The 46,444-nt window shown below is 75.5% G+C and carries 45 protein-coding genes, 1 pseudogene and 1 riboswitch (1 of these 47 running past the window's edge); of the genes and pseudogenes, 23 read left to right on the top strand and 23 right to left on the bottom strand.

The genetic code is table 11. The features are described 5' to 3' along the window. The 3 genes from pulA to ACH443_RS14640 form a co-directional block, all read right to left on the bottom strand. Positions 1 to 88, bottom strand: the 5' end (the start) of a protein-coding gene (pulA, locus tag ACH443_RS14630) for a pullulanase-type alpha-1,6-glucosidase (protein ID WP_430590719.1). It extends 5,774 nt beyond the left edge of the window; only the first 88 of its 5,862 coding nucleotides appear in the window; its start codon is at positions 86 to 88; the stop codon falls past the left edge of the window. Positions 89 to 249: 161 nt separating this feature from the next. Further along, positions 250 to 3,849, bottom strand: a complete 3,600-nt coding sequence (locus ACH443_RS14635; RefSeq protein WP_430590720.1) for an ATP-binding cassette domain-containing protein — start codon at positions 3,847 to 3,849, stop codon at positions 250 to 252. 50 nt (positions 3,850 to 3,899) lie between these two features. After that, on the bottom strand, positions 3,900 to 4,889 hold the full coding sequence (locus tag ACH443_RS14640; RefSeq protein ID WP_430590721.1) for a malate dehydrogenase: 990 nt from the start codon (positions 4,887 to 4,889) through the stop codon (positions 3,900 to 3,902). Between the two features lie 281 nt (positions 4,890 to 5,170). On the opposite strand from ACH443_RS14640, the gene ACH443_RS14645 reads away from it, so the two are divergent. The 3 genes from ACH443_RS14645 to ACH443_RS14655 all read left to right on the top strand — a co-directional run bounded on the left by ACH443_RS14645 (position 5,171) and on the right by ACH443_RS14655 (position 7,848). Then, a complete protein-coding gene (locus ACH443_RS14645) occupies positions 5,171 to 6,190 on the top strand; it encodes an MIP/aquaporin family protein (RefSeq protein WP_429766201.1) in 1,020 nt (339 codons plus the stop codon). 187 nt (positions 6,191 to 6,377) lie between these two features. Next, the gene (locus tag ACH443_RS14650; RefSeq protein WP_430590722.1) at positions 6,378 to 6,716 is read left to right on the top strand and encodes a CD225/dispanin family protein; all 339 of its coding nucleotides are present in this window, start codon (positions 6,378 to 6,380) and stop codon (positions 6,714 to 6,716) included. Further along, positions 6,709 to 7,848: a CD225/dispanin family protein gene (locus ACH443_RS14655; protein WP_430590723.1), complete on the top strand. Its 1,140-nt coding sequence runs from the start codon at positions 6,709 to 6,711 to the stop codon at positions 7,846 to 7,848. The genes ACH443_RS14650 and ACH443_RS14655 overlap by 8 nt, the downstream gene beginning before the upstream one ends. Positions 7,849 to 7,858: 10 nt before the next feature. Here the strand turns inward: ACH443_RS14655 and ACH443_RS14660 are convergent, their stop codons facing one another. After that, positions 7,859 to 8,221: a DUF3017 domain-containing protein gene (locus ACH443_RS14660; RefSeq protein ID WP_429766195.1), complete on the bottom strand. Its 363-nt coding sequence runs from the start codon at positions 8,219 to 8,221 to the stop codon at positions 7,859 to 7,861. 85 nt (positions 8,222 to 8,306) lie between these two features. Here ACH443_RS14660 and ACH443_RS14665 point away from each other — a divergent pair, with 85 nt between their 5' ends. Beyond that, on the top strand, positions 8,307 to 9,605 hold the full coding sequence (locus ACH443_RS14665; protein ID WP_430590724.1) for an NAD(P)/FAD-dependent oxidoreductase: 1,299 nt from the start codon (positions 8,307 to 8,309) through the stop codon (positions 9,603 to 9,605). Positions 9,606 to 9,715: 110 nt separating this feature from the next. Here ACH443_RS14665 and purH read toward each other — a convergent pair whose 3' ends face one another. Continuing rightward, positions 9,716 to 11,353, bottom strand: coding sequence for a bifunctional phosphoribosylaminoimidazolecarboxamide formyltransferase/IMP cyclohydrolase (gene purH / locus ACH443_RS14670; protein ID WP_430590725.1), 1,638 nt, complete (start codon positions 11,351 to 11,353; stop codon positions 9,716 to 9,718). Positions 11,354 to 11,530: 177 nt separating this feature from the next. Beyond that, entirely contained in the window at positions 11,531 to 12,103 is a 573-nt protein-coding gene (locus ACH443_RS14675; protein ID WP_430590726.1) for a helix-turn-helix domain-containing protein, read from the bottom strand. A 78-nt stretch (positions 12,104 to 12,181) separates the two neighbouring features. Here ACH443_RS14675 and ACH443_RS14680 point away from each other — a divergent pair, with 78 nt between their 5' ends. After that, positions 12,182 to 13,219: an SDR family NAD(P)-dependent oxidoreductase gene (locus ACH443_RS14680; RefSeq protein WP_429766188.1), complete on the top strand. Its 1,038-nt coding sequence runs from the start codon at positions 12,182 to 12,184 to the stop codon at positions 13,217 to 13,219. Between the two features lie 60 nt (positions 13,220 to 13,279). Here ACH443_RS14680 and ACH443_RS14685 read toward each other — a convergent pair whose 3' ends face one another. After that, positions 13,280 to 14,605: an MFS transporter gene (locus ACH443_RS14685; RefSeq protein ID WP_430590727.1), complete on the bottom strand. Its 1,326-nt coding sequence runs from the start codon at positions 14,603 to 14,605 to the stop codon at positions 13,280 to 13,282. A gap of 83 nt (positions 14,606 to 14,688) precedes the next feature. Between ACH443_RS14685 and ACH443_RS14690 the strand changes: the two genes are divergently transcribed. Further along, positions 14,689 to 15,264 (top strand): ArsR/SmtB family transcription factor, encoded by a 576-nt coding sequence (locus tag ACH443_RS14690; protein WP_429766184.1) that lies wholly within the window; start codon positions 14,689 to 14,691, stop codon positions 15,262 to 15,264. Positions 15,265 to 15,288: 24 nt separating this feature from the next. Here the strand turns inward: ACH443_RS14690 and purN are convergent, their stop codons facing one another. The 4 genes from purN to sucC all read right to left on the bottom strand — a co-directional run bounded on the left by purN (position 15,289) and on the right by sucC (position 19,476). Continuing rightward, positions 15,289 to 15,945 (bottom strand): phosphoribosylglycinamide formyltransferase, encoded by a 657-nt coding sequence (gene purN, locus ACH443_RS14695; protein ID WP_430557849.1) that lies wholly within the window; start codon positions 15,943 to 15,945, stop codon positions 15,289 to 15,291. A gap of 57 nt (positions 15,946 to 16,002) precedes the next feature. Further along, positions 16,003 to 17,256, bottom strand: a complete 1,254-nt coding sequence (locus ACH443_RS14700) for a DUF6350 family protein (protein WP_430590728.1) — start codon at positions 17,254 to 17,256, stop codon at positions 16,003 to 16,005. A 116-nt stretch (positions 17,257 to 17,372) separates the two neighbouring features. Further along, positions 17,373 to 18,269, bottom strand: coding sequence for a succinate--CoA ligase subunit alpha (sucD, locus tag ACH443_RS14705; RefSeq protein WP_430590729.1), 897 nt, complete (start codon positions 18,267 to 18,269; stop codon positions 17,373 to 17,375). A gap of 37 nt (positions 18,270 to 18,306) precedes the next feature. Next, positions 18,307 to 19,476 (bottom strand): ADP-forming succinate--CoA ligase subunit beta, encoded by a 1,170-nt coding sequence (gene sucC / locus ACH443_RS14710; protein ID WP_429766177.1) that lies wholly within the window; start codon positions 19,474 to 19,476, stop codon positions 18,307 to 18,309. Between the two features lie 222 nt (positions 19,477 to 19,698). On the opposite strand from sucC, the gene ACH443_RS14715 reads away from it, so the two are divergent. Next, complete coding sequence (locus ACH443_RS14715; protein ID WP_429727962.1) at positions 19,699 to 19,908, top strand: RNA polymerase subunit sigma-70; 210 nt, start codon at positions 19,699 to 19,701, stop codon at positions 19,906 to 19,908. Further along, the gene (locus tag ACH443_RS14720) at positions 19,908 to 20,462 is read left to right on the top strand and encodes a Clp protease N-terminal domain-containing protein (RefSeq protein ID WP_429766175.1); all 555 of its coding nucleotides are present in this window, start codon (positions 19,908 to 19,910) and stop codon (positions 20,460 to 20,462) included. Before ACH443_RS14715 ends, ACH443_RS14720 begins: the two co-directional genes overlap by 1 nt. A gap of 13 nt (positions 20,463 to 20,475) precedes the next feature. Here ACH443_RS14720 and ACH443_RS14725 read toward each other — a convergent pair whose 3' ends face one another. Together ACH443_RS14725 and ACH443_RS14730 are read right to left on the bottom strand one after the other, a co-directional pair. Then, positions 20,476 to 21,078: a hypothetical protein gene (locus ACH443_RS14725; protein ID WP_430590730.1), complete on the bottom strand. Its 603-nt coding sequence runs from the start codon at positions 21,076 to 21,078 to the stop codon at positions 20,476 to 20,478. Between the two features lie 54 nt (positions 21,079 to 21,132). Further along, entirely contained in the window at positions 21,133 to 23,841 is a 2,709-nt protein-coding gene (locus tag ACH443_RS14730) for a UvrD-helicase domain-containing protein (RefSeq protein WP_430590731.1), read from the bottom strand. Between the two features lie 192 nt (positions 23,842 to 24,033). On the opposite strand from ACH443_RS14730, the pseudogene ACH443_RS14735 reads away from it, so the two are divergent. After that, positions 24,034 to 24,897 (top strand): annotated as a pseudogene (locus ACH443_RS14735) (FAD-dependent monooxygenase); the annotation flags it as partial. Between the two features lie 149 nt (positions 24,898 to 25,046). Beyond that, positions 25,047 to 25,424, top strand: a complete 378-nt coding sequence (locus tag ACH443_RS14740; protein ID WP_430590732.1) for a hypothetical protein — start codon at positions 25,047 to 25,049, stop codon at positions 25,422 to 25,424. Here ACH443_RS14740 and ACH443_RS14745 read toward each other — a convergent pair. Then, complete coding sequence (locus ACH443_RS14745; protein ID WP_430590733.1) at positions 25,340 to 25,828, bottom strand: GNAT family N-acetyltransferase; 489 nt, start codon at positions 25,826 to 25,828, stop codon at positions 25,340 to 25,342. The two genes, ACH443_RS14740 and ACH443_RS14745, sit on opposite strands and share 85 nt — an antisense overlap. A 135-nt stretch (positions 25,829 to 25,963) precedes the next feature. Between ACH443_RS14745 and ACH443_RS14750 the strand changes: the two genes are divergently transcribed. Next, positions 25,964 to 26,347 (top strand): VOC family protein, encoded by a 384-nt coding sequence (locus ACH443_RS14750; protein ID WP_430557843.1) that lies wholly within the window; start codon positions 25,964 to 25,966, stop codon positions 26,345 to 26,347. A 48-nt stretch (positions 26,348 to 26,395) separates the two neighbouring features. Next, entirely contained in the window at positions 26,396 to 26,737 is a 342-nt protein-coding gene (locus ACH443_RS14755) for a YnfA family protein (RefSeq protein WP_429766165.1), read from the top strand. A 40-nt stretch (positions 26,738 to 26,777) separates the two neighbouring features. On the opposite strand, the gene ACH443_RS14760 is transcribed toward ACH443_RS14755, so the two are convergent. Both ACH443_RS14760 and ACH443_RS14765 read right to left on the bottom strand, forming a co-directional pair. Beyond that, on the bottom strand, positions 26,778 to 27,260 hold the full coding sequence (locus ACH443_RS14760; RefSeq protein WP_429766164.1) for a DUF456 domain-containing protein: 483 nt from the start codon (positions 27,258 to 27,260) through the stop codon (positions 26,778 to 26,780). Positions 27,261 to 27,288: 28 nt separating this feature from the next. Next, entirely contained in the window at positions 27,289 to 27,660 is a 372-nt protein-coding gene (locus ACH443_RS14765; protein WP_429766163.1) for a hypothetical protein, read from the bottom strand. A gap of 404 nt (positions 27,661 to 28,064) precedes the next feature. Between ACH443_RS14765 and ACH443_RS14770 the strand changes: the two genes are divergently transcribed. Genes ACH443_RS14770 through ACH443_RS14785 form a run of 4 tightly spaced genes read left to right on the top strand, consistent with a single transcriptional unit; the run spans position 28,065 to position 32,809 of the window. After that, positions 28,065 to 29,795, top strand: a complete 1,731-nt coding sequence (locus ACH443_RS14770; RefSeq protein ID WP_430590734.1) for a nitrite/sulfite reductase — start codon at positions 28,065 to 28,067, stop codon at positions 29,793 to 29,795. Continuing rightward, complete coding sequence (locus ACH443_RS14775; RefSeq protein WP_430557840.1) at positions 29,792 to 30,643, top strand: phosphoadenylyl-sulfate reductase; 852 nt, start codon at positions 29,792 to 29,794, stop codon at positions 30,641 to 30,643. The genes ACH443_RS14770 and ACH443_RS14775 overlap by 4 nt, the downstream gene beginning before the upstream one ends. Continuing rightward, complete coding sequence (cobA, locus tag ACH443_RS14780; RefSeq protein WP_430590735.1) at positions 30,640 to 31,998, top strand: uroporphyrinogen-III C-methyltransferase; 1,359 nt, start codon at positions 30,640 to 30,642, stop codon at positions 31,996 to 31,998. The genes ACH443_RS14775 and cobA overlap by 4 nt, the downstream gene beginning before the upstream one ends. A 55-nt stretch (positions 31,999 to 32,053) precedes the next feature. After that, on the top strand, positions 32,054 to 32,809 hold the full coding sequence (locus ACH443_RS14785; RefSeq protein ID WP_429766157.1) for a sirohydrochlorin chelatase: 756 nt from the start codon (positions 32,054 to 32,056) through the stop codon (positions 32,807 to 32,809). Here ACH443_RS14785 and ACH443_RS14790 read toward each other — a convergent pair. Next, positions 32,775 to 33,389 carry a LuxR C-terminal-related transcriptional regulator gene (locus ACH443_RS14790; protein WP_429766298.1) on the bottom strand — a complete coding sequence of 205 codons (615 nt, stop codon included), beginning with the start codon at positions 33,387 to 33,389 and terminating at the stop codon, positions 32,775 to 32,777. The genes ACH443_RS14785 and ACH443_RS14790 overlap by 35 nt on opposite strands. Before the next feature lie 68 nt (positions 33,390 to 33,457). After that, positions 33,458 to 34,807 (bottom strand): sensor histidine kinase, encoded by a 1,350-nt coding sequence (locus ACH443_RS14795; RefSeq protein ID WP_430590736.1) that lies wholly within the window; start codon positions 34,805 to 34,807, stop codon positions 33,458 to 33,460. 137 nt (positions 34,808 to 34,944) lie between these two features. Here ACH443_RS14795 and ACH443_RS14800 point away from each other — a divergent pair, with 137 nt between their 5' ends. Together ACH443_RS14800 and ACH443_RS14805 are read left to right on the top strand one after the other, a co-directional pair. After that, a complete protein-coding gene (locus ACH443_RS14800) occupies positions 34,945 to 36,450 on the top strand; it encodes a PspC domain-containing protein (RefSeq protein WP_430590737.1) in 1,506 nt (501 codons plus the stop codon). Continuing rightward, complete coding sequence (locus ACH443_RS14805; protein WP_430590738.1) at positions 36,450 to 37,067, top strand: hypothetical protein; 618 nt, start codon at positions 36,450 to 36,452, stop codon at positions 37,065 to 37,067. Before ACH443_RS14800 ends, ACH443_RS14805 begins: the two co-directional genes overlap by 1 nt. 61 nt (positions 37,068 to 37,128) lie before the next feature. Here the strand turns inward: ACH443_RS14805 and ACH443_RS14810 are convergent, their stop codons facing one another. Next, positions 37,129 to 37,830 (bottom strand): hypothetical protein, encoded by a 702-nt coding sequence (locus ACH443_RS14810; RefSeq protein ID WP_430590739.1) that lies wholly within the window; start codon positions 37,828 to 37,830, stop codon positions 37,129 to 37,131. A gap of 134 nt (positions 37,831 to 37,964) precedes the next feature. On the opposite strand from ACH443_RS14810, the gene ACH443_RS14815 reads away from it, so the two are divergent. Both ACH443_RS14815 and ACH443_RS14820 read left to right on the top strand, forming a co-directional pair. Further along, the gene (locus tag ACH443_RS14815; RefSeq protein ID WP_429766152.1) at positions 37,965 to 39,137 is read left to right on the top strand and encodes a glycosyltransferase family 4 protein; all 1,173 of its coding nucleotides are present in this window, start codon (positions 37,965 to 37,967) and stop codon (positions 39,135 to 39,137) included. A 125-nt stretch (positions 39,138 to 39,262) separates the two neighbouring features. Then, complete coding sequence (locus ACH443_RS14820) at positions 39,263 to 39,823, top strand: hypothetical protein (protein WP_429766150.1); 561 nt, start codon at positions 39,263 to 39,265, stop codon at positions 39,821 to 39,823. A 150-nt stretch (positions 39,824 to 39,973) separates the two neighbouring features. Here ACH443_RS14820 and guaA read toward each other — a convergent pair whose 3' ends face one another. The 4 genes from guaA to thiE all read right to left on the bottom strand — a co-directional run bounded on the left by guaA (position 39,974) and on the right by thiE (position 43,836). Further along, positions 39,974 to 41,581, bottom strand: a complete 1,608-nt coding sequence (gene guaA, locus ACH443_RS14825) for a glutamine-hydrolyzing GMP synthase (protein WP_430557831.1) — start codon at positions 41,579 to 41,581, stop codon at positions 39,974 to 39,976. A gap of 50 nt (positions 41,582 to 41,631) precedes the next feature. Continuing rightward, on the bottom strand, positions 41,632 to 42,345 hold the full coding sequence (locus ACH443_RS14830; RefSeq protein ID WP_430590740.1) for an OmpA family protein: 714 nt from the start codon (positions 42,343 to 42,345) through the stop codon (positions 41,632 to 41,634). Then, positions 42,342 to 43,010 carry a hypothetical protein gene (locus tag ACH443_RS14835; RefSeq protein WP_430590741.1) on the bottom strand — a complete coding sequence of 223 codons (669 nt, stop codon included), beginning with the start codon at positions 43,008 to 43,010 and terminating at the stop codon, positions 42,342 to 42,344. Before ACH443_RS14835 ends, ACH443_RS14830 begins: the two co-directional genes overlap by 4 nt. Before the next feature lie 142 nt (positions 43,011 to 43,152). Next, positions 43,153 to 43,836, bottom strand: a complete 684-nt coding sequence (gene thiE / locus ACH443_RS14840) for a thiamine phosphate synthase (RefSeq protein WP_430590742.1) — start codon at positions 43,834 to 43,836, stop codon at positions 43,153 to 43,155. 31 nt (positions 43,837 to 43,867) lie between these two features. After that, positions 43,868 to 43,970, top strand: a riboswitch (TPP riboswitch). On the opposite strand from thiE, the gene thiO reads away from it, so the two are divergent. The 3 genes from thiO to ACH443_RS14855 all read left to right on the top strand — a co-directional run bounded on the left by thiO (position 43,960) and on the right by ACH443_RS14855 (position 46,331). Then, positions 43,960 to 45,213, top strand: a complete 1,254-nt coding sequence (gene thiO, locus ACH443_RS14845) for a glycine oxidase ThiO (RefSeq protein WP_430590743.1) — start codon at positions 43,960 to 43,962, stop codon at positions 45,211 to 45,213. (Overlaps the previous riboswitch by 11 nt.) Next, positions 45,210 to 45,455 (top strand): sulfur carrier protein ThiS, encoded by a 246-nt coding sequence (gene thiS / locus ACH443_RS14850; protein ID WP_429766141.1) that lies wholly within the window; start codon positions 45,210 to 45,212, stop codon positions 45,453 to 45,455. Before thiO ends, thiS begins: the two co-directional genes overlap by 4 nt. Positions 45,456 to 45,488: 33 nt before the next feature. Further along, positions 45,489 to 46,331: a thiazole synthase gene (locus ACH443_RS14855; RefSeq protein WP_430590744.1), complete on the top strand. Its 843-nt coding sequence runs from the start codon at positions 45,489 to 45,491 to the stop codon at positions 46,329 to 46,331. The last annotated feature ends 113 nt before the right edge of the window (positions 46,332 to 46,444 follow it).

Genomic DNA, 46,444 nt, shown 5'->3' on the forward strand with positions numbered 1-46,444 from the left:
GGACGGTGAGCGCGACGGCGGTCAGCGATGCCGCCGCGCGACGGGTCGGGCGCCTTCGGGGGGCGCGGGCCTGGGCAGCACGAGGCATGGAGGACTCCTTCGTCGTCCGGGCGCGCGGAGGTCGCGACCCGCGGCGACTGTACCGTTGCAGCAACCTTGCAGCAATAGGTCCGCCGACACCTGTGGGCGCCCGTGTGGCGCCATTCCCAGGGGAATAGCGCCGCACGAACGCCCACGACGGAACGACGCTCAGCCCGCCAGGTGCCCCCAGCGCGGCGCGAGCTCGCGCCACGGCCCGACCTCGGCGATCTCGCCGTCGGCGAGGACGACGACGCGGTCGGCACGCGACAGGGCCGCGCGTTTGGACGTCGCGCCGACGACGGTGGTGCCGCGCTCGCGCAGCGACGCCCACAGCTCGATCTCCGTGGTGGCGTCCAGCGCGCTGGAGACGTCGTCGGCCAGCAGCAGCTCGGCGTCCGTCGCCAGCGCGCGGGCGAGCGCGAGCCGCTGCACCTGGCCGCCGGACAGCCGCACCCCGCGGTGGCCGACCAGCGCGTCCGGACCACCAGCCTCGTCCACGTCCTGCCCCAGGCGCGCGGAGGCGACCGGGCCGTCGACGTCGCGCTCGTGGTCCAGGCGCACGTTCTCGCTGAACGTGCCGGACAGCACGCGCGGCACCTGCGCGACGTGCGCGACCTGCCCCGGGCGCAGGAACGCCTGCGCGTCCTCGACGTCCCGCTCGTTCCAGCGGATCCGACCCGTGTGCTCCATGAGGCCGCTCAGCGCGGACAGCAGGCTCGACTTGCCCGAGCCGACCTGGCCGAGCAGCAGCACGAGCTCGCCGCGCCGCACCTCCAGGTCCACCCCCGACACCCCGATGGTGCCGTCGTCGTGCACGGCGGTCACGCCCTCGAGGCGCAGCCGCTCCAGCGCCTCGCGCGGGCCCGCGGCCGGTCGGGGCGCGTCGCCGGTGAGCAGGTCGACGCCCGCGGGCAGGTCCATGAGGTCGGCCCCCGCGGCGAACCGGCCGGTGGCCCGCTGCCACGACCGGGTGCCGGGCGCCTCCGTCACGACCGCCCCCGCCACGACGCCGAACCAACCGAACCCGTTCACGGCGTTCGCGACGAGCAGCGCGGTCGCCAGCCCCCACGTGCCGGTGAGCAGGCCCGCCCAGGCCGCCACGACGCCGAGCTGCACCATGATCATCGGCACGCCGTCGAGGGCGGCCTGGATCCGGTGCTCGAAGATCGCGGCCCGGACACGGCCGCCGTCCACCTCGCGCAGGTGCGCGTGCACCTGCGGGGTCCGCGCGGCGAGCTTCACCGTGCGCGCGGAGTCGAGCGCGGAGACGAGGGCCCGGCCGAACCGGGCGCGAGCGGCGGACGACCGGGTGGCCGAGCGGCCCGCGATCGGCCGACCGACCGCCGACGCGGCCGCCGAGACCACCATGACGGCCAGCAGCACGCCGCCGGCCAGCCACGACCCGCTGAGCAGCGCCGTCACGCCGGCGATGACCAGGCCGTTGACGAAGTCGACCCAGCGGTCCGAGTAGCGCACGAACCGGTCGGAGTCCATGGCGCGGGCCACGACCTCGCCGGGCGGGGTGGCGCGCAGCCGCTCCTGGCGCGTCTGCCCCACCATCACCGCCATCCGGACGCGCAGCAGCACCTCCACCCACCACCGCGGGTAGACGTACAGCGCCCACGCGAGCGCCAGCGGCGCGACGACGAGGAGCACCGCGAACGCGACCATGAGCGCGGTGGGGAAGCCGGCGTCGAGCCCCTCGACCGCCCGCCCCCAGAGGAACCCGGTGAGGGCACCCTGCGCGGAGACGAGGCTCGCCACGAGGAAGAGCGCCGCGCCGACCGCGCCCCACGCGGGGCGCACGAACAGCGCGTGCAGGACGCCGCGCGCCAGGCTCGGGCCCTCGCCCGGGTCGGCGAGGTCCGGCGCCGCGCCGCGGCGGCGCTTGCCGCCCACGTCGTGGGACGCCGCCTGCGCGGACTCCACCGTGCTCGGCGCCGTGCCCGACGGCGCGCTCGACGGCGTCGACCGGTGACCGGTGAGCCCCGACGCGACCTCCTCGGCGGCACCGGCGCTCGCGACGGGTGCGTCCGCGGCGTCGCTCGCCAGGAGCAGGTCGCGGTACGGGCCGTCCTCGCGGGCGAGCCTCGCCCGGGGGCCCTGCTGCACGACCCGGCCGTGGTCGAGCGCGGCGAGCAGGTCCGCCCGCTCGATGGTCGTCAGCCGGTGGGCGACCAGCACGCCCGTGCGGCCGGCGAGCAGCCGCTCGGACGCCGCGACCACGCGGGCCTCGGTGAGCGGGTCCATGCGCGCCGTCGCCTCGTCGAGCACCACCACCTGGACGTCGCGCACCAGCAGGCGCGCGAACGCGACGAGCTGCTCCTCCCCCGCGGACAGCGACGTGCCGCCCGGACCGAGCAGCGTGTCGAGCCCGTCGGGCAGGCCCGACACCCAGGCCTCCAGGCGCAGCTCGCGCACGGCCGCCTCGACGTCCTCGCGCGGGACGTCGGCGAACAGCGCGACGTTCTCGGCGAGCGTGCCGGCGAGGATCTCGGTGCGCTGCGTGACGACGCCCACCGCGGCGCGCAGCTTCTGCAGGTCGAGGTCGCGCACGTCGACGCCGCCGAGGAACACCGTGCCTGGCTCCGGCTCGACGGCGCGCGACAGCAGCGACGCGAGCGTCGACTTCCCGGAGCCGGTGCGCCCGACGAGCGCCACCGTCTGCCCCGCGGGGACGCGGAGGTTCACGCCCTGCAGCGCGAAGGTGCCCTCGGCGTACGAGAAGTGCAGGTCGCGCAGCTCGATGCCCACCGGGCCCTCGGGCAGGTCGCGCCCGCCGCTCGGCTCCGGCTCGACCGACAGCATCTGCCGGATGCGCGTGATGGCGCCCAGCCCTTCCTGGATGTCCGGCAGGTGGTGGATGAGGTTGTCCACCTGGCCCACGAACATCGACGTGACCAGGAACAGCGTCACGAGGTCCTGGACGGCGAGCGTGCCGCCCGACGCCAGCGCGGCCCCGGCCACGGCGACGCCGGCGAGCAACGCGGCGAGCACCAGGCCGGCCCGGCGCAGCATCTTCGACTCGACGACGACCACGTCGCGGAACTTGCGGTGCACGTCCGCCGAGCGCTGCGCCAGGCGGCGGATGGCGAACGGCTGGCCGAGGCTGGTGCGCAGGTCGTCGCGGGCGGCCACCGACTCCTCGAACGCGGCCGCGTGGTCGGTCCAGGCCGCCTCCTCGATCACCTTGCGGCGGGCGATCTCGCCCAGCATCGGGCGCACGAGGACGCCCGCGAGCGCGCCCAGCAGCGGGAACAGGATCCACGCCGGCCACCAGGTGACGCCGGCGACCACGTACATCGGCACGACGCCGACCACCGTGCGGCCCGCGCCCCACAGCTGGCGGCGCACGAGCGTTCCGACGGCGTGCGTGTCGTCGTCGACCCGGTCGAGCACCTCGCCCACGGCCTGCTCGGTGAGCGTGCCGAGCGGCTGGTGCAGCGCCGCGGTGAGCAGGTCGCCGCGCAGCCGCCCCTCGGCGCGGTCGACGACGCCCGCCCACACGACCTGCCCGGCCGTGTCGAACAGGGCGGCGCCGACCACGCAGAGCGCGAGCAGCGTCAGCAGCGCCCCCGTCGGGTCCTCCGCGAGGCGGCCCGCGACGACGGTGCCGAGCGCGGCACCCACCGCTCCGAGGGTGAGCGCGACCATCGCGACCGCGGCGACGGGCCCGCGCAGCCTCCGCCAGTCGAGGCGGCGGGACGGGTCCGTCGGCGTGGTCGTGGTGGAGGTGTGTTCCGCGCGCGCGGCAGGGGCGTCGATCATGGCCCGAGAAGCCTATGCGGCGCCCCCGACGCTCCGCCGCAGAATTTCCGTCAGATCAGCCCGAGGGCGCGCACGGCGTCCCGCTCCTCGGAGAGCTCCTGCACGCTGGCCGCGATCCGCTCGCGGGAGAAGTCGTCGATCTCGAGGCCCTCGACGACCTCCCACGCACCGCCCGACGACGTCACCGGGAACGACGAGACGAGGCCCTCCGGCACCCCGTACTGCCCGGTCGACCACAGGCCCGCGCTGGTCCAGTCGTCCTCGGGCGTGCCCTGCACCCAGTCGTGGACGTGGTCGATCGCCGCGTTCGCCGCGGACGCCGCCGACGACGCCCCGCGCGCGTCGATGATCGCGGCGCCGCGCTTGGCCACCGTCGGGATGAAGTCGTCCGCGAGCCAGAGCTTGTCCTCGTCCGCGTACCGGGCGCCCGGCGTGCCCGCGACGTCCGCCCGGAACACGTCCGGGTACTGGCTCGCGGAGTGGTTGCCCCAGATCGTCACGCGGCGCACCTGCGAGACCGGCACGTCCGCCCGCTTCGCGAGCTGGGAGAGCGCGCGGTTGTGGTCGAGGCGCGTCATCGCCGTGAAGCGGTCCTTCGGCACGTCGGGCGCGTTCGACGCCGCGATCAGCGCGTTCGTGTTGGCCGGGTTGCCCACGACCAGGACCCGCACGTCGTCGGCCGCGCCCGCGTTGATGGCCCGGCCCTGCGGGCCGAAGATGCCGCCGTTCGCCTCGAGCAGGTCCGCCCGCTCCATGCCCGGGCCGCGCGGCCGGGCGCCCACCAGCAGGGCGACGTTCGTGCCCGCGAAGCCCGCCGTGGGGTCGTCGTGGATGTCGATGCCGGCCAGCAGCGGGAAGGCGCAGTCGTCGAGCTCCATCGCGGTCCCCTCCGCGGCCTTCACCGCCTGCGGGATCTCCAGCAGCCGCAGCCGCACGGGCGTGTCGGGGCCGAGCATCGCGCCCGACGCGATCCGGAAGAGCAGCGCGTACCCGATCTGGCCCGCCGCCCCGGTGACGGTGACGTTCACTGGTGTGGTCATGCCCCTACTCTGACGCAGCCGGGCGCCGGGGTCGACCGCCACCCCGGCCCGGCCCTCGACGTCGCCGCCGCCCGGCGCGCCGACCGTCGTGGTGGAGCGCGACCTGGGACGACGCGCGGTAACGTGCCAGGAGCGCCACCGTCGGCCCGCGCTCAGCAACCGTTCAGACCACGGTGGAAGCATGCCCGCGCAGCCGGCCGTGAGGCCGGTCACGCACGACCGGCCCTCCCACCGCGGGGGGCACACCGAGACGCCCGTCTCCCGAGCAGAGAAGGACCCTCATGTCCCAGGACATCGCCGCCGAGGGCGGTACGGCTCCGGCCGACGTCGACACGGCGGCAGGAGCCCCGCAGCACGGCCTGTTCGCCCGGCTCGCCGCCGAGGCCTTCGGCACGTTCGTGCTGGTGCTCGGCATCGTCGGCACCGCCACTTTCAACCTGTTCAACAACGGTCAGATCATCACCGTCGCGCTCGCGGGCGGGATCCTCGTCATGGGCGCCATCGCCGCGGTCGGCGGCGTCTCCGGCGGCCACTTCAACCCCGCCGTGACCTTCGGCCTGACGCTCGCCGGCCGTTCCGCGTGGCGCGACCTGGTGCCGTACTGGGCCGCCCAGCTCGTGGGCGGCACCGCGGCCGCGGCCGTGATGTTCTCGATCATCCCGGAGTCGGTGCTCCCGTTCGCTCAGGCGACGAGCAAGGCCGAGCTCTTCCAGGGCACGGCCAACGGCTTCGGATCGCACGCGCCCGCCGCCACGCTCACCGCCGCGGCGGCGCAGCAGGGCGGCGCCCCCGTCGAGTTCACGATGTGGGCCGCGATCCTCGTCGAGGTGATCGTCACCGCCGTCTTCGTGGGGATCATCCTCGGCGTGACCAGCAAGCGCACGTCGGTCACGTTCGCCCCGGTGGTCATCGGCCTGTCCCTCGGCGCGCTGATCATCGTCGCCTGGCCGGTCACCAACGCCTCGCTCAACCCGGCGCGGTCGTTCGCCTCGGCGGTGTTCGGCGGAGGCTGGACGTGGGGCCAGCTGTGGGTGTTCGTCGTCGCCCCGCTGGTGGGAGCGGCACTCGCCGCCCTGTTCGCCCGGGCGTTCCAGCCGGTGCCCGCCCTCGCGCTGACCGAGGTCGAGTACACGGCCGTGACGGTCGAGGAGCGGACCGCCCCCGAGCACGACGTCGTCGACGACGGCGCCCTTCCGACGGCGTCGGAGGTCGACGAGAACGAGGGCGAGTGGGACGGGCAGGACGTCGACGACGCCAAGCCCGGCACCGACGAGCCGAAGGGCGACGCGCCGCGCGCCTGACGCACCGCGCGCCTGACGCACCGACGCACGAGGGCCGGTACCCGCAGGGTGCCGGCCCTCGTGGCGTCCGCGCAGGATTTCACCCGCGGGGCGGAGAGCGCGAAGTCGGACCTCTGGTACAAATGGCGCGCCGCTGATCGCTGCGGCCACCGATGGCTCGGTGCCCGTTCCCCGATCGGAGTCGCCGTTGACCCCGTCCGTACCGCCGTCGTCCGTCCCTCCCGGGCGCGACGTGCACCACGCCACCGGCTGGGCCGTGGCCGCCGCGATCCTGTGCTGGCCGCTCGGCGTCCCGGCGCTCCTCGGAGCCCAGCGGGCGGCCCGGGCGATCGGCTCCGGGGACCTCGCCGCCGCGACGACGCACGCCCGGGCCGCGCGACGGTTCGGGATCGCGGCCGTCGTCGTCAGCGCCGTCGTGAGCGTGGTGCTCTCGGCCGCACTGATCGGGCTGATGGTGACGGTCCTTCTCGACCTGGGCTGGCCAGGACTCGGTACCACCGCGCCGCCCGGGAGCCCCCGTGGCTGAGCCGACGACGGCGTCCGCCCCCGCGCGGACCGGCACCGGCTGGGCGGTCGTGGCCATGGTCTGCTTCTGGCCGCTGGCGATCGGCGCCGTGCTCGCCTCCGTCCGCGCGTCGCGCGCCCTCGGCGCCGGCGACGTCGCCGCCGCCGCGACGCAGACCCGCCGGGTGCGCACGGCGGGGATCGTGGCCGTCGTCGTCGGTCTCCTGGCCCGCGCGGTGAGCGTGGTGGTCCTCGTCGCCGCCGTCGGACTGGTGGACGACGTGCGCCCGCTCCTCACCGCTCTGGCCGGCCCGCCGTCGTCATCGACGTCGTCATCGGCGTCGTCATCGTCGACGTCGTCGGCGGACCCGTTGACGCTGCCCCCGGCGAAGGGGGCCGCACCGGCCGGCCTCACCGGGGACGTGACGTTCGCGGACGCGAAGCCGTGGCGGATGCTCGCCCCCGGCGACTGCTTCGCGCAGGCAGAGCTCCACGGGATCGTGCCGCTCGTCCCGTGCGGGGACGACACCGCGTCCACCGTGTTCTACGCCGGGCCCTCCGGTCCCGCCTGGCCGGGCGACGAGGTCGGCGGCCAGATCGCGTCGGAGGTCTGCGACGGTGCCCTCGAGGACCTGGGGCGGAGCCCGCTGGAGGTGCCCTACGCACGCTGGTTCACGGCGAAGGACGGCTGGGACTTCTGGCCCCACCTCGTGTGCGCGGCCGCGCCGGCCGCGGGCGACCCCGCGCCCGCGCCGCCCCCGACCGACACCCGCGCGCCCGCGGACGGCGGCCCCCGTCACCTGAGCATCGCCCTGTCCCCCGCGTGCTTCGACGCCACCCGGTTGACCAGGTGGGGCGACCTCGTGGTGCCTCTGGTCGAGTTCTGCGACGAGCCGCACACCGGTCAGGTGTTCGCCGAGCACCGCATCGGCGTCGAGGTCGCCGAGAACGACGCCACGATCTGGGCGGCGGGGCGCGCCTCCTGCGCGGAGGCGTGGGCCGAGTTCGTCGGCGGCGAGTACGCCGGTCCGCCGCTCGAGGTGTGGACGGTGGTCCCCGAGTTCAGCGAGTGGGGGGACGGCTGGCGCAGCGTCACCTGCGCGGTCACCTCCGAAGAGCCGCTCACCGCGAGCCTCGCGGGCTCGGCGGGCTGATCGCGGGCGCTCAGCCCAGGCCGGGGGCGGTCAGGGCCAGCACGCCGATGACGACGGCGCCACCCCAGCACAGGAAGACGTCGAAGCCCCGGCTCCGCACGACCAGCCCGACCGGCCCGGTGGCCGACGTGGCCCGCCACGTGCCCGCGACGGCGAGGGTCAGCGCGATGGTGCCGGTGCCGACGCGGGCCCCGACCAGCACGCCGAGCACGACGGCGAGCACGATGCCGGCGAGCACGGTGACGATGGCGCGCTCAGGACCGGGCAGAGGGCGCGCCGGCTCCTCGCCCTTCGCCCCGACCGTGTGCCACGCGGGCGCGGGCTCGGCCCCTCCGGGGTCACGCGGAGGGTCGGGCAGCGCACGGGGATCCACGGCAGCCGAGCCTACCGTCGCGCGACCGCGGCGAGCGTCGGACCTCCACGCCCACGGGGTCTCGCCGAGAGCTACGGTGAGGACCGTGCCCGAGCCGACCTCCGACGTCTCTCCCCGTCCGCCCCTCCGGTCCGTCGTCGTGGTGGGCGCCGGCCTCGCCGGCGCGCAGACCGTCGCCGCGCTGCGGGCGCACGGCTTCGGCGGGCGGATCACGCTGCTCGGCGCGGAGGGCGTGCCCCCGTACGACCGCCCGCCGCTCTCCAAGGAGCTGCTGACGCGGCCCGAGCCGGTGTGGCTGAGCGCGGACCTCGGCGTCGACGTCGAGGCGCTGGCCGACGACGTGCGGCTCGCCGAGCCCGCCCTGTCGCTGGCCTCGCGGCCGGACGGCGTGGTCGTCACGACCGCACGGGGCGAGGTCGCGGCCGACGCCGTCGTGCTCGCGGTGGGCTCCGTCCCGGTCGTCCCGCCGGGGTTCTCCGCGTCGTCGCTGCTGCACACGGCCGCCGACGCCGACCGCCTGCGGGCGGCCCTGCGCGCCGACGACGGGCTGCGCCTGGTGATCGTGGGCGCGGGCTGGATCGGCGCCGAGGTCGCGGGGGTCGCCGCGGGCGCCGGGGCGGACGTCACGGTGCTCGAGGCGGCGGACGCCCCGTTGTCGCGCCAGCTGGGCCGCGACGTCGGGGCGCTCCTCGCGGGCTGGTACGGGGCCGCCGGGGTGCGCCTGCGCACGGGCGCCGCGGTGACGGCCGTGGAGGGCTCCGGCGTGGTCCTCGCCGGCGGCGATCACGTTCCGGCGGACCTCGTGCTCACCGCCGTGGGCGCGCGGCCGGCGTCGGGCTGGCTGGAGGGCACGCTGCCCCTGGACGGGCGCGGCGCGCTCCTCGTGGACGGCGACGGCCGCGTCCCCGGCCATCCCCGCGTCTGGGCGGTCGGCGACGTCGCGTCGCGCGCGCACCCCGTGTTCGGCACGGTGCCGGGCGGGCACTGGTCGGCCGCGCTGCACGACCCCGACCCCACCGTGCGCGCCATGCTCGGCGTCGAGGCGGCCGGCACCGGGCACGCGCCGTACGTCTTCTCGCAGCAGCTCGGGCACGACCTGGCGCTGCTGGGCCTGCCGACCACCGCCGGGCCCGACGCCTCCCCCGTGGTGCTGCGCGGCACCCCCGGCGAGGGCCCCTGGGCGGCGCTCTACCTGGACCCGGCGGAGAGCAGGGGGCCCGACGACGCGCCCGACGGTGTCGCGACCGTCCGGGCCGTCCTGCTCGTCGACTCGCCCCGCGACGTCGGCGGCGTCCGGCGCCTCATGAGCCGCGGCGAGCCGCTGCGACTGGACCTGGCCCGCGCCACCGACCCCGCCATCAAGCTGAAGGACGCCGCGAGATAGAGAACCCCGGACCGGGGGGTAGAGAGGGGGGGGGGGGGGGGGCCCCCCCGGGGGCCCCCCCCCCCCCCCCCCTCTCTACCCCCCGGTCCGGGGTTCTCTATCTCGCGGGGTCAGTGCGCGAAGTGGCGCGTCCCGGTGAGGTACATCGTCACGCCGGCGGCCTGAGCGGCCTCGATCACCTCGGCGTCGCGGATGGACCCTCCGGGCTGCACGACGGCGCGGACGCCGGCGTCGAGCAGCACCTGCAGGCCGTCGGCGAAGGGGAAGAACGCGTCGGACGCGGCGACCGCGCCGCGCGCCCGCTCCGCCCCCTCGGCGAGCGTGTTCGCGCGCTCGACGGACAGGCGGCAGGAGTCGACGCGGTTGACCTGGCCCATGCCGATGCCGACGGCGGCACCGTCGGCGGCGAGGAGGATCGCGTTGGACTTGGCGGCGCGGACGGCCTTCCACGCGAACGCGAGGTCGGCGAGCGTGGCCTCGTCGGCGGCCTCGCCGGCGGCGAGGGTCCACGACGCGGGGTCGTCGCCCTCGGCCTGGAACCGGTCGACCTCCTGGACGAGCATGCCGCCGGAGATCGGACGGTTCTCGGCGACGGCGTGCGGCGGGGTGTCGACGACGAGCAGGCGCACGTTCTTCTTCTTCTGCAGGATCTCGAGCGCCTCGGGCTCGAATCCCGGTGCGACGACGACCTCGGTGAAGATCGGCGCGATCCCCTCGGCCGCGGCCTTCGTGATGACCCGGTTGGCCGCGATGACGCCGCCGTACGCCGACACCGGGTCGGTGGCGTGCGCGCGGGCGTGGGCCTGCGCGATGTCGTCGCCGACGGCGATGCCGCACGGGTTGGCGTGCTTGATGACCGCCACCGCGGGGCCCTCGTGGTCGTGCGCGGCGCGCCAGGCGGCGTCGGCGTCCACGTAGTTGTTGTAGCTCATGGCCTTGCCGTGCAGCTGGGTCGCCTGGGCGAGGCCGGTGCCGCCGTCGGTCCGCGTGTACAGCGCGGCCTTCTGGTGCGGGTTCTCGCCGTAGCGGAGCACCGCGGCGCGCTCGAACGCCGCGCCGGCGACGTCGGGCATGTGCGACTCGAGGGCGGTCTCGTCGGGCGCGTAGACGCTGGCGAACCAGGAGGCCACGGCGACGTCGTACTGCGCGGTGTGCGCGAACGCGGCGGCCGCGAGGCGCTTGCGCTGCGCGAAGGTGAAGCCGCCGCCCTGGACCGCGGAGACGACGTCGTCGTAGCGCGCCGGGTCGACGACGACGGCGACGCTCGGGTGGTTCTTCGCCGCGGCGCGGACCATCGACGGCCCGCCGATGTCGATCTGCTCGACGACCTCGTCCGGGCCGGCGCCGGACGCGACGGTCGCCGCGAACGGGTACAGGTTCACGACGACGAGCTCGAACGTCTCGATGCCGAGGTCGGCGAGCTGGGCGAGGTGGTCGGCCTTGCGGGTGTCGGCCAGGATCCCGGCGTGCACGCGCGGGTGCAGCGTCTTGACGCGGCCCTCGAGGCACTCGGGGAAGCCGGTGAGCTCCTCGACGCGCGTGACGGGGACGCCGGCGTCGGCGATCGTCGTGGCGGTGGAGCCGGTGGAGACGAGCTCCACGCCCGCGGCGTGCAGGGCGGTGGCGAGCTCGGTCAGGCCGGTCTTGTCGTAGACGCTGAGCAGCGCGCGGCGCACGGGACGCTGGGCGTCGTCGGCGAGCTGGACGTCGGGGGCGGTGACGTGGGCGGCGGAGTGTGCTCCGGACATGAGTGTGTTCTCCTCGGGCGGGTTCTCTCGCGGAAAGACCCTCGCACCCAGGCGGGCGGCGCGCATGGCGGGACGTGTCGGCCGCTCCCCGGTGGTGACCCACCCTCGCCAGTCACGGCCGCGGCGAGTCTACCGAACGTCGTCGGGACCGGTCACTGCAGCGGTCACGGAGCGCGGTCACGGCAGAGCGACGTCCATGCCGAGCAGGCGCCAGGCCCGGGCCGCGGTGTCCGCCCGGTCCGCCGCGGGGCGTCGGGTGAGGGCGCCGGCCACGAGCTCGACGCCGAGCATGAGGTCCTCGACGGAGGTGCCGGCGGGCACCTGGCCGGCCGCGAGCGCCGCGTCGCGGTGCGCGGCGAGCACGGCGGCGACACGGTCGCGCAGCTCGAGCATGCGCCCCGGCCGGTCCTCGACCAGCAGGTCGACCACCCCGACGGACTCGATGGCGTGCCGCGTCACGAGGCCGAGGAGCTCCGGCAGCGCGGCGCCGGCGGCCGACGCCGCCTCCAGCGCGTCCACGTTCTCCTCGACGACGGCGGCCACGAGGGAGACGCGGTCCGGGAAGTGCCGGTAGAGGCTGCCCTGCCCGACGCCGGCGCGTCGCGCGACCGAGCTGAGCGGTGCGGCCGTGCCGGACTCGGCGAAGACGGCGTGCGCCGCCTCCAGGAGCGCCGCGCGGTTGCGGGCCGCCGCCGCGGGGCCGGGGTTGCTCCGGGTGGACGGGCGCGGGTTGCTCCGGGCGGTGGGCACCGGAATAGACTACCAACCGGACAGTGTTGTCCGGTTAGTACGAGAGCCCGTGAGGGACCAGCCAGCAAGGAGAGCACCATGGCCCTGTCCGCATCCTCGACCGTCGGCGAGTGGCTCGACCACCCCGTCGGAGGCCGCATCCTCGGCGCCGTCCTCGAGCAGGCCGGCGCGTCGGCCGAGGCGCTCGCCCCGGCGCGCAACCTGCCGCTCGAGCAGCTCGTGGCGCTGTCGAACGGGCAGTTCCCCGCCGAGATGGTCGACGGCCTCGTCGCCGCGTACCGCGAGCAGGCGCCCGACGACACCGGCGCCGACCGCGCGGACGGCGGCTCCGCCGCCCCCGCGCCCTGGGCCGAGCAGGTCACGCCGGGTCGCTTCGCCGGCCAGACCGTCGTCGTCACGGGAGCGGCCTCGGGCATCGGCCGCGCCGTCGCGTCCCGCGTGGCGCGCGAGGGCGGCCGCGTCGTCGCCGTCGACCTGGCGAAGGAGAAGCTGGACGAGCTCGCGGCGTCCCTGGCCGGCGTCGTGCCTGGCGCCGAGGTCGTCACCGTCGCGGGCGACATCACGTCGGCCGAGTCGGTCGAGGAGATCGTGCGCGCCGCCGGCGAGCGCGTCGACGCACTCGCCAACGTCGCCGGGATCATGGACGACATGGGCGCCGTGCACGAGCTCACCGACGCGACCTGGGAGCGCGTGATGCGCGTGAACGTCGACGGCACGATGCGCCTCATGCGCGCCGTCCTGCCCGGGATGCTCGCCGCGGGCCGCGGCCGCATCGTCAACGTCGCCTCGGAGGCCGGCCTGCGCGGGTCCGCCGCGGGCGCCGCGTACACGGCGTCCAAGCACGCCGTCGTCGGGCTCACCAGGTCCTCCGCCGTGATGTACGCCGGCACGGGCGTGCAGGTGAACGCCGTCGCGCCCGGCGGCGTCGCCACCGGCATCCAGGTGCCCGCGCAGGCCGAGTTCGGCGGCGCGCGGCTGGGCCGCTACATGGGCAACATCCCCGGCATCGCGACGGCGGAGCACCTCGCCGCGTCGATCACGTTCCTGCTGTCCACCGACGCGGTGAACCTCAACGGCGCGATCCTCGCGTCGGACGGCGGCTGGTCCGCCGTCTGACCCCGACCCGTCAGAGCCACGCGGGTACCGGTACCCACGTGGCCCTGACGGCCCTCGAGGTCACTCGGCGGGCATCGGGAGGACGTCGTCGGCCCAGGTGTCGGGGGTGCCGACCCGCCACAGCGACCGCACCAGGGCCAGCCCGACGACGGTCGCGGCGAGCAGCGCCACCAGCGTCCACAGCACGACGCCGATGCCACCGGCCTCGAGCAGGGTGCCGCCGACCAGCGGGGCGAGCGGCATCGCCGCCACCCCGCTGAGCCCGAGCACGGACGCGAGGCGACCCTGCATCCGGTCGGGGGTGATCGCGGCCGTGTAGCCCGCCATGGCCGAGTTCACCGCGGGGACCAGGAGCATCCCGATCCCGACCAGCACCACGTACGCGACGTAGGTCTGGAGCAGGGCCATGCCCACGAAGGCGAGCACGACCGGGACGAGCGCCAGCACCGTGAGGACGCCGAGGCGCAGCCGCGCGACCAGGGCCGGGGCCGCGAGAGCGCCCAGCAGCATCGAGCCGGCGGCCACGGTGCCGACGACGCCGATGAGGACCGGGGGCGTGCCCGTGCGCGCGAGCTCGAGGTTGATCCCGACGAGCATCCCGTTGACGGCGACGTTCACCGCGACGAACAGGCCGAGGCTCGCCCGGAACAGCGGCACCGCCCAGACGTACCTCAGCCCCTCGCGCAGCGCGGCGAGCGGCCGGGTCGCACGCGCCTCGGTCACGTCGTCGTTCAGCGGGGCGCGCACGAACCACGCGCACAGGGCCGTCGCGGCGTGCCCGACCACCGCGCCCACCAGCGGCAGCGCCGCCGCGACGCCGTAGAGCAGGCCGCCGACCGGGCCGCCGGCGATCCCCGCGACGGCGTCGCGGCCCTGGGCCGTCGCGTAGGCGGTCGGCAGCTGTGCGGTCGGCACCACCGCCCGGAACGCGCCGCTGATCGCCGGGTCGAGGAAGGCCGCCGCGACGGCGGACCCGCACAGGACCGCCGCGAGGTGCCACGCCGTCAGGCCGCCGAGGGCCGCGGCGACGACCGCGGACGCCCACAGCACGGCCGCCACCGAGGCAGCGGCGACGACCAGCCGACGACGGTCCGTCCGGTCCGCGACGACCCCCGCCGGCAGCGTGGCGAGGAGCGCACCGGCCTGGCCCACCGCGGCGATCGTGCCCGCGGCAGCCGCCGAGCCGGTGAGCCCGAGCGCGAGCAGCGGCACGGCGAACCGGGCGACGCTGCCGCCGAGCGACTGGGTCGTGAGGCCGGACATCAGCAGGACGTACGGGCGGTTGCGGCGCAGCGGCGCCGGACCCTCGGCGGCGCCGGCCGCCGTTCCGACGTGGGGCGTCTCACTCGAGGGAAGCGGCTCCGCGGCCGCCGTGGTCTGCGTCATGGGCACGACCGTAATCCCGCAACATCTATTGCGCAATAGTCATTGCGCACTGAATCCTGCGGGATCTTGCTAGGCTCGCGCACGTGCAGGAGACGATGGAGATCACCGAGCCGGAGGCGCTCCGCGCTCTCGCCCACCCCGTGCGGCAGCGGATCCTCATGCAGCTCTCGGTGCTCGAGCACGCCCGCGCCGCCGACCTCGCCGAGGCGATCGGGCAGCCCGCCAACTCGGTGAGCTTCCACCTCCGCGTGCTCGCCAAGGCCGGGATGATCGTCGAGGCGCCCGAGCACGCGCGCGACAAGCGCGACCGGGTCTGGACCAACGTGGCGCAGAGCTACCGCGTGAAGTCGGACTCCCCCGGCGCCGGGGAGGCGATCGTCCGCCCCGCGCTGCAGTGGACCGCCGACGTCTTCGCGCACCACGACGGCGACGACGACGACGCCAAGCGGCAGTTCATGCTCCTGACCATGCTGCTCACGAAGGAGCAGGCCGACCAGATGGCGCTCGAGGTCGCCGAGCTGCTGAGCCGCTGGGCCGACCGGAGCCACCAGGAGGCGCGCGACGAGCCCGGCGTCGCCCGGGAGGTCTACCAGGTGCTGAGCGCCTTCGGCCCGCGCGACGACGTCAGCGGCGAGACCGCCCGCGAGCCGACCGTCTGACGTCCCCGCGGTCGACGGCCGTCGTCAGCCGACGAGCGCGCGGCGCCCGTCGACGCGCAGCCCCTCGCGGGCGACGCGACCGACGGTCTCGACGAGCAGCGCACGCTCCGCGACCTTGATCCGCTCGTGCAGGGCGGACTCGTCGTCGCCGTCGAGCACGGGGACGACGGCCTGCGCCAGGATCGGCCCGGTGTCGACGCCGGCGTCGACGACGTGCACGGTGCAGCCGGTGACCTTCACGCCGTAGGCGAGGGCGTCCCGCACGCCGTGCGCGCCGGGGAACGACGGCAGCAGCGCGGGGTGGGTGTTGACGATCCGCCCCGCGAAGCGCTCGACGAACGAGGGCGCGAGGATCCGCATGAACCCGGCGAGCACCACGTAGTCGGGCCGGAAGACGGCGACGGCCTCGGCCACGCCGACGTTCCACGCGGGGCGGTCCTCGAAGTCCTGCGGGGCGACGACGACGGACGCCACGCCTGCGTCGCGGGCCAGGTCGAGCGCCCCGGCACCGGGCTTGTCGGAGACGACGCCGACGACGCGGGCGCCGTAGGCCGGGTCGTCGTGGGCGGCGAGCAGCGCCGCGAGGTTGGAGCCGCCGCCGGAGGCCAGGACCACGAGCCTGGCCTGGGCCGTGCCCTGGGCGGACGTGGACGCGACGGGGTGGCCGGACGGGGTCTGCACGACGTCACCCTACCCGCGCGTCCCCGCCGTCCGTCGCGCCCGGAAGGAGGCCGCGGCCTACTCCCGCCGCAGCCGCGCACCGACCTGCAGGTGCGCGCACGCCAGCACGACCGCCGCCCCGACGCCGACCTCGACGGCCACCATCGCGCCGGTGAGCAGGGGGTCCGCGCCCACGTGCGCCAGGCGTCCGGCACCGACCGCTCCCCCGGCCCAGTGCTGCAGCAGCCCGGTCGTGACGCCCGCGAGCAGCACCACGCCCGCGAGCACCTGGGCCAGGTCGGCCCAGCGGACCCGCTCGGGGTCGAGCCGCCGCCACGCGAACCAGCCCGCGAGCGCGCCGCAGGCCACGACGGCGAGCGGGCCGGCGACCGCGGCCGTCGGGCCGGACCAGTCGGGGCCGGGCAGCGCGCCGAGCAGGGGCACGGCCGGCAGCGGGCCCGCCTCGGTCCCGCCCGGGGCGAACACGGTGTCCTGCCCGACGGCGAACCCCGGCCCGGCCAGCCACGACGTCGCCCACAGCACCAGGTTGGGCAGCAGCGCGAGCTGCGCGACGGCGAACACGATGCCGCCGATCCAGCCCGGGTCGAGGCCGGTCACCACGTCCTCCGACGTCGCCCGCCCCGCCACGACCCACACGAGGGTGAGCGCGGCCCCCAGCCCGGTCAGCGCGGCGAGCGCGACCGTGCCCGCCCGCAGGCCGAGCCGCGCGACGTCGGGCACCGCGCGGTCGAGCAGACCGCCGGGGACGACGACCTCGGGCCGGTCCGGCGGGACGAAGATGCCGAGCGCGGCGCCCGCCCCGCCCACGACGGCGCCGCCGAGCGCCGCGAGGCCGAGCCGGGGGGCGGCGGCCGCGAGCCCCTCGCCACCCGCCACGCCGGCGGTCGCGGCGGCGAGGGCGACGGTCGCCGCCGCGTAGGTCACGGTCGCCGCGACCCAGGCGGACGGCATGGGCAGCGCAGAGCGCTTGACGGACACGTAGGTCGTGAACACGGCGAGGGCGCCGATGCCGAGCGGCACGAGCGTGATCACGCCGCCGCCCGCGTCGATCGGCACGCCGTGCCCCATCAGCCACAGCCCCGTGGCGACGCCGACCGCCCCGGTCCAGGCGGAGTCCGGCGACCCGCCGAGCACCCCGACGACCGCGAGCAGCACGACGACCGCTCCGGACAGCACGACGCCCTGCACGGTGGCCCACGCGCCCGAGGTGGCCGCGGCGAAGCGCTCGCCCCCGCGGCCGAGGCGCCGCGCGGGGCCGTCGCCGTCGACGGTCCTGGCGGTGCGGGGTCGGGTGCCGGGTGGTGCGCTCACCGGCCCATCGTCACCCGCGCGCCGGGCAGAACCCGGCAGACACACAGACGGCGCCCGCCCCGGTGGGGGGACGGGCGCCGTCTGTGTGTCGTGCGCGGCGCCGGAGCGCCCTCAGGTCAGAGCGACTTGAGGATCTCGCGCATGAGCTCGGCGGTCTCGGACGGCGTCTTGCCAACCTTCACGCCCACGGCCTCGAGGGCCTCCTTCTTGGCCTGCGCGGTGCCCGCCGAGCCGGAGACGATGGCGCCGGCGTGGCCCATGGTCTTGCCCTCGGGGGCGGTGAAGCCGGCGACGTAGCCGACGACCGGCTTCGTCACGTGCTCCTTGATGTACGCGGCCGCACGCTCCTCGGCGTCGCCGCCGATCTCGCCGATCATGACGATCGCGTGGGTCTCCGGGTCGTTCTCGAAGGCCTCGAGCGCGTCGATGTGCGTGGTGCCGATGACCGGGTCGCCGCCGATGCCGATGGCGGTCGAGAACCCGAGGTCCTTCAGCTCGTACATCATCTGGTAGGTCAGGGTGCCCGACTTCGACACGAGGCCGATCGGGCCCTTGCCCGTGATGGTGTGCGGCGTGATGCCGGCCAGCGACTCGCCCGGCGTGATGATGCCGGGGCAGTTCGGGCCGATCATGCGGGTCTTCTTGCCCTGGAGGTAGGCGAAGACCTCGGCCGAGTCCTGCACCGGGACGCCCTCGGTGATGACGACGATCAGCGGCATCTCGGCGTCGACGGCCTCGATGGCCGCGTCCTTCGTGAACGCCGGGGGCACGAACAGGACCGACACGTTCGCGCCGGTCTCCGCCATGGCCTCCTTGACGGTGCCGAAGACGGGCAGCGTGACGTCGTTGCCCTCGTGGTCCTTGTGGGTCACGGTGGTGCCGGCCTTGCGGGCGTTCACGCCGCCCACGATCTGCGCGCCGGAGTCGAGCATCAGGGCGGTGTGCTTGGCACCCATCCCGCCGGTGATGCCCTGGACGATGATCTTGCTGTCCTTGTTCAGGTAGATCGACATTGTTCTCGAATCTCTGCTTTCGACGTCGGCGGGGCGCTCAGAGGTGGGCGAGCTCGGCGGCCTTGGCCGCGCCGCCGTCCATGGTCTCGGCCAGGGTGACCAGCGGGTGGTTCGCCTCGCGCAGGATGGCGCGGCCGAGGTCCACGTTGTTGCCGTCGAGGCGCACGACCAGCGGCTTGGTGGCCTCGTCGCCGAGGATCTCCAGCGCGCCGACGATGCCCTTGGCGACCTCGTCGCAGGCGGTGATGCCGCCGAACACGTTGACGAACACGCTCTTGACCTGCGGGTCGTTGAGGATGACGTCGAGGCCGTTGGCCATGACCTGGGCGTTGGCGCCGCCGCCGATGTCGAGGAAGTTCGCCGGCTTCACGCCGCCGTGCTCCTCGCCGGCGTAGGCGACGACGTCGAGGGTGCTCATGACGAGCCCCGCGCCGTTGCCGATGATGCCGACCTCGCCGTCGAGCTTGACGTAGTTGAGGCCGTTCTCCTTGGCCTTGGCCTCCAGCGGGTCCGCCGCGGCCTTGTCCTCGAGCGCCTCGTGGTCCGGGTGACGCACCTCGGAGGCGTTGTCGTCGAGCGAGACCTTGCCGTCGAGGGCGACGATCGAGCCGTCCTCGGTGCGGACCAGCGGGTTCACCTCGACGAGCGTGGCGTCCTCGGCCGTGAAGACCGTCCAGAGCTTCTGGATGACGTCGGCGACCGGGGCCTTGAGGTCCTCGGCGAAGTTCGCGGCGTCGACGATCTCGCGGGCCTTGTCCGCGTCGATACCCACGATCGGGTCGACGGCGACGCGGGCGAGGGCCTCGGGCCGCTCGACGGCGAGCTGCTCGATCTCCATGCCGCCCTCGACGGAGCACATGGCGAGGTAGTTGCGGTTCGCGCGGTCCAGCAGCACGGAGAAGTAGAACTCCTCGGCGATCTTGGCACCCTGCGCGATCATCACGCGGTGGACCGTGTGGCCCTTGATGTCCATCCCGAGGATCTCGCCGGCCTTCTCCTCGGCCTCCGCCGGGGAGTGGGCGAGCTTGACGCCGCCGGCCTTGCCACGGCCACCGGTCTTCACCTGGGCCTTGACGACGACGGTCCCGCCGCCGAGCTTCTCTGCACCCGCGCGAGCCTCTTCGGGCGTCGTCGCGACGACGCCGCCGAGCACGGGCACGCCGTGCTTCTCGAAGATGTCGCGAGCCTGGTATTCGAACAGGTCCACCCTGCTGCGTCCTTCCATCGGTGGTGCCCCTGGGTCGGCAGAGGCCGGCACGAACGGATGTCTCGACATCAAGACATCCCCGAACAGGGTAGTCCGACCCGCACGACGCCGGGAACCGCGGCCCTGCAATCCCCCGCCGCAGGTGACCGATCCCACACGCCGCCGCCCGAGCGCGTCAACCAGGGTTGACAGAGGCGGGAGGCGTCAACCATAGTTGACGGCATGACGGAGAAGACGCTCGTCGGCGCGGCCGCCGGCGACGACCCCACGGAAGGGCTCCGCGCCGTCCGCGCGCTGCGCGACCTGGCGGACCGGCTCGAGACGCTCCAGGTGGAGCGCGCGCGACAGCTCGGCTGGTCGTGGCAGGACGTCGCGGACGCGCTGGGCGTGAGCAAGCAGGCGGTCCACAAGAAGCACGGCAGGAGGATCTGATGTTCGAGAGGTTCACGAAGGACGCCCGCGCCGCGGTGCAGGGCGCCGTGGAGGTCGCGGAGCGCGAGCGCTCCGAGTCGATCGACACCCGGCACCTGGTGGTCACGCTCGCCGAAGGGGCAGGACGTGCGCCCGCCGCGCTGGAGGCCTGCGGCGTCCGGCCCGACGACGTCGCCGCGCTCGCCCGCGACGCCGTCCGACGGGGCGAGGTGCTCGACGCCGACGCCCTCTCGGCCGTCGGGATCGATCTCGACGCGGTCAGCCGGCGCGCCGACGAGACCTTCGGCGCGGGAGCGCTCGACCGTGCCGCCCGGCGCAGCACGCGACGGCGCAAGCACTGGCCGTTCACCGCCGACGCCCGCAAGGCGCTCGAGCTCTCGCTGCGCGAGGCGATCCGCCTCGGCGACAAGGGCATCGACGACCGCCACCTGCTCCTCGGCGTCCTACGTGCCGACTGCCCCGGCGGCCGCCTCCTCGAGTCCGCGCTCCACGACGCCGGCAGCGACGTCGCCACCCTCCGCGCCGCCGCCGAGCAGGAGACCCGCGCAGCCTGACCCGCGCGAGCGCTCACGGCACCGGGTCTGCGCCCCGCGGCTCGGCGGTGGCGGTCAGGTAGGCGCGGCCGCGCGGCGACACGCGGTACCCGACCTCGAGGCTCTCGGTGAGGCCCAGCTCCTTGAGCCGGCGCACGCGGATCTTGAACGGGTCGCGCTCCATGCCCAGGCCCTCGGCGAGGGTGCGCGCGACGACGCCGGGTCGCGCCGCGATCAGCTCCAGGTAGGCGCGGGTCCACGGCTCGGGCGCGGCGCGGTCCATCCGCGCGAGGCGGGCTCGGATCGCGTCCACGGCCGCGGCGTCGAGATCGTCGTCCTCGCGCAGCGCGACCCGCGGGTCCGGGCCCGCCAGACGCAGGCCCACCCGGTACAGCTCGCCCTCGCCCCGGCGCTCGATCCAGTCCCGCGCGGCCGCGCCCGACCGGAACCCGGCGCCGCGGGCGGCGTCGTCGTCGACGCCCTCCGGCCCCACCGGGTCGACGGCCGTCACCTCGACCACGCCGACGCGCGTGCGCATCGTCGACCCCGGCCGCACCCGCACCACGGACCACCGGCGGTAGGTGTGCGAGACCGTCCCGTCGGCGAGCCCGCGCAGCGTCCTGGCGTCGAGCAGCACACCGTCACGATGCCAGCGCACCACCCCGCCCGCGCGGCGACCCCGCGAGGGCCGTCAGAGCTTGGTGACCGGCGAGTACCGCAGCAGCAGCCGCTTGGTGCCGTCGGCGCCGAAGTCGATCCGCGCGACGGAGTTCGGGCCGCTGCCCTCCAGCGAGACGACCGTGCCGAGGCCGTACGCGTCGTGCGTCACCTTGTCGCCGACGTCGAGCGACGGCACGTCCGCGTCCTTGCGCGGGGTGGCCGATCCGAAGGTCGCGCCCGTGCCCGCCGTCGTGCCCGCGTCCTTCGGGCGCCCGATCCGGCCCCCGACGCCCTCGGACGGCGACGTCCGCTGCGGCGACCAGGTGCCGCCCGACGAGCCGGCGCGGGCCCCGCCGCGCGCCGACCCTCCCCGTGCCTGACCGCCCCACGCGGACCCGCCGCGGCGCAGGTACTGGGTGGACGACTCGCGCCGCCGCCAGTCCCACAGCTCGTCGGGGACCTCCTCGAGGAACCGGCTGGGCGGGAACTCGTTGGGCGCCCCCCACGCGGAGCGCACCGCCGACCGGGAGATGTACAGCCGCTGCCGGGCGCGGGTGATCCCGACGTACGCCAGCCGCCGCTCCTCGGCGAGCTCGGAGTCGTCGTGCAGCGACCGCATGTGCGGGAACGTGCCGTCCTCCATGCCGGTGAGGAAGACGACGGGGAACTCGAGGCCCTTGGCGGTGTGCAGGGTCATGAGCGTGACGACGCCCTGGTCCTCCTTGGGCTCCTGCTCGGCCTCGCCGTCGGCCACGTCCTCGTCGGGGATCTGGTCGGCGTCCGCCACGAGCGACACGCGCTCGAGGAAGTCGGCCAGGTCGCCCTCCGGGTCCAGCTCGCTGAACTCCGCCGCGACGGCGTGCAGCTCGGCGAGGTTCTCCACGCGCGACGCGTCCTGCGGGTCGTCGGACGCGCGCAGCTCCGCGAGGTAGCCCGTGCGGTCCAGGACGGCGCTGAGGATCGTGGCGGGCGGCTCACCGTCGTCGACGAGGGCGCGCAGCTCGCGCATCATGTCGCGGAACGCCGTGAGCGGCTTGGACGTGCGGGAGGTCATGCCGCCGATCTCGTCGGCGCGCTCGAGCGCGGCCCCGAACGAGATCCGCTCCCGGTCGGCGAACGACGCCACCAGCGACTCCGCCTTGTCCCCCAGCCCTCGCTTGGGCACGTTGAGCACGCGGCGCAGGTTCACGTCGTCGTCCGGGTTCGCCAGCGCCCGCAGGTAGGCGACGGCGTCCTTGACCTCGCGGCGCTCGTAGAACCGGGTGCCGCCCACCACCTTGTACGGCAGGCCGACGCGGATCAGCACCTCCTCCAGCGCGCGGGACTGCGCGTTGGTGCGGTAGAACACCGCGACGTCGCCGGGGCGCACCCCGTCCTTGTCGCCGAGGCGGTCGATCTCCTCGGCGACGAACCGCGCCTCGCCGTGCTCGTCGTCGGCCACGTAGCCGACGATCTTCTCCCCCGCGCCGGCGTCGGTCCACAGCCGCTTGGGCTTGCGGTCCGGGTTGCGCGAGATGACGGAGTTCGCGGCCGTGAGGATCGTCTGGGTGGAGCGGTAGTTCTGCTCCAGCATGATCGTCGTGGCGTCCGGGTAGTCCTCCTCGAACTCCACGATGTTGCGGATCGTGGCGCCGCGGAACGCGTAGATCGACTGGTCGGCGTCGCCGACGACGGTGAGCTCGGCCGGGTCCAGGCCGTCGACGCCGGGCCCGTCCACCGTCGCGCCGGCCAGCTCGCGCACCAGCATGTACTGCGCGTGGTTGGTGTCCTGGTACTCGTCCACCAGGATGTGCCGGAACCGGCGGCGGTAGTGCTCCGCGACGTTCGGGAACGCCTGCAGCAGGTTCACCGTCGTCATGATGATGTCGTCGAAGTCGAGCGCGTTCGCCTGCGCCAGCCGCTGCTGGTAGCGCCGGTAGACGTCCGCCAGCACGGTGTCGAACTCCGGTGCCTGCGCCGGCAGCGAGCCCGACGACGCCGCGCGGGCCGCGCGCTCGCGCCAGCCCTCCTCCGTGGCGTCGGCGCCCGAGCTCTGCGCGTACGCGTCGGGGTCGATCAGCTCGTTCTTGAGGTCGCTGATCTTGTGCGCCAGCGAGCGCGCCGGGTACTTCTTCGCGTCGAGGTCGAGCTCGCGCGTCACCAGCGTGATGAGGCGCTGGCTGTCCGCCGCGTCGTAGATGGAGAAGCTGGAGCGCAGGCCGAGCGTCTTGGCCTCCTTGCGGAGGATCCGGACGCACGCGGAGTGGAACGTCGAGACCCACATCCGCCCGCCCGCCGGGCCCACCAGGTGCTCGACGCGCTCGCGCATCTCCGCCGCGGCCTTGTTGGTGAACGTGATCGCGAGGATCTCCCCCGCCCGGGCCCGGCCGGTGGCGAGCAGGTAGGCGATGCGGTGCGTGAGCACGCGCGTCTTGCCCGACCCGGCGCCCGCGACGATGAGCAGGGGCGAGCCCGCGTGCTCGACGGCGGCCCGCTGTTGCGGGTTCAGCCCCTCCAGCAGGGCCTCCGGGTCCAGGTGCGAGAACGCCCCGCGCGAGCGCGGCCGACCCTCGCCCGACCCGCCGTCGTGGGCGCCGTCGTGGGCCTCGGCCGCGGCGTCGCGCACCCAGGCGGGCGCGCCCGACGCCGGGTCGGCGGCGTCGTCGTCCCAGCGCGGGGCGGTGGACGGCAGGCGTGCCGTGTCGTCCTTCGCGGCATGGTCGAAACCGGGCAGGGACAGGCTGTCGAACAGGGAGGTCATCGTGGACCAAGCCTAGGCTCCGCGGCCGACACCCGAGAACGGGCGCGCCCTGCCCGCCGCTCTCACCATGGAACCGCGCGGGGGGCTTGCCGCAAGGCCCCCGTCGCGCCCGAGACTGACCCGTCAGGCGAGCGACGCAGGGGGTTCACGATGCACGACGTGGCGGTGATCGGCGGCGGCCCGACGGGGCTCATGCTGGCGGGCGAGCTGCGCCTCGCGGGGGCGGACGTCGTCGTCCTCGAGCGACGCGAGTCGCAGGACCTCGTCGGCTCGCGCGGCGGCGGGATCCACGCCCGCACGATCGAGCTGCTCGACCAGCGCGGCATCGCCGACCGGTTCCTCGCCGAGGGGACCACGATCACCGCGGTGACGTTCGGCGGCACGCGCCTCTCCCTGGCGGGCCTGCCCACGCGCCACCCGTACACGCTGGCGCTGTTCCAGAACCGCATCGAGCGGCTGCTCCTCGCGTGGGCCCAGGAGGTGGGCGTCCCGGTCCGGCGCGGCGTCGAGGTCGAGGGCGTGGTGCAGGACGACGACGGCGTCGACGTGCTGCCCCGTGCCGGCGACCCGGTGCGGGCGCGATACGTCGTGGGCGCCGACGGCGGTCGCAGCGTCGTGCGGAGGGCCGCCGGCATCGACCTCGTCGGTCCGGACGCGACCCGCACCACCCTCATCGCCGACGTCCAGGTGGACGGGGACCTGCAGCGCACCGGGACCGTCGACGAGCGCGGCCCGCACGGCCTCCACCGGACGGACGACGGCACCGTGCGCGTGGTGCTGACCGAGGCGGCGCCGTCGACCGACGAGCCCACCCTCGACGACCTGCGGCGGGGCCTGGTCGAGGTGTTCGGCACGGACTTCGGCGTGCGCGACCCCACGTGGCTGTCGAGGTTCACCGACGCCACCCGCCAGGCCGCGTCGTACCGCGCGGGCCGCGTGCTGCTCGCGGGCGACGCGGCACACGTGCACTCCCCGACGGGCGGGCAGGGTATCGGGCTCGGCCTCCAGGACGCCGTGAGCCTCGGCTGGAAGCTCGGCCAGGTGGTCCGTGGGGTGTCGGACGACGCGCTCCTCGACTCGTATCACGCGGAGCGGCACCCCGCGGGCGCCCGCGCGCTCGGCTACACGATGGCGCAGTCCCTGTTCCAGCGCGCCGACCCGCGGCCTACGACCTCGGCGAGGGACACCCGCTGCTGGGGCGGCGGGTGCCGGACCTGGACCTGGCGGGGATCGCTCCGGCAGCCCGGGTGTTCGAGCTGCTGCACCCGGCCCGGCCCGTGCTCCTGGAGCTCGGCGGCCCGCCGCTCGACGTCGGCGCGTGGGCCGACCGGGTCCGGCACGTCCGGGCCACGACCACCGGCCCGTGGGTGCTGCCGGTGCTCGGCGAGGTGCCCGCGCCGAGCGGCGTCCGGGTGCGCCCGGACGGCCATGTCGCCTGGGTCGGCGAGGGCGCGACGGACGGGCTCGCCGAGGCGCTGTCCGCCTGGTGCGGGCGGCCCTACCGACGCAGCCGCATCGGCGTGTGCGGGATGTCGTCCTCCAGGTACTCGGGCCCGTCGGGGGCGAAACCGAACCGCCCGTAGAAGCCGGTCAGCGGCGACTGCGCGCCGAGGACGACGTCGGCCTCCGGTGCGGCGGCGGTGGCGACCTCCACCGCGGCGCGCATGAGCACGCCCGACGCCCCCGAGCCGCGCACGTCCGGGTGGCACACGACGCGGCCGATGCGCTGCACGTCGCCGTCGTCGAGCACCCGCGCCGTCGCGACGACGCGGCCGCCCCGGTCGCCGTCGAGCAGGACGACGTGCCGCGCCGTGGGCTCGGCGTCCCGGCCGTCCAGGTCGGGGTACGCGCACTCCTGCTCGACGACGAACACGTCCTGCCGCAGCCGCCACGCCGCGTACGCGGTCCGCGCGTCCAGCTCGTCGAGCGTCGCGACGCGCACCGTCCACCGGTCGTCGTGCCGCTGCCGGGCGTCCTGCTGGGTCATGGTTCCTCCGAGCTGCCGTGCCTGCCGCCCGACACCCTAAGCCGCGCGCCGATGAGATCCGCCCCCGGCGGCCGTCCCACCCGTACCGCACCCGGGCGCGACCGGCGCCGGGTCGTCGCCCGAGGAGGAACCACCGTGGCCGCAGCACGATTCACCGGGGTCCACACCGTCGCGGTCCCCGTCCGCGACCAGGACGCCGCGCTCGCCTTCTACACCGGGCCGCTGGGGTTCGAGGTCCGCTTCGACGCCGAGCTGCAGCCCGGCTTCCGGTGGGTCGACGTCGCCGCGCCGGGCGCCGCGACGTCGCTCGCGCTGGTGCGGGCGGGCGACGCGCTGCCCGCCGGCGTCGACACCGGGATCCGCCTCGTCACGCCGGACGCCCGGGCCGCCCACGAGGCCCTGACCGACGCGGGGGCCGACGTCGGGGACCTCCTGCTGTGGGAGCAGGCGCCGCCGATGTTCGAGTTCCGGGACCCGGACGGCAACACGCTGTACGTCACCGAGAGCTCGGCAGCCTGACGGGCGCGGGCTCGCGGCGGGGCCCGTCGGCGCGCGAGACTCCTGCGCATGACCGTGCTGCGCTCGATCCTGCTCTTCCTCGCCGCCGCCGTCTTCGAGATCGGGGGCGCCTGGCTCGTGTGGCAGGGGGTGCGCGAGCACCGCGGCTGGATCTGGATCGGCGCGGGCGTCGTCGCCCTCGGCGCGTACGGCTTCTTCGCGAGCCTGCAGCCGGACGCGAGCTTCGGCCGCATCCTCGCCGCGTACGGCGGGGTCTTCGTGGCCGGGTCGCTCGTCTGGGGCATGGTCGTCGACGGGTTCCGGCCCGACCGCTGGGACGTCACCGGTGCGCTGCTCTGCCTCGCCGGCGTCGCGGTGATCATGTACGCCCCACGTCACGGCGTCGCGTGAGCCGCCACGCCGGGTCGCGGCACGGGGGTCGCGCGCCGGCTCAGGTGAGGACGAGCCCGACCACCCACGCGAGAGTGGCCACGACGCCGCCCGCGAGCTGCACGCCGATCGTGATGAGCGTGGCCTTGAGCGCCGCGCGCGTGGCGGTCCAGGCGACGGCCGCGTCGCGCCGTCGGGCCAGCTCCACGAGGAAGACGGCCCCGGCGAAGAAGAGGAAGAGCCCGACCACGGGCACCACGAAGAACCCGACCACCCCCGCGACGCCCGCCAGCGCGAGCGTGCCCCAGGGCACGTCGGCCCGGCGCATGTGACGCCCCGCGAGCAGCCACTGACCGGTCTCGGCGGCCACGACCGCCAGGGCGGCGACGGCGAAGCACACCCACGCCGTCGTGCCGCCGGTGACCCACGCCCACACGAGGATGCTCCCCAGCACGAGCACGTTGCCGGGGAGCACCTGGACGACGATGCCGACCAGGCCGACGGCGATCGCCAGCCCGACCAGCACCTCCCCCAGGACGCTCATCGCGACCGACCCGGGGCCACGTGGACGGTCACCAGAAGACGGCGACCAGGATGTTGACCAGCGTCAGGGCGCCGATCGAGTGCTTGAGGCCGGGGGCCACGGCACCCGTGCCGTTGTCGCCCTTCGAGCCCTGCCGCTTGGCGACGAACGCGAGCACGGCGATGATCAGCGCGATCACGAGCTTGACGCCGATCTTGGCCATGCTGGGGCCTCCGTCGGCCCACAGGTCGCCCATCTCGGCGATGCCGACCATGAGGATGCCGGCGACGAGGGCGGTCGCGGCGCCGTGGAAGACCCCGCGGTAGAGGCCGGGGCTCTTGATCGACGCGATGTAGCCACCGAGGACGATCGCCCAGCCCACGAAGTGGAGCGCGACGAAGACGTGGTAGAGGAACTCCATGCGGGCAGCCTAGCCGCGCGCGGAGCGGGATCTGACACCGGTGTCCGCAACCGGTCACACATCACACCCGGACAGACCTCCGCAAGCCGGCCCCGCATCGTCCCACCATGTGGTCCCACCATGTGGACGTCGTCTCGCGCGCCGGCGCCCGGAGCGGTTACGGTCATCCCCATGACCACGGCCGCGCACCGCCTCCTCGTGACGACTCGTCACGAGATGCCGGCGTGCGTGCGTCGCAGCATGCGCAGCTGTCTGTGCTGCTGTCGCTGATCGCGCCCTACCTCAGCCCCGCCGCGGACCCGCGGCTCCTGAGCACCGGCGCGCGCCGTCGGTCCTCGGCCCACCCCCGCTGAGTCGCTCGTCGTCGCGCGTCCCGCCCCCGAGGACCCGAGGAACTCCCCCAGATGACGACGCAGACCACCGCACCCGCCCCGACCAGCGACGACGCCCCCGCCCGCGTCCGCCCCCCGCGCGCGACGCGGCCGAACGGGCAGTGGAAGGTCGACGGCACCGATCCCCTCAACCACAACGAGGTCTTCAAGCAGGAGGCGGCACCGCTCGGCGTCCGCGAGCGCATCGAGTCGACCTATGCGCGCGAGGGCTTCGACTCGATCACCGACGACGACCTGCACGGCCGCTTCCGCTGGTGGGGCCTGTACACGCAGCGCAAGCCCGGGATCGACGGCGGCCGCACCGCGACGCTCGAGCCGCACGAGCTCGAGGACCGGTTCTTCATGCTCCGCGTCCGCTCGGACGGCCAGCCCCTGTCGCCCGCCGCCCTGCGGGTGCTCGGCGGCATCTCGGCCGACTTCGGGCGCGGCTCTGCCGACATCACCGACCGGCAGAACATCCAGTACCACTGGATCGAGATCGAGAGCATGCCGGAGATCTGGCGCCGCCTCGACACCGTGGGCCTGGAGACCACCACGGCCTGCGGCGACTCCCCCCGCGGCTTCCTCGGCAGCCCGGTGGCGGGCATCGCGGCCGACGAGATCATCGACCCCACCCCCGTGATCCTCGAGATCAAGCGCCGCTACATCGGCGACCCGGAGCTGGCCAACCTGCCCCGCAAGTTCAAGACGGCGATCACCGGCCACCCGAGCCTCGACGTGGTGCACGAGATCAACGACATCTCGCTGGTCGGCGTCGTGCACCCCGAGCTCGGCCCCGGCTACGACCTGTGGGTGGGCGGCGCGCTGTCCACCACGCCGCGGCTCGGCGAGCGTCTCGGCGTCTTCGTCACCGAGGAGCAGGCGCCCGACGTCTGGCACGGCGTCATCCGCATCTTCCGCGACTACGGCTACCGGCGGCTGCGCAACAAGGCCCGCCTGAAGTTCCTCCTCGCCGACTGGGGCACGGAGAAGTTCCGCGAGGTGCTGGAGAGCGAGTACCTCGGGTACGCGCTGCCCGACGGCCCGGCCCCCGCGCCGGCCACCCGGCCCGGCGACCACGTCGGCGTGCACGAGCAGAAGGACGGCCGGTTCTACGTGGGCGCGGCCCCCGTCGTCGGGCGGGTCGGCGGCAACACCCTCACCGGGCTGGCCGACCTCATCGAGCGGGTCGGCGCGGACTCCGCCCGGCTCACCGCGCACCAGAAGGTCGTGATCCTGGGCGTGCCCGCCGACCGCGTCGACGAGCTGCTGGACGGGCTGGAGCCGCTGGGCCTCACCGCCCGACCGAGCCTGTTCCGCCGCTCGACGATCGCCTGCACCGGCATCGAGTTCTGCAAGCTCGCCATCGTCGACACCAAGGACACGGCGGCGCGCGTGATCGGCGAGCTCGAGGACCGGCTGGGCGACGTCACCGGGCGTCTCGACCGGCCCATCGAGCTCAACGTCAACGGCTGCCCCAACTCCTGCGCCCGCATCCAGACCGCCGACATCGGGCTGAAGGGCCAGATCATCACGGTCGACGGCGAGCAGATGCCCGGCTTCCAGGTGCACCTGGGCGGCGGCCTGGTCGGCGAGGGGCGCGACGCCGGCGGGCTGGGCCGCACGGTGCGCGGCCTCAAGGTGCCGGCGTCGGAGGTCGGCGACTACGTGGAGCGCGTCGTACGGCGGTACGACGCCGAGCACGACGGCGGCGAGACGTTCGCCCAGTGGGCGCACCGGGCCGACGAGGAGGCCTTGCGGTGACCGCCGTCGAGATCTCCTCCCCGGTGACGCTGCTCGCGTCCCCGGCCGGCGGCGGCCGGCTCGCCGAGGTGCGGGCCCGGGCGGCGGCGCGCGAGGAGTCGCGCCAGGCCAGGCAGCGCGCGCGTGCGTCCCGGCACCGGCGCTCGGTCGAGGAGCTGCGCCACGTCGTCGAGCGCGGTCAGGCGCAGCTGCACGCCGACGGCGACCGCCCCGAGGCCACGGCCGTGGAGGTCGTCGCCTGGGCGGTGCGCGAGTTCGGCCCGTACCTCGCGGTCGCGTCGTCGATGCAGGACCTCGTGCTCGCCCACCTGGTCTCCCGGCAGCTCCCGTTCGTCGACGTGCTGTTCGGCGACACCGGCTACCACTTCGCGGAGACGCTCGGCACGCGCGGCGCCGTCGAGATCGAGATGGACGTGGACGTGGTCGACGTCCGCCCCGCGCTCACCGTCGCCGAGCAGGACGCGCAGCACGGCCCCCGCCTGCACGACCGGGACCCCGAGGCCTGCTGCGCCATGCGTAAGGTGGCTCCCATGCGGCAGGCCCTGCAGGGCTACGAGGCCTGGGCGACCGGCGTCCGCCGCGGCGAGACCGCGGCCCGCGCGAACGCGCCCCTGGTCTCGTTCGACGAGCGCAACGGCGTCGTGAAGATCAACCCCCTCGCGGCCTGGACCGACGAGGAGGTCCAGGAGTACGCCCGGACGCACGGCGTGGTGGTGAACCCGCTGCTCAGCGACGGGTACCCGTCCGTGGGCTGCGAGCCCTGCACCCAACGGGTCGAGGCCGGGCAGGACGCCCGCGCCGGTCGCTGGGCCGGCCGGGACAAGGACGAGTGCGGGCTGCACGTATGAGCCGCCGCAGGACGTCCTCGAACGGGTCGCGCTCCGCCCGCCCCGCCCCGCCGCACGACACGTACCCGCTGGGCCTGCGGGTCGGTGGCCGCCTCGTCATCGTCGTGGGCGGCGGCCCCGTGGCGCTGCGCCGCGTGCGCGGACTGCTCGCCGCGGGGGCCCGCGTGCGCGTGATCGCGCCCGACGTCGTGCCCGAGCTCGCCTCGCTCGTCTCCGCGGGCTCGATCGAACGGATCACCCGCGGGTACTGCGACGGCGACCTCGACGGCGCGTGGCTGGTGCACACCGCCACCGGCGACCCCGACGTGGACGCCCGCGTGGCCGGCGACGCCGAGCTGCTGCGGACCTTCTGCGTCACCGCGGGCGACGCCGAGCTCGGCTCCGCGTGGGTGCCCGCCGTGGCGCGCACCCCCGTGACGGACGCCGCCGGCCGGCCCGCGGGCGACCTCGCCGTGGCCGTCACCGCCGGGCGCGACCCGCGCCGCGCCGTGCGGGTGCGCGACGCCGTCGTGGCCGGGCTCGACGACGGCAGCCTGCCGTTGCGTGCCGTGCGCCCCGCGGGCGACGACGACGGACGCGCGACGCGCCCGGGCCGCGTCGCGCTCGTGGGCGGCGGCCCCGGGGACGCGGGCCTCATCACCGTGCGCGGGCGGCGGCTGCTCGCCGCGGCGCACGTCGTCGTCGTCGACCGCCTGGCACCGCGCTCCCTGCTGGCCGGGCTGGGCGACGGCGTCGAGGTGGTGGACGTCGGCAAGACGTCCGGGCACCACCCCGTGCCGCAGGACGAGATCACCGCGCTGCTGGTGCGGCACGCGCTCGCCGGGCGCGACGTGGTGCGCCTCAAGGGCGGCGACCCGTACGTCTTCGGCCGCGGGGGCGAGGAGCTGGACGCCTGCCGCGCCGCCGGGATCGAGGTGGAGGTCGTGCCCGGCGTGACGTCGGCCGTCTCCGTACCGGCGGCGGCCGGCATCCCGGTCACGCACCGGAGTCTCGCCCGCGGGTTCAGCGTGCTCACCGGGCACGACGACGTCGGCCAGGTCCCGGGCGGTACCGACCACACGCTCGTGCTGCTCATGGGCGTCACCCGGCTCGCGGACACCGCCCGCGCCCTCGTCGCGGCGGGTCGCCCGGCGGACACGCCGGTCGCCGTCGTGGAGGACGGGTTCGGCGCCCGCCAGCGCACCACCGTCGGCACCCTCGCCGACATCGCCGACCGGGCCCGCGCCGTGGGCGTGCAGGCGCCGGCCGTGACCGTCGTGGGCGACGTCGTGCGACGCAGCCCGGCGTGGACCGGGCCGGCGTCCTCCCACGGCTCCGCTCACACCGTCGCAGCGCCGGCCGTGAGGTCGTCGTGACGACCGTTCACGCGGGCGCAACGTCGCAGGACGCCGCCCGCCCTAGGGTCGCGGCATGACCGTCCCCGCGCTCCTCGCCGTCTCGCACGGGACGGCGTCCGCCACCGGCGCGGGCGCCGTCGCGACCCTCGTCGAGGCCGTGGCCGCCCGCCTGCCCGGCGTCCCCGTGCACGCGGGCTTCGTCGACGTGCAGCAGCCCGACGTCCCGACCTGCCTGACCGGGCTGCGTGGCCTCCGGGCGCCGAGCGTCGTGGTGCCGCTGCTGCTGTCGGCGGGGTACCACGTGCACGTCGACCTGCGCGACGACGTCGACGCCGCCGTCGCGGGCGGCGACGACGTCACGCTCGGCGGGGCGCTCGGGCCCGACGACCGCCTGGTCGACGTGCTCGAGCAGCGCCTCGCCGAGGCGGGCCTGCGCGACGACGACACCGTGGTCCTGGCCGCCGCCGGGTCGAGCGACGCGCGCGCCGTCGCCGACTGCGAGACCACGGCCGCCCGCCTGGCCGGGCGCCTGGGCCGCCCGGTCGCCGTCGGGTACATCGCGAACGCCACCCCGCGCGTGCACGAGGTGGTCGACGCCGCCCGGGCCCAGCACCCGGGCCGTCGCGTCGTCGTCGCGTCCTACCTGCTCGCGCCGGGGTTCTTCGCCGACCTCGCCGCGCGGGCGGGCGGGGACGTCACGACCGCACCGCTCCTGGTCGCCCACGAGGACGCGCCCGCCGAACTCGTGGACGTCGTCGTCGAGCGCTACCGCGCCGCTGGTCGCGCCGACCCGCTCACAGCAGCCGGCGCGCCGCGGCCCACCGCGTGAGCTCGTAGCGGCTGGAGAGCTGCAGCTTGCGCAGCACGGCGGACACGTGGGTCTCGACCGTCTTGATGGAGATGAACAGCTCGCTCGCCACCTCGCGGTAGGAGTAGCCGCGCGCGATGAGCCGCATGACCTCCTGCTCCCGCTTGGACAGCCGGTCCAGCTCGTCGTCCGCGACGGCGACGTCGCCCGCGGAGGTGCCGAACGCGTCGAGGACGAAGCCCGCGAGCCGCGGCGAGAAGACGGCGTCCCCGCCGGCCACGCGGACCACGGCGCCCGAGAGGTCGGACGCCGAGATGTTCTTGGTGACGTAGCCGCGCGCCCCGGCGCGGATGACGGCCACGACGTCCTCCGCGGCGTCGGAGACGGACAGCGCGAGGAACTTCGTCTCGCCGAGCAGGTCCGCGCAGCGCCGTACCACCTCCGCCCCGCCGCCGCCGTTGCCTCCCGGCAGGTGCACGTCGAGCAGCACGACGGGCGGGCGGTGCTCGTGCACCACGGCCACGGCCTGGTCGACGTCCGCCGCCTCGCCCACCACCTGCACCCGGCCGTCCAGGCTGGCGCGCACGCCGGTGCGGAACATGTGGTGGTCGTCGACGAGCACGACGGGGACCGGCCCCGTCGGCTGCGGCGTCGCGTCGGTGGGAGTGGTCACGTGCGTGCTCCTTCGTCGGCAGTGCTCGGGTCGTTCTCGTCGGTGGGCCCGGCGGCGGTGGGGCCGGCGGCGGTGGGGCCGGCGGCAGGCTCCGCCGCCGGCGCGGCCGACCCGTCGCGCGGCATGCGCAGCCGCACCTCGGTGCCCCAGCCGGGCCGGCTGGTGACGTCGGCGGTGCCGCCGCGCCGGTGCACGCGCCCGAGGATGGACTCCCGCACCCCGAACCGGTCCGGCGCGATGTCGTCCATCTCGAACCCGTCGCCGCGGTCGCGGACGAACACCTCCACGGCGGCGTCGGTCACCTCGAGGTAGACCGTCACCGGCGGGCGGCCGTGCACGACGGCGTTCACGAGCGCCTCGCGCGACGCCTGCAGCAGGGCCGAGGTCTCCTCCGTGGGGACGCAGTCGCCCACCATCACCGACTCGACCTCGACGGCGCGGCCGTCCTCGACCTCCGCGACGAGGGCGCGCAGCTCCGCAGCGAGCGACGTGCCCGGTGCGGTGCGGTCGGTGTACAGCCACTCGCGCAGCTCCCGCTCCTGGGCGCGGGCCATACGGGCCACCGCCTCCGGGTCGTCGGCACGCGAGCGGATGAGGGCGAGGGTCTGCAGGACGGAGTCGTGCAGGTGGGCGGCGATGTCGGCGCGCTCCGCCTCGCGCGCACGGGCGGCGCGCTCGTCGCCCAGCTCGCGCACCAGCCGCAGCCACCAGGGCGCCAGCATGAGCGCCGCGCCCGCGAGGACGGCGAGCGACGCCACGGCCGCCTGCAGCAGCACGGGCACGGGGGCGTCCTGGCCGATGAGCAGCAGCACCCCCACCATGACGAGGACGACGCCACCCACGAGCCGCAGCACGAGCGTCGAGCGGCGGGTACCCGAGCCTGCGTCCCCGGCGCGGCCGCGCTGGGCGGCGTCGAGCTGGCTCCACGCCAGGGCCAGGCCGCCCACGGCGACGAGCGCCGGCAGCACCCACGACGCCCCGACGTCCCACCCCGCGCGGATCGCGACCAGGATGAAGGCGCCCGCGATGAGCGCCGCCCCGATGAGGACGTCCCGCACGGGCAGGGCCGCGACCGGCCCCCGCAGGCGCAGCCGCGGCGCGAGCCGTTGCATGGACGTGGGCCTGGTGTCGGCGGCCTGCCGCGGGTCGCCCGACGGCACGGTCACCCACCAGAACACGTACGCCACCGCGCCCGCGCCCGCCACCAGCGTGAGCAGGAGGAGAGCGAGGCGCACCACGAGGACCGGGAGGCCCAGGTGCGCGGCGAGGCCCGCGGCGACGCCGGCGAGCACCCGCCCCTGAGGGGGCCGGCGCAGCGGGAGGCGCGGGGGTCGCTCGGTGGTCATGCTCCCGATCCTGGCACGTCAGGGGCGCCCCGGGGCGCGGGATCCCGAGGTTTCAGGGTGGCTCGACCCGTCGAATCAGGGTCGCGTCAGGGCAGCACCCGATGCCGCGCGGGCTCCCCGATCGCCAGGATGGAGCCATGAGTACCGACGACCTCCCCCAGCCGCCCGGGCCGCAGCCCGGACCCGGCGGCGCCCCCGCCGCGGGCGGCACCCCTCCGCGCCGCTCCGGCGACGGCTTCTTCGACTCCATCCGCCGCATGGGCGTCACCCGGTCCGACAACCGGTGGGTCGGCGGCGTCGCCGGCGGCGTGGCCGAGCGCTTCGGCCTGGACCCGCTGCTGGTGCGCGGCCTGCTGATCCTCAGCTTCTTCCTCACCGGCGCGGGCATCGTCATCTACGCGATCGCGTGGGCGCTGCTCCCGGAGCGGGACGGCCGCATCCACCTGCAGCAGGCGTTCCGCGGGGACTTCGACGTCGCGCTCCTCGGGGCGGTCGTCGCCCTGATCGTCGGCTTCGCCTGGGGCGACGGCCTGAGCTGGTGGGGCTTCGGGATCGAGTGGATCGGCGCCCTCCTGTGGGTGGCCGTCTGGGTCGGGATCGTCTGGCTGGTCGTCAAGCTGATCCGCGACCGCCGCCCGCGGAACGGCGGCCCCGGCGCCCCGCCCGCGCCGCCGTACCCCGCGGCTCCCCCGTACCCGGCCGCGCCCGCGCCGGGCACGACCGACGACCCCACCACGGGCGGGCCGTCGTCCACGGGCTCCTTCACCCCGGCGCCGCCGGCGCCCTACCTGACGACGCCGCCGGCGCCGCAGCCGCCGACCGAGCCCTCCAGCCCCTCCGGCTCCTGGGCCGCGGCGCCCGCCGCGCCGGCCGGCGCCTGGGCCTCCGCGCCCGCCGCTCCCCCGGCGGCCCCGGTCGTCGCACCGCGCCCGCCGCGGCCCCCGCGTCCCGTGCGGCGCGGTCCCGGCGCCGCCGCGGTCGGCATCGTCCTCGGGCTCGTGCTGCTCGGTGGCGCGCTGCTCCTCGTCGCGGACCGCACCGGGAACCTCGACCTGCCCCTCGGGCCCACCTGGCTGGGCGCGTCGATCGTGGTCCTCGGGCTCGGGCTCGTCGTGACCGGCCTGCGCGGCCGGCGTGGCGGCGGCCTGACGTTCCTCGCGATCCTCGCGCTGATCGCCGGCGTCCTCACCTGGCCCTTCGCCGGGGACCGCAGCTCCTGGGAGTTCTGGGACGCCGCGCCGCAGCAGTCCGGCGCGGCCGCGGTCGTCAGCGACGGCACCCTGCACCCGACGACGACCGCCGAGGCCGAGGAGGGCGTGCACGTGCGCTTCGGCGACGCCACGGTCGACCTCACCGACCTCGACCTGTCCGACGTCCCGCTGGACGACCCCGTCGTCGTCCCCGTCACGATCTCCGCCGGCAACGCGACCGTCCTGATTCCCGACGGCACAGCCGTGGAGGCCGACGTCGAGGTCATCGCGGGCAACGCCGAGTGGTTCGTGGACGGCCAGGACCGCTCCGTCAACACCTACACCAACGGTCCCGTGCGGTTCACCAACGAGGAGGCTCGCCAGGCCGATGGCGCCCGCCTGCTGCTCGACGTCGGCGTGCGCGCCGGCAACCTGACCATCGAGGAGTCCTGATGAGCGACGACAAGTCCACCACGCCCGGCCCCGAGCCGGACGAGACCCAGGCCCTGCCGGCCGCGGACGAGACGCAGGCCCTGCCTGCGGCCGACGACACCCGGGCGCTGCGCGCGGCCGACGAGACCCAGGCCTACCCCGCCTCGGGCGACACCCGCGCGTTCCCGGTGGCGGGGCCGGACGACCCGCTGTCGATCTTCGACCAGCCGGAGCGGCCCGCGGAACCCGCCGTCACCGAGCACGGGCCCACCCAGCCGGCGGCGACCGCGCCGGAGACGCCCGCCCCCGGCTACGGCGCCGCCGCGCCCGAGCCGACGCTCGAGCCGGCCTCGTCGGGGTGGGCCTCGTCCGAGCCGGCGGAGGCGGCGCCCGCGCCCCCGGTGGCGCCCGTCCCCGTGGACGAGCCGCCGGCCAGCACCGGCCCGCGGGCGAGCACGATCGTGTGGGGCTTCCTCGTCGTCGCCTTCGGCGTGGGCCTGGTGGCCAACGCCGCGGGCGCGCACATCGACGTCGAGCTGGCCGCGATCGTGCTGCTCGCCGCGGCGGGCGCCCTGCTGGTGATCGGCTCCGTGGTGAGCGCGGTGCGCCGCCGACGCCGCGCGACGACCGCCCGCTGACGCGCACGACGACGCGGCGGTGACCATCGGGTCACCGCCGCGTCGTCGTGCGGGTCGGGCCTCAGGCCGACGGCGAGCCGCTGCCCCCCGCCGGCGGCGCGGCCGGAGGGTTCTCCGGCGGCGTCGAGGGGGACGCAGACGGCGGCGTCGAGGGAGGCGTCGACGTCCCGGCGGAGGGCGCCTCGGGAGCCGTGCGCGTGCTCGGCCGCTCGGGCGGCGCGGCGGGCGTCGTCGGGGCCGACGGCCGGTCGGGCTCGACCGGGTCGGCGCGGTGCGCGGCGTGCGACAGCCCGCCCTCGGACGTGAGCGAGGGCGAGTCGATCACCACCTGCGGCCCGCCGGCGAGCTTGCGTAGCGCGCTCCCGAGCAGGATGAACACGATGCCCAGGCCGATGACGAGGGCGCAGACGCCGAACGCCACCACCGACGTGAACAGCGACGCGCGCAGGAACGACGCGTCCATCACGCTGTCGCGGACGGGGTCGTCCTGGTCGAGCTGGGCATAGGTCTTCCCGTCGGCCATCTCGGTGGCGTGCTTGTCGATCACCTCCGCCTGCGCGTACGCGGTGAACGGTCCGGCGACGTGCTGGCCCGCGAACATGTTGGCGTCCTCGGAGACGGTGATCTCCTCGGCGGAGAGGGTCTGGGAGACGACCACCCAGACGCCCACGCCGAGCACGATCATGACGATGCCCGCGATGACGGTGATCATCCCGATCCCGCGGACGCCCTTGGTCGGATGAACGGTGACAGTGCTCGACATGTCGCACCTCTCCTCAGGTGTGTGCCGTGGCGCGTGCGCCAGAGGTCCCGCTCCTCGCACGGTAGCGCCAACGCACGCCCTCGGCTCGGCGAAGCCGCAGGTGGCCGCGCCGCTGCCGATGGCAGGATGAGCCGGTGCGCATCGTCCACGTCTCCGACTCCTACCTGCCGCTGCTCGGCGGCATCGAGACCCAGGTGGCCCGGCTCGCGCGCCGGCAGGCGGAGGCCGGGCACGACGTCGAGGTCATCACCACGACGCCGGCCGCCCCCGGCGACCACGGCCTGACGACGTCGACCGACGGCGACGGCGTCGTCGTGCACCGCGTCGCCGCCCGCGTGCCGGGGGGCTTCCCCGTCCACCCGCGCTCGACGGCGCACGTGCTGGCGCGGCTGCGCGAGCTCGAGGGGGACGGGCGGCGCCCGGACGCCGTGCACCTGCACATGGGCGTGCTCGCCCCGACGGTCGAGCTGGCGCTCCGCCCGGTGACCCGGCTCGGGCTGCCGGCGCTGCTCACCGTGCACAGCGTGTGGGGCGGCTGGGATCGCGCGTTCGGCGCGCTCGACCGCGTGACCCGGTGGTCGTCGTGGCCGGTCCAGTGGTCCGCGGTGAGCGAGCTGACCGCCGCTCCCCTGCGCCGTGTCGTCGGGCGACGACTCGCGCCCGACGCGGCGGCGGGTCGCGTGTCGGTGCTGGGCAACGGCATCGACGTCGACGCCTGGCGGCTGCCGCGCGTCGAGCGGGGCGAGCGGGCGGAAGGGCGCGAGGTGCACGTCGTGTCCGCCACCCGGTTCGCGCCGCGCAAGCGGGTGCTGCCGATGCTGGAGGCGATCGCCGCCGCGATGGAGAAGGCCCCCGGGCGCCTGGTCGCGACCATCGGCGGCGACGGCCCGCAGCTCGCCGACGCCCGCCGCTGGGTGCGCGAGCACGGGCTGGCCGACACGGTGCGGCTCGTCGGCCGCCTCACCCCGACCGAGCTCAAGCGCCTCTACGTGCGCGCCGACGTCTTCGTCGCCCCCGCGGTGCAGGACGCGTTCGGCATCGCGGCGCTCGAGGCCCAGGCCGCCGGACTCGCCGTCGTCAGCCGGTCGCAGTCGGGGGTCGCGGAGCGCCTGGTCGACGGGCGCGACGCCCTCCTCGTGGACGACGACGCGGCGATGGCCGGCGCCCTCGTCCGCCTCGCCGACGACCCCGCCCTGCTCGACGCGATCATCGCCCACAACCGCTCCGCCGAGCTCGCGACGTCGTGGCCGCGCGTGCTCGCCGACGTCGACCGCGCGTACGAGCGCGCCGCATCGCTCGTCCGCTGACCGAGGCGGCGTCACCGCAGGTCACGGGCACGTCGTTGCTCGGGCGTATCAAGATCGCCCGCTCCGCGCTCCCCCCACACCGTGACCGGCGACGAGGGGATCGCCGGCAGACGTGAGGAGCGAAGATGACCATCACGACGCAACGACGCAACGTCCGCGCCCGGCTCGCCGCCGTCGTCGGCGGGCTCGCCGCGATCACCGCGCTGGGGGTCGCGGGTCCGACCGCGACGGCCGCGCCCGCGGACGACCTGGCGCCGGTCCAGGTGCAGCGCGTGGACAGCGACGCACCGGTCATGGTCGAGGACCTGAAGATCTCGGCCACGGCTGCCAGCACCACCTACTACTGCGCCGTCCTCGACGGGACCTTCGGCTGCAAGAACGCGAAGCCGGGGACCGGGCTGGTCGTCGCACGGTTGTACCAGAACAAGGACTACGGCGGCTTCCAGGTCGTCGTGTTCAACCCGAAGTACAAGGTCGGCTGCACGTCGGGCACCGGGGACAACGAGGGCGGCGCCAACCTCGGCACCGCGCTGTCCAACCGGATCAGCTCCGTCAAGACCTACAACGGCTGCGACGTGCGCCTCTACAACGGCAACAACAAGACGGGGGCGTACACCGGGTTCATCGACAAGGACAGCTACCTCGGCAGCTTCAACGACCGGGCGAACTCGTTCCGCATCTCCTGACACATCCACCAACGGGAACGGCGGCGGGCACTTCCGCCGCCGCCCACCCGTGTCGGTGGGGGCGGGACGTCGTGTCGTGAGAGCCGAGCGAGGAACGAGCGAATCATTCGAACGACACGACGTCCCGCCCCCGCCGACGCTCGACCACACTCACTCCCACTCGATCGTGCCCGGCGGCTTGCTCGTCACGTCGAGCACCACGCGGTTGACCTCGCTCACCTCGTTGGTGATGCGGGTGGAGATGACGGACAGCACGTCGTAGGGCAGGCGCGTCCAGTCGGCCGTCATGGCGTCCTCGGAGGACACGGGGCGCAGCACGATCGGGTGGCCGTAGGTGCGGCCGTCGCCCTGCACGCCGACGGAGCGGACGTCGGCCAGCAGCACGACGGGGCACTGCCAGATCTCGTCGTCCAGGCCGGCCTTGGTGAGCTCGGCGCGCGCGATGGCGTCCGCCTGGCGCAGCGTCTCGAGGCGCTCCGCCGTCACCTCGCCGACGATGCGGATGCCGAGGCCCGGACCCGGGAAGGGCTGGCGGGAGACGATCTCCTCCGGCACCCCGAGCTCGCGGCCGACCGCGCGGACCTCGTCCTTGAACAGGGTGCGCAGCGGCTCGACCAGCTCGAACTGCAGGTCGTCGGGCAGGCCGCCCACGTTGTGGTGGCTCTTGATGTTGGCCGCGCCCTCGCCCCCACCGGACTCGACGACGTCCGGGTAGAGCGTGCCCTGCACGAGGAACTTGACCTCCTCGCCGTGGGCGCCCGCCTCGGCGACGATGTCGCGCTGGGCGTCCTCGAAGACGCGGATGAACTCGCGGCCGATGATCTTGCGCTTCGTCTCGGGGTCGCTCACGCCCGCGAGGGCGGTGAGGAACCGCTCCTTCTCGTCGCGGATGATCAGCTTCACGCCCGTGGACGCGACGAAGTCGCGCTCGATCTGCTCGACCTCGCCCTCGCGCAGCAGGCCGTGGTCCACGTGCACGCAGGTGAGCTGGTCGCCGACGGCGCGCTGCACCAGCGCGGCGGCGACGGCGGAGTCCACGCCGCCGGACAGGGCGCAGATGACGCGCGCGTCGCCGACCTGCGCGCGGATCGCGGCGACCTGGTCGGCGATGACGTTGCCGGCCGTCCAGTCGGGCGCGAGCCCCGCGCCCTCGTAGAGGAACTTCTCCAGCACGGCCTGACCGTGCGCGGAGTGCTTGACCTCGGGGTGCCACTGCACGCCGTACAGGCGGCGGCCGGTGTCCTCGATCGCCGCGACGGGCGAGCCTGACGACGTCGCGAGCACCGTGAAGCCCTCGGGCGCCGCGTGCACGGAGTCGCCGTGGCTCATCCAGGTGGTCTGGTGGTCGGGGGTGCCCGCCAGCAGCACGCCGGCCTCGCACACCTCGACCTCGGTGCCGCCGTACTCCCGCTGCCCCGTCTGCGCGACGGTGCCGCCCAGCGCCTGCGCCATCGCCTGGAAGCCGTAGCAGATGCCGAGCACCGGCACGCCGGCCTCGAACAGCGCCGGGTCCACGAACGGCGCGCCGGTGGCGTACACCGACGACGGGCCGCCCGACAGGATGATGGCCGCCGGGTTCTTGGCGAGCATCTGCTCGGTGGTGAACGTGTGCGGCACGATCTCGGAGTAGACGCGGGCCTCGCGCACCCGGCGCGCGATGAGCTGCGCGTACTGGGCGCCGAAGTCGACGACGAGGACCGGTCGCGGCGTGGGCGCCAGGTCGGCGGTGGTGGGGGTGTCGGTGGCGGGAGACGTCACCGAGCCATCGTAGCCGCCGGACGGTACCGCTCCCGGGCCCGTCCCACGGGTCACGCGGTGGGGTAGGTCACCTCGACGCGGCGGTTGAGCGCCCGCCCCGCGGGGTTGTCCTGGCCGTCCACCTCGTTGTCCGCGACCGGGTCCGCCTCGCCGTGGCCCTCCACCTTCAGCGTGAGGTCCGGCCGCTCCGCCGCGAGCACGTCGGCGACCGCGTTCGCGCGCTGCCGGGAGAGCGTGAGGTTCTTCGCGTCCGTGCCGATCGAGTCGGTGTACCCGTCCACGCGCACCGTCGCGTCCTGCGGGATGTCCGCCGCCAGCCTCGCGACCGCCTTCGCCGCCTCCGGCGTCAGCGTCGCCCTGCCGAAGTCGAACAGCAGGTCGGACGTGAGCGTGACGACCGTGTCGTCCTTCTTCTCCTGCCTCTGCTCCAGAGTGATGGTGGAGTCCGCGGCGTCCAAGGCGAACGTCGAGTCGCCCGCGCGCAGGTCGACCGTGGCGTCCGTGCGCATCGCGTCGGTGGTCTCCGCGGCCTCGACGGTCGCGTCCTGCTCCGCGAGCGCTGCCCGCGCCTCCTGCATCAGCTCCGGGTCGGCCGTCGGAGCGGCGCCCGACGACGGGCTCGGCGACGCGCTCGGCTCGGTCCCCGCCACGGCCGGGCCGGCAGCACCCGGGGCGAGCAGCGCGGCGAGCAGCGCGGCGAGCAGCGCGGCGAGCAGCGCGGCGAGCGCCGCGACCACCGTCCCCCGCTGCCGTCGAGCCGTCACTTCGCGGCGCCGTCGACGTAGGTGACCGTCACGTCCGTGAACAGCGGCAGCCCCTCGGCGGGCAGGACGTCCACCGTCGCGGGCTCCCCCTCCGGCGCGGGCAGCACGGCGGACACCTCGATGGTGCCGTGGTTGGGGAACTTGAAGGCGTGCTTCTCGAGAGGGGACACGAGCATGGACTCACGGCACTTGATCTGCGCGACCGCCGCCTTCGTCGAGTCGTCGGTGTCCTCCTGCCAGGCACCCTCGGTGCAGAACGGCCGGTACGCCTTGAGACCCGCCCGGTCCGTCATGGTCGTGCTGGGTTCCACGCTCATGTCGTACCAGCTCGCCCCCGCGTCGGCGGGCGACGCGTCGTCGTCCCAGCGCAGCGCCCAGCGCACCGTCGTCGTGCCGCCGGCCACCTCGACCGCCCGCAGCGACACGGTCACCTCGCCGCCGAGGGCCGCGTCCGAGCCGTGCGGCGTCGCGATCTTCTGCTCCGCCATCACCTGGTCGGCGACGGACGCCGTGCCAGGATCCGCGGCCGCCTCGGCCTCCGGGGTGGCCGATGCGGCCGTTCCAGACGTCCCGCCCTCCTCCTCGGCGCCCCCGCCGGTGCACCCGGACAGGACGAGCAGGGCGCCGGCGAGCAGCAGGGCGGACGTGCGGGCACGAGGGGACATCGACTTCTCCAGGGCTCGGGGGGCGCGACTCGCCCCGGCGCGAGGCGGGGCGAGCTCACTGTGGCACACGCCACCCCCGCCGGGTATCACCCGCGAGGGGGAGCACTCCCCATCCCGGGGCGTGCCCGGATGGGCCGGCGGGTCAGCCCAGCCGCTCGCGCAGCTCGCGGGCGGCGCGCTCGGGGTCGGGCGCCTGCGTGATCGCCCGCACGACGACGACGCGCGACGCTCCGGTGTCGAGCACGGCGTCCAGGCGCTCGCCGTCGACGCCGCCGATGGCGAACCACGGCGTCGTCGGGCGGGTCGCCGCCACCTCGCGCAGCAGGTCGAGCCCGACGGCCGCGCGGCCGGGCTTGGTGGGCGTGGCCCACAGCGGGCCGACGCAGAAGTAGTCGACGTCCGGGTCGGCCTCCGCCGCGGCGGCCTGGTCCGCGGAGTGCGTGGACCGGCCGAGCACCGGCGCCGGCCCCAGCAGCGACCGCACGGCGGGCACCGGCAGGTCGCGCTGCCCCATGTGCACCACGGGCGTCCCGGTGAGCTGCGCGACGTCGGCCCGGTCGTTCACCGCCCAGAGCGCGCCGTGCTCCGCGGCGACGCGGGCGACCACCTCCTGCAGCTCGAGCTCGCGCGCGACGTCGAGCGTCTTGTCCCGCAGCTGCACGACGTCGACGCCGCCCGCGAGCGCTGCGTGGAGGAAGTCCTCCAGGTCGCCGCGCTCCTCGCGGGCGTCGGTGCACAGGTACAGGCGGGCGTCGGCGAGGCGGGCGCGGGGCGCGTCGGGAGCGGTCTCCGGGGCGGCACCGTGGTCGGGCGCGGTCGTGGTCACGCCGGTCAGGGTAACCACGGCCCGGGTTACAGTGGCCGCGCACGGGAGCCCCGCTCGGGGCTGAGAGGGCGTAGGAGCCGACCGTCGAACCTGATCTGGGTCATGCCAGCGAAGGGAGCGCACATGCCCACGCCCAGCAGTCCGTCCGACGCCCTGTCCGGCACCCTGTCCGGCACCCTGTCCGACACCCTGTCCGACATGGTCGTCGTGGGCGGCGGGATCGTCGGCCTCTCCGTGGCCTGGCGCGCCGCAGCGAGCGGTCTGTTCGTCACCGTGCTCGACCCGTCGCCCGGCGAGGGCGCCACCCGCGCCGCGGCGGGGATGCTCGCGGCTGTCAGCGAGTCCGACTTCGGCGAGCGGGAGCTCGCCCGCCTCAACGTCGCCTCGGCCGCGCTCTGGCCCGACTTCGCCGTCCGCCTGGCCGCGGCGACCGGGCGCGACGTCCCCCTGCTGCGCGCCGGGTCGCTCGCCGTCGCGTACGACGCCGACGACCTCGCCCTGCTGCGCCGGGTCCTGGCGCTGCACCGGGAGTGGGGCCTCGCCTCCGCCGAGGTCTCCGTGGCCGACGCGCGGCGGCGCGAGCCGTACCTCGGGCCGCGGCTCGCCGGGGCGGCCGTCGTCGAGGGCGACCTCGCCGTGGACCCGCGAGGGGCGCACGCGGCGCTCGTCCAGGCTCTCGGCGGCGCCCTCGTGCGCCGCGCGGCGGCGCGGCTCGAGCGCGACGGCGCGGGCCGCGTCGTCGCGGTGCACGACGACGCGGGCGCGCGCCACGCCGCGGGCGCGGTCGTCGTCGCGACCGGCGCGGTCGCGACGGCGTCGCTGCTCGACGGCGTGCCCGACGTGCGTGTCCCGGTGCGGCCGGTGAAGGGCGCCACGCTGCGCCTGGACGCCGGCCCGGGCCTCGCGCTCGAGCACGTGGTGCGGGGCACCGTGCAGGGGCGGCCGGTGTACGTCGTGCCGCGGGGTCCCGGTACCGGCGCGGGGCCCGGCACCGGGCCGAGCCACCGGGAGATCGTCGTCGGCGCCACCAGCGAGGAGCGCCCCGACGACCGCCGCGCCGAGGCGGGCGGCGTGTTCGCGCTGCTGCGTGACGCCCGCGCGCTCGTGCCCGGCATCGACGAGGCCGCGCTGGTCGACGTCACGCCGCGCGCCCGCCCGGCCACCCCCGACAACCTGCCGCTCGTCGGCGCGACCGCGGTGCCCGGCCTGCTCGCCGCCGTCGGGCACGGGCGCAACGGGGTGCTGCTCGCCCCGCTCACCGCCGACGCGGTCGTGGCCGTGCTGACCGGAGCGCCTCCCCCCGACCCGGCGCTGTCCGCCGCCGACCCGCGCCGCTTCGCGCCCGCCGCCCGTCTCCCCGAAGGAGCCGCCCGATGACCGCCGCCCCCGCCACCCGCACCGCCGTCGTGAACGGCGAGGCCTACCCGCTCGACGGGCCGCACGGCGACGGCGTCGAGGCCGTCGTCGCGGCCCTCGTGCCCGCGTTCGTCGCCGACGGCTCCGTGCAGGGCATCGCCGTCGCCGTGAACGACGCCGTCGTCCCCCGCGGCCTGTGGGCCGGCACCCGGATCGCTCCCGGCGACCGGGTCGAGATCGTCACCGCCGTCCAGGGCGGCTGACCACGAAGCCTGACCACGAAGCACGGAGGAAGCATGACCAGCACGCACGCCGCGGCCACGTCCCGCCCGCTCGCGCACCCGCTCGTCGACCCCCTGGTGGTCGCCGGCACGGAGATCGGCTCGCGCCTCGTCATGGGCACGGGCGGCGCGTCGAACCTCATGACGCTCGAGGACGCGCTGGTCGCGTCGGGCACCGGGCTCACCACGGTGGCGATGCGCCGCGTCGCGGTGCGCCCGGGCGGCGCGGGCGCCGAGGACGGCGGCATCTGGGGGCTGCTGGAGCGGCTCGGCATCCGCGCCCTGCCCAACACGGCGGGCTGCTTCTCGGTCACCGAGGCCGTGCTCACCGCCCAGCTCGCGCGCGAGGCGTGCGGCACCGACTGGGTCAAGCTCGAGGTCGTCGCCGACGACGTCACCCTGCTGCCCGACCCGATCGGCCTCGTCGAGGCGGCCGACCGGCTCGTGCGCGACGGGTTCGTCGTCCTGCCGTACACGAACGACGACCCGATCCTCGCGCGCCGGCTGGAGGACGTCGGGTGCGCCGCCGTCATGCCGCTCGGCGCCCCCATCGGCACCGGGCTGGGCGTGCTCAACCCGCGCAACATCGAGGCGATCGCGAGTGCCGCACGCGTGCCCGTCGTCCTCGACGCCGGGGTGGGCACGGCGTCCGACGCCGCCCTCGCGATGGAGCTCGGCTGCGACGGCGTGCTGCTCGCGACCGCCGTCACGCGCGCCGCCGACCCGGTCCGCATGGCGCACGCCATGCGCCTCGCCGTCGAGTCCGGCCGCCTCGCCGCCGGGGCCGGCCGCATCCCGCGCCGCGAGGGCGCGCTGGCCAGCTCCTCCCCCGACGGCCGCCTCGACCTCGCCCTCTGAACCCTGCCGAGATAGAGAAGGCTCCTCGCCGAGATAGAGAGGGGGGGGGGGGGGGGGGGGGGCGGGGGGGGCCCGGGCCCGGGGGGGGGGGGGCCGGCGGTATAAGGGGGGCA

This window comes from Isoptericola sp. NPDC019571 (assembly GCF_044389385.1).
In the GTDB taxonomy this organism is placed as follows: domain Bacteria; phylum Actinomycetota; class Actinomycetes; order Actinomycetales; family Cellulomonadaceae; genus Isoptericola; species Isoptericola nanjingensis.

What these genes read in the sequence shown, in the direction of transcription:
- ACH443_RS14635 (WP_430590720.1), bottom strand. Translation starts at nt 3,849, where the DNA reads ATGATCGACGCCCCTGCCGCGCGCGCGGAACACACCTCCACCACGACC.
- ACH443_RS14640 (WP_430590721.1), bottom strand. Translation starts at nt 4,889, where the DNA reads ATGACCACACCAGTGAACGTCACCGTCACCGGGGCGGCGGGCCAGATC.
- ACH443_RS14645 (WP_429766201.1), top strand. Translation starts at nt 5,171, where the DNA reads ATGTCCCAGGACATCGCCGCCGAGGGCGGTACGGCTCCGGCCGACGTC.
- purH (WP_430590725.1), bottom strand. Translation starts at nt 11,353, where the DNA reads ATGTCCGGAGCACACTCCGCCGCCCACGTCACCGCCCCCGACGTCCAG.
- ACH443_RS14680 (WP_429766188.1), top strand. Translation starts at nt 12,182, where the DNA reads ATGGCCCTGTCCGCATCCTCGACCGTCGGCGAGTGGCTCGACCACCCC.
- ACH443_RS14685 (WP_430590727.1), bottom strand. Translation starts at nt 14,605, where the DNA reads ATGACGCAGACCACGGCGGCCGCGGAGCCGCTTCCCTCGAGTGAGACG.
- sucD (WP_430590729.1), bottom strand. Translation starts at nt 18,269, where the DNA reads ATGTCGATCTACCTGAACAAGGACAGCAAGATCATCGTCCAGGGCATC.
- ACH443_RS14715 (WP_429727962.1), top strand. Translation starts at nt 19,699, where the DNA reads ATGACGGAGAAGACGCTCGTCGGCGCGGCCGCCGGCGACGACCCCACG.
- ACH443_RS14720 (WP_429766175.1), top strand. Translation starts at nt 19,908, where the DNA reads ATGTTCGAGAGGTTCACGAAGGACGCCCGCGCCGCGGTGCAGGGCGCC.
- ACH443_RS14730 (WP_430590731.1), bottom strand. Translation starts at nt 23,841, where the DNA reads ATGACCTCCCTGTTCGACAGCCTGTCCCTGCCCGGTTTCGACCATGCC.
- ACH443_RS14745 (WP_430590733.1), bottom strand. Translation starts at nt 25,828, where the DNA reads ATGACCCAGCAGGACGCCCGGCAGCGGCACGACGACCGGTGGACGGTG.
- ACH443_RS14755 (WP_429766165.1), top strand. Translation starts at nt 26,396, where the DNA reads ATGACCGTGCTGCGCTCGATCCTGCTCTTCCTCGCCGCCGCCGTCTTC.
- ACH443_RS14760 (WP_429766164.1), bottom strand. Translation starts at nt 27,260, where the DNA reads ATGAGCGTCCTGGGGGAGGTGCTGGTCGGGCTGGCGATCGCCGTCGGC.
- ACH443_RS14765 (WP_429766163.1), bottom strand. Translation starts at nt 27,660, where the DNA reads ATGGAGTTCCTCTACCACGTCTTCGTCGCGCTCCACTTCGTGGGCTGG.
- ACH443_RS14770 (WP_430590734.1), top strand. Translation starts at nt 28,065, where the DNA reads ATGACGACGCAGACCACCGCACCCGCCCCGACCAGCGACGACGCCCCC.
- cobA (WP_430590735.1), top strand. Translation starts at nt 30,640, where the DNA reads ATGAGCCGCCGCAGGACGTCCTCGAACGGGTCGCGCTCCGCCCGCCCC.
- ACH443_RS14785 (WP_429766157.1), top strand. Translation starts at nt 32,054, where the DNA reads ATGACCGTCCCCGCGCTCCTCGCCGTCTCGCACGGGACGGCGTCCGCC.
- ACH443_RS14790 (WP_429766298.1), bottom strand. Translation starts at nt 33,389, where the DNA reads ATGTTCCGCACCGGCGTGCGCGCCAGCCTGGACGGCCGGGTGCAGGTG.
- ACH443_RS14795 (WP_430590736.1), bottom strand. Translation starts at nt 34,807, where the DNA reads ATGACCACCGAGCGACCCCCGCGCCTCCCGCTGCGCCGGCCCCCTCAG.
- ACH443_RS14800 (WP_430590737.1), top strand. Translation starts at nt 34,945, where the DNA reads ATGAGTACCGACGACCTCCCCCAGCCGCCCGGGCCGCAGCCCGGACCC.
- ACH443_RS14805 (WP_430590738.1), top strand. Translation starts at nt 36,450, where the DNA reads ATGAGCGACGACAAGTCCACCACGCCCGGCCCCGAGCCGGACGAGACC.
- ACH443_RS14810 (WP_430590739.1), bottom strand. Translation starts at nt 37,830, where the DNA reads ATGTCGAGCACTGTCACCGTTCATCCGACCAAGGGCGTCCGCGGGATC.
- ACH443_RS14820 (WP_429766150.1), top strand. Translation starts at nt 39,263, where the DNA reads ATGACCATCACGACGCAACGACGCAACGTCCGCGCCCGGCTCGCCGCC.
- ACH443_RS14835 (WP_430590741.1), bottom strand. Translation starts at nt 43,010, where the DNA reads ATGTCCCCTCGTGCCCGCACGTCCGCCCTGCTGCTCGCCGGCGCCCTG.
- thiO (WP_430590743.1), top strand. Translation starts at nt 43,960, where the DNA reads ATGCCCACGCCCAGCAGTCCGTCCGACGCCCTGTCCGGCACCCTGTCC.
- thiS (WP_429766141.1), top strand. Translation starts at nt 45,210, where the DNA reads ATGACCGCCGCCCCCGCCACCCGCACCGCCGTCGTGAACGGCGAGGCC.
- ACH443_RS14855 (WP_430590744.1), top strand. Translation starts at nt 45,489, where the DNA reads ATGACCAGCACGCACGCCGCGGCCACGTCCCGCCCGCTCGCGCACCCG.